Raw genomic sequence first — 57,671 nt, forward strand, 5'->3', positions numbered from 1 at the left:
CCTGCTTCACCTCAGCGAGCGTCTCCTGCGAAAAATCAGACAACGACACCATAACACACCAAACCTTTCTTTGAGATAGTGAAATATTATTTGGATTCAAGACTAATAGTTTCTACTGCCACCTTCTCCATCGGCAGACCTGCTTTAAACCGAGCGAAGAAGTCTTCAAAGCCTTCGACGTCGTCAGCACGTGGATTCTCAGTAGTGTACTGAGCACCGGCAAATACTGTCTTATCAAGGTAGTCGTCAAGTGCGGTACTCGCATGAGCTGTGTAGTCAGCAAGCACTGCCATACCCCATGCACCGCCTTCTGCAGCTGTGCTCATCACGCGAATAGGAGTATTAAACGCTGCAGCCAAAATTCGCTGAGCGACAACCGGCGTGGTAAAGATGCCGCCATGCCCGACGAGGGAATCCACACGTACTCCCTCATCCTTAGTCATAACGTCCATACCCACCTTCACTGGCGAGAATGCAGAGAAGAGCTGCGCACGCATAAAGTTGCCCAAAGTCATACGAGACTGAGGACCGCGTGCAAAGAGTGGGCGTCCCTGCTCAAGCCCTACAAGGAACTCACCAGAATAGAAACAATAATTCAGTAATCCACCTGCATTAGAGTCAACGGATCCATCATCAGCAATTGCCACGTTAAAGAGGGTAGAGAAAATCTGCCCATCAGTAAGCTCAACCCCCGAAGCTGCCGCAAATTGACGGAATAACCCCACCCACGCATTGAGGTCAGAAGTGAAATTATTCGCGTGCGACATACCAGCTAAGTCGCCAGCCGGCGTGGTTACAACATCTACCTCAGGATGCAAACCTTTGAGCTTATCTTCAAGGACCACCATAGCGAATATTGATGTGCCCGCAGAGACATTACCTGTACGCACTCGTACGGAATTTGTCGCAACCATACCGGTTCCAGCATCACCTTCTGGTGGAGCAAGCACTGCACCTGGTCGCAAGGTACCAGTTGGGTCGAGAAGCTTTGCGCCACGTTCAGTGAGCTCTCCCGCATTCTGCCCTGCCACAAGGACGTGAGGCAAAATCTGGCGAATCTTCCATGGCTGAGCCGCCACATTATCCAGCTGTTCAAACTGCGTAAGGTATGCCTCATCATAATTTCGAGTATGCGGATCTATAGGGAACATACCCGAAGCGTCACCAACTCCCAGAACCTTCTCACCCGTAAGCTGCCAATGGACGTATCCTGACAGAGTTGTCATAAAGTCAATGTCTGACACATGCGCTTCACGGTTCAAAATTGCTTGATAGAGATGCGCGATAGACCAACGCTCAGGGATATTGAACTGGAAAAGCTTACTTAACTCTTCATGTGCCTGATGAGTATTCGTATTCCGCCATGTCCTAAATGGGACAAGAAGATTGCCGTCTTTATCAAAAGCTAGATAACCATGCATCATAGCAGAGAAACCCATGCGAGCGATATGCGTCAGCGTAACACCGTACATATCACGCACTTGTGCAGCTAAACGCGCATAGGCATCTTGCACGCCGCTCCACACTTCTTCAAGAGAGTACGTCCACAAACCATTATCGAGGTGATTTTCCCATTCATGATCTCCCGAAGCGAGTGTCTGGTACTTTTCATCGATGAGAATTGCTTTGATACGGGTAGAGCCAAACTCCACCCCTAAAGAAATTTGACCCTTTTCTATAGCATTCTTTGCTTCGATACTGCTAATCATCTTGCCTCGCTTCATTGAGTGGTCAGTAACACACATTTATAAGCTACTTTGCTTACGAATGTGAACGTTCACATTTTCTTACATATACGATAATACACCGCAAAACACCGCTACGCAAAATTAATAAGTAATCTGTACTCGTTACAATGACTCGCGCACAATAAGTCGTGGCTTAATAATCTGCGCACGAGGAGTATCTTCGGCAATTTGTACTGCGTCAGCCACCTCACTGGTATCTGAACCATTCGTATATCCCAGCATATCGAGAACCATTCGCATCGCGCTCGATCCTACTTCGGTGTAATTCGGATCCACCGTCGTCAGTGAAGGCACAAGGCTTTCCGTTGCTTGCATGTTGTCATAGCCCACTATTGTCATATCACGCGGTGCGTAAAGGCCATTCTCATAGAACGCCCGCAATGCACCGACTGCGAGCGCATCGTTAACCGCCCAAATGGCGCTTTTCGCAAAACGTGCCTTACCATGATGTCGTATGTATGTCGTCACACGGTCATATGCGGCGTTACTTGCCCAGTCATTGACATCAATAACGCTAAATTCCATATCATATGCAGCACATGCGCGCCTTGCAGCATTCTCTCGCAACACGGCATCGCGCCACTGATGCGGCCCGGAGAGAAAGTAGACGGTCTTTGTACCACGCTTTACCATTCGTTGTGCGATATCTCGAGAGACACCATCAACATCAGTAAATACGAATTTTACCTTCTGTTCGTCGAAAGTACGTGTATCGATTGACTGGAGTCCTTCCTGCGCCGTAACGATAACGAGCGGAATATGTGGAGAATTTTCTAGTGCAAGAGTCAAAATCGCTTCTGTAGGTGCGACGATGATAATTGCTTCCACACCCAAACGTGTAAAACTTTCTGTGACTTCATTAAAGTCAAGCGGCGTAAGTTTATTTTCATCAAGAGTAGCGAGAGACACAAAAAGACCGTGCTCACGCGCCATACTTTCAAGAGATCCTAGCGTCAGCAACGGCCCTGAAAAATTTATTTGAGAGGCGATGACACCGATGGTACGAGTACGCTGAGTTTTCAACGCTTTTGCTGACCATGACGGATGGTAATGAAGCCTGTCAATTGCCTCAAGTACCTTCTGTCGTGTCTTGTCGCGGACCGGGCCAGACTTGTTAATCACACGAGAAACAGTCTGATAAGAAACTCCTGCTGCCTGTGCCACATCGACAATCGAAACTTGTCGCTCACTCATATAATTACACTAACTTCCAACTTATCCGATGATACGGTGTGACCCCATATCTTTTTATAGCTTCTCTATGCGCAGCAGAGCCGTATCCCTTATTTTTTGCCCACTCATAGGCTTCCCATTCGCGATGTTGCTCGGCAAGTTCTTTCATGTAATGATCTCTGCACACCTTTGCATACACAGAGGCGGCCGCCACACTTGCACACTTCTGATCGCCTTTGATGAGAGTATATATACGCGGGACTACAGGCATATCCACAGCGTCGAGCGAACCGATGACTGGAGTTATATAGTCGTGCGGTCCATCCAAAATAACTGCAACTTTTGATCGCTGTGTAAAACTTTCTGGAAATAATGTATGAAGTTGATTCTCTACCTCAGCGATAGCTTTGAGTGCAGCAAGTCCAAGGCAGCGACCTATCCCCCACGTATCAATATTGTGATTTGTGCATGACCCCGTACCGACAGCACTCGCCCACACTTGTATAGGTTCGATAAGAGCTTCACGTTTACGTTCCGTAAGGAGTTTGGAATCTTTCAAGCCTTCCGGGATAGTATCTGTCCCCACAAGAGCCGCCGAAAATGCAGCAGCACCTAAAGTCACCGGCCCGGCGAGACATCCACGCCCCACCTCGTCAAGTCCGATAATCCATTCGCCGCCTTCATCCACAATAGATGATTCTACTTCCCACGTAGGAAGGGTTGCCGTCGAACTGGTATGTGCATGCGTCATTACATGCCAACCTTTTCAAAAGCTGCGCGGCCATTACCCAGTCCATGCCATTGACTGATAGGCCAAAATACCGCCAAACCAACGCCCGTTACGGAACTTATTCTGACACAACCAGAATTACCATCATCGAAATGATAGCGGGAATCAGCGGAATTAGAACGGTTATCCCCCATGACGAAAATACTATTCTCAGGGACAGTAACCGAGAAAGCTTGGGTAGATGGCTCTACACCTCGCTTAATATAGCTTGTCTCATCTATCGCTTTACCGTTAACGGTGACTGGCGCACCATTGCCCTTCGAAGCCACAACATCGCCCGGCATGCCAATAAGACGTTTCACAAGGTACTGTTTATTCCCGCCAAAACCAAGTGTGTGAGATGCCGAACCCGACTCTAAGGTCGCGCTAGCACTTGACGAGCCAAGCCAGCCGGCATCATCAGAAAATACAACGACATCCCCACGTTTTAAAGTATCACGATTGATTCCCACATTACGTGTGACAATGCGCGATCCGATGGCAAGGGTGTCTTCCATCGAGCCAGAGGGGATAACGAACAGACCAAATACGAAGAAACGCAAGATGAGCATAATACTCAATGGCAGTACAAAATAAAGAGCAACATCTGTAAATCCTGCCACACGCTCATCATGCTTACTGAGTAACTTTGTACCCGTACTATGCTCTGGCTTATTCGTACTGCTCACCTCACGCTATCTTGACGTCGTATGCCGTGTAAAAGACTCGACTCTTACCATTGCCACAATTAACGACGCAATTAAAGAAGAATTTTCAATAAAAACCCGAGACGTCCTCTCAAGTTTCTTGTAAATTCTCAACGAGAACTTCTATAAAACTCTAAGAAACGCCTCGGGTACAAAGCAAAGCTTTAGTTGTTTGCAGAGTTGTCGCGACGCTCGGCAATACGTGCTGCCTTACCGCGCAGGTTACGCAAGTAGTAAAGCTTTGCACGGCGTACCTTACCCATACGTACTAATTCGATGGAATCAATGGATGGGGAATGTACTGGGAAGCGACGCTCTACACCGACACCGAAGGAAACCTTACGAACCATGAAGGTCTCGCGCAAACCAGTACCCTGGCGTGCGATAACTACACCCTGGAATGCCTGGATACGAGAGTTATTTCCTTCCTGAATCTTGACGTTTACCTTTACGGTATCGCCAGGACGGAACTGTGGAATAGAGTCCTCTGCCTTAAGCTGAGCAGCTTCAAATGCTTCAATAGCGTTCATGCTACACCTCAACGCCGCCACATATCAGCGTCAAAATAGGGGAAACATAACGTTTCCGATACGTATCTTTGTAGGTTTGCCTACAAAGGAGCCAGTCTGCTCAAACTCACGCGACCTGTTTAAATATAGCAACTCAAGCATGTCGCGCCTGAGACTAGACCTTAAGAGTGATTCATCTATGTGGCAATGCTTCACCCGACACATACAAATCTCTAGTATACAAGAAACACTGAAGAATCTCCATCATGGCATCAACTATGCCTGTAACAGTTTCTTCAGTGCTTCTCTACGCCGTGTCTGCCCCCGTTCTCACATTAACGACAAGCGCTTCGGCGATGACCTACTTCGATTCGTGATACGACTTTTCTGTGTTGACTTCCCAGACATTCTTCTTGTCTGCTCTGCCAGTCTTAATATTTTCTACAGCTTCAATCGCAGTAGCCATGGAATGGTCTTGGTTATTGTAATGGTGCTGACCATTACGACCGACACAGTACAAGTTGCCGAAGGAATCAAGCCACTCGGTCAGCTCACCAATGCGATCATACGTATCGAAGTATGCAGGGTAAGCCTTCTGAACCTTCTCGCGATGAGTGTCGAGAACGTCATCAGCGGATTCGATGATGCGCATGCGAATCATCTCAGCAATAGCAAGCTTACGCGCTTCATCGTCGGACATGTTCCAGAAATCATCGCCCTCTTCGCAGAAGTACTCCAGACCAATCCACACAGTATCATCCGGCTGAGCGACGAGGTATGGACTCCAGTTATTGAAGATTTGAATACGTCCCACCTTGTAACCAGGATCTTGTACATAAATCCAATTATCCGGAACAATAGGTGGATTACCCAACGTAGGTACGTCCGTCATGTTCTTCACACGAAGCTTCTTGACGAGAAGACCTACAGTGACAAAATCACGGAATGGAAGCCCCCGTGCTACTTCATTGACTTGGTCAGGAACGTCTACATCGCCAGCAACTGTCGCTGCTACCAAATCGTTTAATGGCATGGAGGAAATAAACTCATCTGCTTTTACATTGACGACACGACCGTCTTCAGCAGTATAGTCAAGGGACGAAATCTTACCGCCTTCAGAGTGAATCGCAGTAACGCGTGCACCAGTAATGACATGCACACCATGTGCTACGGAATTCTCTTCAACCGTCTCCCATAACTGACCAGGACCCAGCTTTGGATACCAGAATTCCTCAATCAGAGAGGTCTCTACCTTAGAGTTGTCCGACTTGTGACCTGGCATCATCTTCTTGATAGCATTTCCAAGGATGTTCCAGATGTTAAGTCCCTTGACACGCTGCGCTCCCCAATCAGCAGAAATCTGAGATGGGTGACGCCCCCACAACTTCTCGGTGTACCCTTCGAAGAACATCGAGTATAGCTTGCGACCGAAACGGTTGATGTAGAAGTTCTCTAAGTTATCTTCTGGCAACTTATGAATATTTGACCACAAGAAGCTAAAGCCTGCCTGCAGAGTCAAGATAGGACCCATAGCCTTCATAGTGTTTGGAGTAAGACTAATAGGATAGTCAAAGAAACGCTGATTCCAAAAGATGCGAGACATACGATGACGCTTGAGCATGACCTTGTCTGTCTGCTCTGGATCAGGACCACCAGGCTCTAAATCATGGTGGCGGCCAAGCTTTTTGTCGTCGTAGGAAGGCGCTCCTTGCAGCGGAAGCACGTCTTTCCACCACTGCATAATGCGATCATCTTTAGAGAAGAAACGATGTCCACCGATATCCATGCGGTTGCCGTTATACTTCACAGTGCGGGAGATACCGCCGAATTCATGACTTGCTTCCAAAACAGTGACATCGTAAGCGTTAGAACCGTCCTTTACGAGTTCCCACGCCGCGGTAAGACCTGCAGGGCCACCGCCAATAATCACTACAGATTTCTTATCTGTCACTTTTGCTCCTCGAAAGTATATAAATCTATCCAAGACTATCGTATGGCTTATAAATTTGAAGAAAGAATGAACTTATAACACAATTTTTCCTCAATTATTACGTCGGGTCTAGAGACCACAAGAACTTCGGCTCTATAAATCTCTATAAATCACGCGGAATCTCTATATCCGTCTTCTGTACCTCTTCTACATTTACGTCTTTGAACGTAACGATACGCACGTTTTTTACAAAACGGCTGGGACGATATATGTCCCACACCCACGCATCTGTGAGCTGTACGTCGAAATAGACATCTTGCCCAGCTTGGCGGACATTAAAATCTACACGGTTAGCAAGGTAAAATCGTCTCTCAGTCTCGACAACGTATGTGAAAAGTTTGATGACATCACGGTACTCTTTATACAGCGAAAGTTCCGCACTTGTTTCATAATTATCAAGGTCTTCAGCGCTCATAAAATCATGTGCTCCTACTCAACGACGTAAACTTAAAGCCTAGTGGCTATCTGGACCGCTTGACTTATTGCTTGCCTGTTGACGACGACGCCCAGCGCCAAGCGTACGCCACCATGGTTGATGCGCCGATTTTTTCTCCGCGCCAGCATCTGCTCCTTTGCGCCCTATATGCTCTTCTGGCAAGTCGGCTTCTTGTGCCATAGTCTCCGCTATCGTCTCAACATCAGGCATATCGACACCGGCGAGCTGGTCTTCTTCGTCAATCAATGTCTCGTTGCGAGATTCATCGTCGGCATATGGATCGTAGTTACCCGAAGTTTGCGACGCCTGCGAGCCGCGTACATCGGCAGATAAATCTGTTAGAGGCACTTCAATCTCTTCGCGAACGCGTTGTCTCACCTCCATAGTGTGCTCATACTGAGCGAGAGCTTCTTTTACACCAGGATTTTCCATAATGGCATGCAGCCCAAACGTTTCAAGAGACTGAATAGGATCAAACTCATCAACGAGGATATCAAAGACATGCTGGTCCTTATAGCGTTCCTCAAAAGGATTCCATAGAGCGTCACGTGATACACCAGTTTCAGTGAAACCTAAAGACTGATATACAGCAAGAGTACGGGAATTTGACGATGGCACACTCATCCAGATGCGATGTAAACCCAAACCTGCCGGCTTCGGAGCAAAAGCATATGTCATCACGCGTGGCATAACGTCACGTGTATATCCTCGGCCACGATAATTTTCGCCTAGCACGACTTGAATGCGCGCAGAAGAATTCCACGCATCGATGTCAACAAGGAAAACCATACCGATAAGCTGATCGTGTACTTTATCATCTTTATCGTTTTTATCACCATCGACCGCGCTGTCCTTGCTAGGGTCCATATTTTTCGCAAACATAGACCACGCGAGGACGCCACGCGCCTCAGCATCAAATTTCCCCTCGTCTCGAGTACGCTCGCCATTCTGCCACCGACGTGAGCGTTGCACTAAAGACGCCACTATAGAACGTTGTGCATCAGCAGTTTTCCCATACGTGTCAACAGAACGTGAGAAGGCACCCAAGCTGTCAAGCTTCTCACCTTCATCCGCAGTAGCGGCTCGAAGTATGACCATCTCGCCTTGAATCTGCGGAATTTCAATATTCTCAGTGAGTGTACGCTCGTCAGCCATGGATGCCTCCTTGTGCGTGCGTGATGCGTTACTTACTTAGCAATACTACTTAATCTTACTCATCACGATCCCTGTCACGGTCTTTGCGTCTGCTTGGCCGCGAGTTGCCTTCATAACAGCACCAATGATAGCGCCAATTGGCTTCATATTGCCACTCTTAAGTTTCTCCACGATATCTGGGTTCGCAGCAAGTGCCTTGTCTACCTCTGCTTCCAACGCACCAGTATCTTGCACTACTTCGAAACCATGCTTTTCCACGACTTCGTCTGGAGTACCCTCGCCAGCAAGTACGCCTGCTACAGTCTGCTTTGCAAGCTTGTCGTTGAGCTTGCCTTGCGTGATAAGCTCCTCCACACGAGCCACATCGGCTGGTGTGATGCCTAGCTCTTCAAGGCTCTTTTCAGACTCGTTCGCGACGCGGGAAATCTCGCCCATCCACCACTTACGCGCACCAGCGGCCGTTGCGCCGGCTTTCACTGTTTCTTCCACGAGGTCGAGTGCAGAGGCATTGACAATATCTCGCATATCGTTATCTGATAAGCCCCACTGCGCCTGCAAACGATTGCGACGTTCACGTGGCATCTCTGGCATCTGAGCTTTAAGCTCTTCAACATGCTCTTTGGTGGTATGTACCATGACCAAGTCAGGGTCCGGGAAGTAACGATAGTCATCTGCATCAGTCTTGACTCGACCGCCAGCGGTAGTCTGAGAAGCCTCATCCCAGTGGCGAGTTTCCTGAAGAACTTCACCACCTGCATCAAGCAATGCTGCCTGACGACGAATTTCATAAATAATAGTTCGCTCAATGCCGCGGAAGGAGTTCACGTTCTTCGTTTCTGAACGAGTGCCAAGTGGCGCATCAGCTGACGGGCGCAAGGATACATTCACATCTGCGCGCATATTTCCTTGCTCCATGCGAGCGTTGGAGATATCAAGAGCGCGAACAATGTCACGAATTGTGCGAACGTATGCACCGGCAACTTCTGCAGCTTTTGCACCCGCTCCTGTAATTGGTTTGGTAACGATTTCTACCAATGGCACGCCAGCGCGATTGTAGTCAACGAGAGAATGATCTGCTCCCTCGATACGACCGTCAGCACCACCCACATGAGTATTCTTGCCTGCATCGTCCTCTACATGCGCGCGTTCGATTGGCACGCGGAACGTAGAACCATCCTCAAGCTCCACATCCAGATAACCCTCGCCGTTAAGTGGCTTATCGTATTGGGAAATCTGATAGTCACGAGGCATATCTGGGTAGAAGTAGTTCTTACGAGCGAACTGGCTCCACTCAGCAATGTCGCAATGCAAGGCAAGGCCTAGCTTGATTGCATAGTCGATAGCTTCCTTGTTTACTACCGGCAAAGAGCCAGGAAGCCCCAAGGACACTGGGGTGAGTTGCGTGTTTGGCTCACCGCCAAAGGAGACTTCTGCTGGGCAGAAGAGCTTGGTCTTCGTGTTGAGCTCTACGTGGACTTCAAGGCCGATAACTGGGTCGTACTTCTCTACAGCTTCGGCGAACTTCATTAACTTTTCAGCCATTATGCTTTTCCTTTTATCTGTTCTCGTATGTCGCCTATGCCTACTCGCCAAGCCATGGAGTGCTCAGGGACTGCCATACGGGACCGTTCCACTTATCTTCCAAAGCAGCTTCGAGTGCCGCAGCTGGCTTGTAGAGTACGTCATCATGCTGCTGGGGAGCGATGAACTGGAAACCTACAGGTAGGTTGGACTCATCAACACCTGCAGGAATCGAAATAGCAGGAACACCAGCGAGATTTGCAGGAATAGTTGCAATATCGCCGAGATACATAGCAAGTGGATCGCCGGACTTCTCGCCAAAATTGAATGCTGTCGTTGGAGAAGTTGGGGATACGAGAACATCAACCTGTTCGAAGGCTTTGTTAAAGTCCTCAATGATGAGGGTACGCACCTTTTGCGCAGAACCATACCACGCATCATAGTAGCCAGCAGACAGCGCATACGTACCAAGGATGATACGACGCTTTACTTCGTCGCCGAATCCTGCTTCACGGGTATATGCCATCATATTTGCGGCAGTTGCTGGAACACCCTCAGGTGGCATCACGCGCAAACCATAACGCATGCCATCGTAGCGAGCAAGGTTAGAAGATACTTCAGAAGGCATAATGATGTAGTAAGCACCGAGAGCATACTTCAAGTTTGGAAGGGATACTTCCACTACTTCAGCACCCATAGCCTTAAGCTCTTCTACAGACTCATTGAAACGTGCGGTAACACCTTCTTGGAAACCGTCGCCAGACAGTTCCTTAATGAGTCCGACCTTCATGCCTTTCAAATCGCGCTTGTGCCCTTCACGAGCCGCAGCAACCATCGCAGGAGCAGGAGAAGGAATAGAAGTAGAATCTTTTGGATCATGACCGCCGATTGTCTCCTGAAGCAATGCAGAATCGAGAACTGTACGCGATACGGGACCAATCTGATCAAGAGAAGAAGCCATTGCGATAGCACCAAAACGAGAAACACCACCGTACGTTGGCTTTGTGCCGACCGTACCGGTCAAAGCACCCGGCTGACGGATGGAACCACCAGTATCAGTACCGAGTGCAAGAGGAGCTTCAAAAGCACCAACTGCTGCCGCAGAGCCACCGCCAGAACCACCTGGTACACGCTGCGTATCCCAAGGATTCTTGGTAGTGCCGTATGCAGAGTGTTCGGTAGAGGAACCTTGCGCAAACTCATCAAGGTTAGTCTTGCCGAGAATCGGCATACCTGCTTCCTTGAGCTTAGTCACGACCGTTGCATCGTATGGAGGAATCCAGCCTTCAAGAATCTTAGATGCTGCCGTGGTCTCGATGCCCTTTGTCACAATCATGTCCTTGACTGCGATAGGCACACCGGCTAATGGCGCAAGCTCTTCACCTGCTGCACGCCTTGCATCAGCAGCATCTGCTTGACTGCGTGCTTCATCTGCACTTACTTTCAAGAAAGCATTGATATGCGGCTCTGCGCTTTCGATGACATCAAGATGAGCATCGACAAGTTCACGGGAGCTAATTTCACCAGACTTGAACTCCTCAGCCATCTGGGAAGCGGAGAGCTTAACAATTTCGTTTCGAGTATTTTTATCCATTGCTTAGTCCCCCAAAATCTGTGGAGCTACGAACATGCCAGACTCGGATACAGGAGCTCCAGAGAGAGCTTCTTCCTGAGTGAGTGGCGTAGCAGGAACATCTGGACGCAAATATGCCTCAAGAGGGACCGGGTTAGCAGTTGGCTTGATATCCTCGCCAGCTACTTCCTGCACCTGCGCAATAGCATCTGCGATTACATTCAATTCGCCTTGAAGACGAGTGATTTCTTGCGGACTCAGAGCAATCTGGGCAAGCTCACCCAAGTGCTCAATTTCTTCTGGTGTAAATGTTGGCATAATGCCCAATGTTAGAGCCTTTACGAGACACTTTCACTCCACAACGAGGCAATGCAGCTCACGAACTATAGAGAGGAGTGGAGCAATAATTCCTACACCTGTAATGCTCCATGCAGTCCCGCGAGAAACTGAGATGCCGCGTGACATTATGATAGGTATATAGTCAAGCGATGCCAGATGTCCTAGCACTACCGCACATATAATCACGCACATAAATGGAACTACAAGTGGCATAATCATTAGGAATCGACTCCACGGTCCTACACCTTGTGCACGAGCAAATAGACGCACCTGTCTTTGCTCAGACCTCCACGCCGTAAGCGACACCACATATGCTATCAAAGTCACCATGATTGCAGCAAGGATACGCGCAGACGCATTGGTTTGCATATCTCTAAACTCAGCAGAATCAGATTCCTGTAGCAGCGTGTACGGCGCCTGAATAAGTATGAGCGAGCGTAACGCGTTAATCTCTTCAGACGGATAGTTGTAAATATGAGGAATATACACATCCGCTACGCTTGAAGTGTGAAGCCCTAGTTCTTTATACGCTGGACCATTTTCAGCGACTACCATACTTCTGAGAAAATCGTATTTAAGCGTTTTCGACGGTCTTATCCCATGAGCCAGCATATGGTTCCCTACTGTATATACTCCTGCATTATTCACAAGAACTATGACATGCGACGTACCATCTTTTACTGTCTCCGGCGGCGCACTATCTGCCAGCGTTTCTGCTGCGGTTCCGTTCTTTGCAATAACGACTGATGTCAGTATGTTAAAATCACACATATCAAAACGTGTATGCTCCCTCATTGCATTATTCACACATTCTACTTCTTTATCACTGTCCGAGATTACCCGTACCTGACCGAGCGATTCATCTGGCTTATAAAACACATCCGCAGAGTGCATTACGTCTGGGAACTTTTTATCAAGTTGCTTTATTGTATCCTCTGAAATATCTTTCGCAGAGATATAGCCATCACTGTCTGGGGCGAGGCCACGAATACCATTGATACTATAACTAGTGAAGCTCATGTACATGCTTGCGTAAAAACATACGATGAACGTAAGTACGAGACTAAAGTACCTTACCCAAATGGTTTTCCTAGACAAACCCTGAAGCGTCTTGTACTGATGCAGTGATAATGCTATAACGCCAAGCACACATGCCGAGACACTCACCGAGCCGACGAGCATCGCAGCATAATGCCCATTCCTGAGAATAAGTATCTGTCTGAGAGCAACTAAAACAAGTGTCACAAGCGTGCCTATGGTTCCCCATATTATCCACGCCGCAACGTGTGATATGCCGCTTGAACTCTTGCATTTCAACTTCCTTACGTATGCTACTGCACTCTCACTTATATAAACAACAATCGTCAGAGCGATACTTGTCCCCAGCCCAAAACTCACCATGTAGCTTACATCGATACTGTCCCACACATGGTCAAAAAGTTCTCCTATTTGTCTAAACCAAACCGCCATAACGCTGCAGCCAATTCCAGCTCCACAGGCGGAGGCGATAAGGGTAAGTACAGTATCTGAAAGTGCAACAGTATGGGCAGCAATGCCCACAGTGTCCCCCAGATGTATAAGTAAGTCTCTTCGCTCTTGCAATCTTCTACGATCTGCAAAAATAAACGCTACGATGAGCATAAATACTAACATGAACGCGCTATACTGTACGAATTTTAACGTTTTTAATGAGCTTCCAGAAGCTGCATCGACTACTTGACGTAGGTAGCCTGTCGAAGATGCCCAACTCATACTTCCGTCTGATCCATAAGGTTCTACAGATTTGAGATTATCATTTATAAGCCATACATTCGCCTGATGTCCATCAAAGTAGCGCGGAAGATTGACTACAGCTAAATTCTCGCTTGCATGAGCAGCATTAATACTGATTCCAGAAACTATAACTTTATACTTTTCACCGTCACTTGTACGGAGAGAAATTTTATCTCTAGGTCTTACATGTAAGATATTTGCGGCATGTGCGCTTACAGTAACTTCGCCAGATTGATGAGGGTACCTTCCTTGTATGATACGTTCCTTGCGCGCATTGGCTGACACATATACTACGTTGAGTTGTAATGCACGCTGATGCGAAGCACTTATTAATGTGGCTTGATCGTGAGTCACTGCGACAGCACGATGATTTTTTTGTTCCCGCGTAAGGACACTTATGACTTGCGAATTTTGTACAGCAACTTGACTGTCATAGCATCCAAAAGATGACTGCGCGCTTGATTCTATCGTATTGAAATATGTATGGAACAAGGTACTTACCATGACAACTATCAAGCTTGCCATTGCCATAAAGAACACCACGCTTATAGAACGTGCACGACTATAGGACACGTACTTTAAAGCATATGACCGGTGATGTCTGCCATACATGACAATGTCCTCCTTAGAAAAGCTATGCGACAGAATTTATGCGGAAGTTATCAATGACACACTGTTCATCTACTTCCTCCGCTAGAAGCGGATCATGAGTCGCCACAAGAACCGTTATTGACCTCTCATGAGCAACTTTGCGTAAGAGTTCACCAATTTTTAATGTGTTCTCTTTGTCTAGTGCACCAGTAGGCTCGTCTGCAAGAAGAATTGGAACCTGGCTCGCTAAAGCACGAGCAATACACACTCTCTGCTGCTCTCCACCTGAGAGTAATCTCACCGGAGTATCCTTCAAATTCCCAATACCCACAAGGTCAAGAAGATGATGCGCATTTTCTTTTTCCTCTAATGAAGTTTTAGTTCCAAGGATTTCGCGAGAGAGCAGGATGTTTTCTCCAGCTGTCATATAGGGAACGAGCAGATAGTCTTGATAAATCCTGCTGATAATGTGAGAACGTACATATTGTGGTTTTAATGTATGACTATCCCTATCGTCGAAGAGAATCGTTCCCTCGGATGGTTCCAAATCATTCGAAAGTAACTTGAAAAGTGTAGTCTTTCCTGTACCGCTTGGACCCATAATCGAATAAACTCTGTCGGACCCAAATGTGAAATTTACGTTCTCAAATATTTTTCTTTCGCGCGATGCAGATACATAGGAAAACGACAAATTACGCAACACAATTTTCATCTCTACCCCCTTTACTACCCCATTTAGGGCGGCTTGCACGACATGTATCATCCAAGCCGCCAAGTTTTACCTCACACCGTAATCAATTCTCGCTGCACGTGGAAAACCTGGATATCCACTAACCCATGGCGTGGAGTCATGGTCCTTATTGTAGTCGGTAAACCATGCAGAATGAGTATCAGGAGCAGCGGCTATGTCAAGAGTGCTACGGGCTTTAGTATCTCTATTCAGACTTACGCATCGCCCTCGAGCGACTGTATAGCCTACGCCACTGACCATTCGCGCAGAGCAATTACCGCCCAACGCGGATACACTCTGAGATGGAGTAAGAGCCATCAAACCCAACGAAACGATTGCACATATGAGAATCATAGGCAATAGCCTTCTCAATCTTTGACCATTCATCTTCACACCCTCGTGAAAGTTGTCTGTAGTTTACAGACACTTTTATTCTATCTGCAAAACCGTGAAGGTTCAAAGATTTATTGATAGTATCTCTTCTGGATATTCATTAATTTTCAGCCACAAGTCCTTTAATTCCTACCCAATACGCCCATGCTGCATGATCCACGTATGCATCGCCACAGCTGCCGCAGCACCCGCATTGAGAGAGCGCACTGAACCTGTCTGCGATATGTATACGACGTCGTCAACAAGCTCTAGCGCTTTTGTCGTCAGCCCTGGACCTTCAGCGCCAAAAATCATGATACAATTTTCCGGAAAATCGTATGTCTCAATCGGTACAGCCCCTGGCACAATGTCCAAAGCGATAATGCGAGGGCGAGGTGTACCGGCTTCGTCTGCTTGCTTGGTTATATTTTCCACGAATTCTTCAATACTCGCATGGTGATACACATGCTGGTAAAGCTCAGTCATGAGCGCACCTTTACGGTTCCACTTGCGTGGTCCGATGATGTGTACTGCATTCGCTGTAAAGGCATTTGCTGTACGCACGATAGAGCCAATATTGAAATCATGAGTCCAATTTTCAACGGCAACTTCAAAACCATAGCGACCTTTGTCGTCAAGGTCTTTTTTTATGGCTTCGACCGTCCAGTAGCGATAGCGGTCCATCACGTTGCGCTGGTCACCCTCATCAAGAAGTTGTTGATCATATCGGGAGTCCGTAGGCTTTGGCTCGCTAGGGTGCTCCTCATTCCACGGACCTACACCTATCTCGCGTAAGCCAGGATCGCCTGCTGCCATGACTCGTTTCGTAAAATCGCTCGGAGGAATCATTATGCCTGCAAGTCCTTATCGGAGAAAACGGGGATGAACGGAATCTGAGAGGAATTCTCCGTCACAGGATTGATGAGCTTGATAAACTGAGAAGACGGCGACGAGGTACTTTCTTGAGTATGATGATGGCCGCCACATTTACATACATGACCCTCTTCATCTGCATGGGTACACTGATGATGACCACTATGCTCCTCCCCATCATCACGGTGGTCACATTCTTTATCGTTATCGCCGTTATGCGGTAGCTCATCACCAAAGTGAGTATCCAAATCGGTCATATCCGCTGGACGCTTCTCTGCATAGTCTTCCACCAGTCCTGTACTTCCTATAAGAGAAGCAATCGCAAGGACTTGAGCACCCTCATTTTCTAGTACCGCAAAGTCGAGATTGAGCTCATTTCCGTGAGTAAGGGTCACGACAGACGAAGTTTGTACAAAGGACTTTTCAGATAGCCATGCATCGACGAGAATCACTCGCTTATCTTTTATAGATGGACCTTTCACGCTAGGAAAGACAAAATCCATGACAAATCCATCAAGTTCCTGCCCACGGGAAGCAGCCGCAGAAATCATAGATGTAACCAGCGGAATACCTGCTGTCGTCAGTGCACCTACCGCATCGAAGTCGTCAATGCTGAAACCAGCAGTTTCAAGGGCGTCAAGCATCGCATGACCTGCCAGAGCAGCACCATCGTGATGATATGTCACCCCTGTTAGCTCGTTAAACTGCTTATCAGCTACTTCGCTACGAAGTAGCTTTTCCAGTCGTTGCTTCGGCTCAAGCATGTCTTCAGGAAGATTCGCAATTTGCTCTCGAATATCAGCAGAACCCGTTGTCTTAAAGTCGTGTGCCATATCTGTTACCTTAGCGTGTACGTTCTACTCTGCACTTTCCTACTTTTGAATATCTATTCCTCATCCCAATTAGGAGATAGCTCAGGAGCTGTGATTTCGCGTATATCACTCTTCTTTTCATCCTCAAGAAGCTCAGGCTGAGTGAAATCTGCACCAGGCTCAAGCTTATTGAGTCTGCGAAGAGTTGGAGTGACTTGAGACTGCAAAGAGCCCACAAAAGCGTTATAACTCTGAACGGTTGACCCAATATGCTTACCTAGCTTTGCCGCATGCTCGCTCATCTTTGACAACCGCTTAAACATTTCACGCGACAAGTCGAAAAGCTGCTGCGCATCCTCACTGAGTGTCTGCTGCTGCCATGCAAATGTAACTGATTTGAGGACCGACCATAAAGTTACAGGAGAAGTCAAAGCGACTTGTTTGTTAAAGGCGTAATCTAAAATCGTCGGATCGACATCAAGTGCAGCTTGAAGTAAAGACTCATTGGGGATAAAAGCAATGACAAAATCAGGAGCCACACGGTCGCCGTTATTCTTCCAGTACTCGCGTTTACCTAACGTATCCACGTGTGCACGCAATGCCTTCGCATGAGCGCGTAAATGTTCGTCACGAATCTTGAGCTGATCTTCAGAAGCAGTATCAGGAATCTCACAGGCACGTTGATAGTCGGAGTACGGTACTTTTGCATCAATCGGGATATATTTTCCGTCAGGAAGCATGACAACCATATCAGGACGCTGCTGTCGCCCATCTTCATTCTCTACGTAATATTGAGTCTCGAAGTCGACATGCTCACGCAGGCCAGCTGATTCAACAATATTCTTGAGCTGTGCTTCGCCCCATGCACCGCGAACTTTATTATCACGGAGTACCATCGCAAGGTTTGTCGTCTCTCGATCGAGTTTTTGCTGCGCGCTGCCCAGTCCTTGAAGCTGCTCGTCGAGCTTACCCATCTCTTTCTTACGATTTTCTTCAATGTCCGCAACTTTTTGCTGAAGCATATCTAAGTTCTTTTGAACAGGGCTAAGCGCCTTCAAAATCTTGGACTCCTGAGCCATTGAATCTGCTTGCTCACGACGCTTAGCTTCCTCACGCTGAGCAGTCATTGCCTTCTCATGAGATATGCGTTCTTTCTCAGCTTGCTGGGCGAGTTGAAGCTGGTCTTGAGCAAAGAGTAGTTGCTCGTTAACTCCTTGAAGCTGCCCCTCCAGTTTTGCGTTCGCTTCTCGTTCCGATGCGAGCGCGCTGCGACCTTCCTCAAGCTGAGCAGTCAAATCAGTTCGAGCGGCGGTAAGTTCTTCAATCTGCTGCTGCATGTGCAGCATATCTATTGAGCTACCCGACATACTCTTATGCTTCTGCTGCGCATAGAGAAAGCCGAGAGCACCACCAACTACGATGCCAATGACGAGAGCAAGAATTGTTTCGAACATGTGTTCGATTCTAGCAGTCAGCATAGAAAGATATCGCTGTGTAACGCGACGCGCAAAAGAACGTATAGAAACCTTTCACTAACAGCTCACAATTTGAAATCCATGGAATACAACACACAACTAGACCGTTAGTACTAGCGTTAGCACATAAGAAACATGGAAGTAGTAAGGACAAAGTCGTGGCTGTTCTTTATATCATAGTTGCAGCTCTCATCACTGCCGCGCTCCTTTGGTTTTTCTTTGCCCCGCAAAAAGGCGGAAAAACAACTGTTACAGGACATACACAGCACATTGACGTCGAAGTCAATGGGGGTTACTCGCCAGCTCTTATCCAAGCTGAGGCCGGTAAGCCATTAACTATTCATTTTGATCGAAAAGAAACTGGAGAGTGCACATCGCATGTCGTCTTCTCTGATCTCGGCATTGATGCCACGCTTCCCGGGAACCGCACCACGGCAGTTACTCTTCCTCCTTTAAAGGCGGGAGACTATCCATTCGCATGTGGTATGAATATGATACACGGCATGCTGCGCGTGAGCGGTGAAACTCAATCTGACAATCTTGCAAGCGTAAGCGAGCACGAGCGCAATCTCGAACATAATCTGCTGGCAGAACGCGCCACCAATTCAGCCAATGCAGCGGATAGCAATAGCACGCGTGAACGAGATGCAGAAATTGCATTGCTTAAGAAGAAATTCCTCATCGGAATGATTTTCACAATTCCTGTCTTCGTTTTAAGTATGGCATCAATGTTTTGGGGACAAAACCTCCCAACATGGCTCACTTCCCCATGGCTTCAAGCAATCCTCGTCACTCCCGTAATGTTCTATACAGGGTGGGATATCCACCGCATTGGTTGGAATGCCATAATCCACCGAAACCCTGAGATGAATGCCCTCGTCACTATGGGCACAACGGCGGCGTATCTCTTTAGCTGGGTTGTGACTGTGATTCCGCAGGCGCTCCCCCTCAACGCACGTCATGCTTATTTCGACTCGGTGGGTGTAGTACTCACTCTCGTCGTCATGGGCTCTCTACTCGAGTCCCGCGCACGTGCGGGTACAGGAGATGCTATCCAAGCACTCATGAAACTTCGCCCAGACGCCGCTCTCGTCATCACTGAAGAAGAACTACGTAACGAATCCTGGAAACTTCCACAAGTAGGACGTAGCATATCTATTGCTGACATCAAAACTGATGATTTAGTCAAAGTCCCTGGCGGAGACACCATTCCTAACGACGGTAAAATTGTAGCTGGCATAGCACATGTCGACGAATCTATGATTACCGGAGAATCTAAACCTGTAGAACGAACTTTAGGGGACTTCGTAACGGGCGGCACCATGGCGCTGGACGCTCCGCTCGTGCTACGAGTAACCCATACAGGTTCCGACACCGTCCTCTCTCAAATCGTGCAGCTTGTCTCATCCGCTCAGGCGAGTAAAGCACCCGTGCAGGCTCTTGCTGATAGAATTGCAAAAATTTTCGTACCTGTCGTCTTCACTATCGCCCTGTGGACCTTCACACTATGGCTAAGCTTCGGCCCACAGCCACAGCTGACGTATGCGCTCACTACTGCAGTGACCGTACTTATCATCGCGTGCCCTTGTGCGCTTGGACTTGCCACACCGCTGTCAGTGACCGCAGGCATAGGAGTTGGAGCCAAGAACGGCATACTCATTTCCTCAGCTCAAGCTCTGGAAAACGCGCGACATATTAAGACCGTTGTCTTCGATAAGACAGGAACCATCACAGAAGGCAAAGCAGAAGTACGCGATGCTTCTGATGGCACAATCTCTTATGCAAGTGACCCTATCAAGTCATCTTCTCCAGCGGCAATTGCTGAGCTTAAAGCTCTGGGAATTCGTACCATTATGCTTTCTGGCGATAAGGCTGAGACCGCTGAACGCGTGGCACGCGAAGCGGGGATTGACACCGTCATCAGTGAAGTCAAGCCAGACGGCAAAGCTTTTTGGATTTCTCATATCCAGAGCCAAGTATCTTCAGCAGCTTCCAAACACCTTGTCGCTATGGTGGGTGATGGTATCAACGATGCCCCAGCTCTCGCGCAGGCGGATCTCGGTTTTGCTATGGGGACCGGTACCGACATTGCTATGAAGTCTGCCGACGTTACTCTCATGACCGGTGAGCTCAACGGCGTAGCACGCATGATTCGTCTAAGCCGTGTAACCATGCGCAATATCCATCAAAACTTGGGATTTGCATTCGGATATAACATCATCGGAATTATCATCGCATCCGGTTTGCTCTACCCGCTCACTGGGTGGCTTCTTAGCCCAATGATTGCAGGACTTGCGATGTCACTAAGTTCTGTGTCACTCATCACGAATGCAAGCCGACTGCGCGCGGTTGACATCACACAGTCGCGCGTCACCTTTGACTCATCATCTACATCCACAAACCCACAAGTTATCATTGATGACAGTACCCACTCACAACAAGGAGAACTCATGTTTGAATTTTTGAAGAAGAAGTCCGCACACACAGATATTGAAGATGGATTAGAACACGTTCTTACTGACCCTGTATGCGGTATGAGCGTTACTCAAGACCAGAATCCATTTGCATACGGCGACAAGGCATATCACTTCTGCTCCGAGCATTGCTTAGAAACTTTCAAGTCGAATCCTGCTCAGTACGCGAAGTAAGCTGACTTTTTAGAGATTAGCTAGGACTAGAACTTATTATCAATTCTAGTCCTAGCTATTTAATTGCTGAGAGATTTTACAGCTCTATCCAGTACCGCTCATGATGGTTGCGAACATCTTCAAGCACGCCACCTTGGGAAAGAATCGTGCGGCGACTTTCCTCATTCGATTCATCACATGTGATAAGTACATGGTTCAAACCAAGCTCACGGCACTCTCTAGACCGAGCGCAAGTTGTTCCTTTGCATATCCTTTTCGACGTTCAGATGGACGAATTCCGTACCCAATATGCCCACCATAGTTCAGCAAATGTTCATTCAGTTTTAAACGCACATTAAGTACGCCTATAGCTTTACCATCTTTGAAACTCACAAATTCAACTGCAGGCACAAATCCCTCAGGCGGGTTCATACGACTTTGCTCACACATTGCAAGCCACTGCTCAAAGTTAAACTTTCCCGATTCCCACATTCCGCCATCATGAGCGGAATTCTCTTGTTCGAAATCAGCAACCATCTGTTCAATAGCAGCTTTATCAGCAACTGTCGGTTCTCGAAGAATCATTATTCAGTCTCCCGCACATCTTTACCCATAGTTATAGAATCGTAACACTCACCTTCCCATTCAAAAACCCCAACCTCACGAGATATCTCCTGCATTCCTAATTTCTTTGCAAGAGCAAGCATTCGAAAACCACCGCTCCATGAAGTTGCCGTAATTCTCACAATTTTAGGATGCTTTATACGAAGTTGTGCCATCCATTGACTCATAGCGGCATAACCCACACCTTGATGCCAGTATGAATCATCGTAGATGATGATGCCCAATTCAACTGTGTGGAAAGAATCATCATGAGGTGTGGAGAAGATAATTCCTACGAGAACATCATCCACATAAATTCCAGGATTCAAAGAATTTTTAAAGAAAGAGAACTTTTTCAGAAACGTATCAAACGTATAGGCATAGTAATCGTTGTAGAATGGACCATTTCCATACGTCCAAGGCATATTTGCTTTCGAGCAAGCCTATCTTCCAGAGTCGTACATAGTCGGTTTCAGGAATGCGCTTGAGGGTAACTTCCACTACTTCTCCCTTACGAACTCTCTCAATGCCAATGCACAGCGCTGATCGAGCACGCCTTCTTCACCACGAATCAAAGCAGCTGCTTCTTTACGATTCACCCAACGAATTGTAATATCCTCGGTCTCCTCGAGCTGCTGCTGAGCATCTTCTTGCAAAGGATCTGCTGTGACGTATACGAATGCCACGGATTCATTGCTAAAACCTGCAGAGGTATAGGTCGGAGGGATAATTTCGTCTACGCTCACCGCATCATATCCAGTCTCTTCCTTAAGTTCACGCAACGCTGCGGCCTCAAAGGACGTATCATCAGGATCAATTAGGCCGGCGGGAAATTCCCAAATATAGCCATTTACTGCAGGACGATACTGGCGAATTACAAGCATCTGATCGTCACCCACTGACCGCACTATGACAGCTACAGCATCACCCGTCTCACGCGGAAGATCTTCAAGACACTTCACTACATTTCGCGTAGCGATGGTGTAAACATTCTTTTTCCCGTTATCAAGTGCCACATCAATGTTGTATGTATGCAAGAACCGACTAGGAACTTCCATAGGATTTGCAGAAATACTTATATTTTTCATAATCTTACTATAAAGCGAAGCGACGGAAAATTGTCATTAATACCTCTCACACCACCTATTGGGCACCTGTACACAAGCAACTTTTTGAATCGATATGTGATAAATTTTAGGTCTGCTTTGTAACCTATACTAAAGAGTGCAAGGGAAAGTATGAGGAGGCACTAAGATAGACAAACTAAAAATCTCAGAAGCTACTTTAAGTGCTATAGCCGATACTCTTAAATCGATTAAAGAACAAACAATAATTTTTAATCTCCCGCATATAAGTGAGGTTGGTTCTCCTGCTTTCACTAATACTATTGAGCAGGTGGGGGCTACTTTTATGAACGCTGAGACAGTCTTAGATGGGGCGCTTTCAGCCGGTGTTGGTTTTATAGAACAGGTTGGCAGTTTAAGTTCACAGTTAGACAACGATATGTCTCACAGCATCAGTAGTACTACAAGGTAGATTTATGCCATACTTGCCACATGCAGACTAGGCTTTACTCGGTGTTAAAGATAACCCAATTCCAGGAAGTTCTGAAGATATACGCTCAGTCGCCATGCAGTATTCGAACTATGCAGCCTCTATCAATAATTCAGCATCAACTATTACCTCGATAAATACTAGTAACCTTGCGGGTGCTTTTGTATCCACAATCTTGACCCTTAAAACGAATTTAAAAACTCACATTGCTACGTTGTATAACTCAGCCGAAAACATAAGTTCACTTCTTTATAAATGGGCTGAAACAGTAGAATGCGATCAAGAGAATATGAGCAATATCTACGACAAAGCCTTACAAATATCTCAAAGTATTAGTCGATACAAAGTTCTATCTATCGAGACATACAACAACCAGGATGAGATTACAAAGAGTTTTACGCTTAATTACGACAATATGATAGAGGAGGCTCAACATAGTCTCAATGACTATCGTCGACAGGCACAAACACTCGAATGCGATCACGCGTCAGAAGAGAATGCAATAAATAACGCAATAAGTTCAGCAATGGCTGGCTTGAGTCAATATTCTACCCAACTCTTTTCTGGAGAAGCTATTGCATCGGCAGTTGTTGGATTCTTTGACGATACAAGAAATGAACAATCTGCATTAAAGTATTTACATAATGAAGGTATTGATATTTTCAAGATAGAAAAATCCCTTGCCTACGCTACTGATACACGTAAGCGCCTTCGCGTGTATGCAGATGGTAAACCTCTTTACGATTTCAAGAGTAATAAGTATTTTAAGACTGGAAAAAAATTAAAAGAAAAAACAGGATACGACATCGCAAAAGCTTCCTTCGCATTCACTGGTAAAGGGAAGTTTAACATTAAAGCAATGCACAATGCCGGGAAAGAAGCCTTCACAGATAGCTTGAATATTATTTCTGATTTCAGATGTTGGGAGGGGGTTTCTAAACTTACCAAGGCGAGTAAAAGTTTAGGGATAGCTGGAACTGCCATAACAATCGGCAGTGATATCTATGACAATTTTGCTGGTGGAAATACTACATTTTCAGCAGCACATAAAATTGCAAATACTGCGGGAGACGTTGGCGTTGATATGGCGGTGGGTGCAAGTGCAGCATACGTTGGCGCTTCTGTGGGCTCCTTAATCGTTCCACCTGTAGGAACAGTAGTCGGCGCCGCAGCTGGCGGAGCTTTAGGCGTATTATCCACTCTGCAAGTTCCTGGAGTAGATAAATCTGTGACAGATATAGCAAAAGATGGTGTGCACCATATCACAAGTTTCCTTTTCCGAGAATAATAGTTAGTGAAAATTATGACACGAAGTATAAAACGTTTTACTCATCCTCTTCTTGCCCTTCCTACAGAAGATACTTGGCCTGTCATTCCTATCATTAATCTCATTCTTAGCATAATTCCTCTTGTAGGAGCGCTTTATCAGCCAGGTGATACTATAGGATTTTTTAAGTATGCCCTTCTCTTCTTTGACTTTACTAGCATCATGAGTATCATAGCTACCCCGCTGTGGAGAAAAAATCATCTTTCTAAGGTTATCTTTTTTACATTAGCTATACTTAATAGCATTTCAACTATCTTCAATTTTGAGGTAGCAATCGACGGTGTCATCTTTCAGCAGCAAACCCTTACTTATGTACAGACTCTCTACTCATGGAAAAGCATATTATTCCTTGCATTCCAGCTTACTATCTCTATTGTATTTGGAGTTTTCTTTTCCTTTCCATATCTCCATCACAATGTCAAGTATAAAAAGAAATATAGGAAACTCAATATGCAAACTCGCTGCTTCTGGCTACTACTTCCAATAGTATTTATCGCAATCATATTGTTCCACGGTGCCATAGGTAGAGTTTTACTCACTTGTATCTCTCCGTTATTCTCAGCGACTCTCACTATTATGGTGGTCGATAGCATCTTTGGTCTGCTCCATGCTCTAGCAAATAGAAAGACAATAAATGCCTAGTACATCTTCCACACAAAACCTCTCTATACCTCATTTCTTCGGCACGACAGTTTGTTTCGACGAGGCCCATAGCGGTCGTGAACTATGCCAAATTAGTTTTGATTATGGGCGCTTACTAATGCAAGAAAATCTAAACTTCATCTGTCCAGATGGTCCAATCGTCTATGAGTGCACTCTTGCTAATATATTTCAACATCACTATTTAGTAAGAATTGGGTATTCATGTATCGATGCACACGCAAGAAACTCTCTTAATCAGTCTTCAAACATAGAATTGGAAGATATTCTTCTCAGAAATGTACCTCTTAATCGAGTTGATCCATCGATTGTCGATACTATTTATGATAAGTTTGATGACACTTCTTCACGCTACCCGTTGAAAGATACCTCGTTATGGCATGTTATCAGACACATAGACAATAAGCTTTTTGTGGATATTTATACAGCAACAGCAGCGAGAGATTTCTCATGAAATTAATAACAGAACCTGGAGTCTATGTCAGTGAGCATTTCGAAGCAGAAAATGTTCTTCGATTTCATCTAAAATTTCATTATTCACAATTTTCTAAAAAACTGGAAGACTGTGTTATACGTGCCCGAAAATATTCGGCAACTATTATAGGGAGCTTCTATAGCTTCAATAATGTACCTCAAGATGAAATAGTTGACACAGAGTTTTTCTTTATCACTGAAGAAACCTATCTTGATATTCCCGGTACGATATTCTCTAGCTACTTCGAACTTAACAATCTTATCTCTATTGATGTGACGCATGATTATGAAATAGGCACTGAAATTGCCTACGCTAAGTTAATTAATACTTATCACGCTAACAATATGCAGATTAATTCACCCTTTTATCATTTTCCTCATATCCCTATAGATGATAGCAATAGCCAGCCTAGTATGACGATAGCTACTGCATACGCATTCTGATGCCCATACTGTAATCGCCACAGTCTTTCCTTGAGATATGTCTCATTCTAAAGAGATCCTAAAAGACAAGCCCTCCACAAATATCTATAAAGCTATCACGTATTAAACTGCTCCGTGATTAGATGGAAACTATTATTTATAGTCCGGCAACCACGGAGCAGTTCAATATGAAACTACCCTTAGCAATCAAGATCAGATATCATTCCTATGCCTCCTGAGCACTAGTGCCACCGTCAGCACTACCTTCAGCATTATCCTCAAACTTCAAATCATCACTAGCCCAGCTGGACAGCTCTAAATGCTCGCCACCGGTTTGGTCCACAAGTACGGTATCGCCATCATGAACCTTACCGGACAAGAGCATACGCGCAAGCTGATCACCCACTTCGCTTTGTACCAAGCGGCGCAATGGACGCGCACCATAAGCTGGATCATAGCCCATATCCGCTAGCCATTCACGAGCGGACTTCGTCACGTCAAGCACGATACGACGGTCAGTCAATCGAGATGCCACAGCATTGACTTGGATATCAACGATGTTTGCAAGCTCATCGCGGGTAAGTGGCTCAAAGACAATCAAATCATCTAAACGGTTGATAAATTCAGGCTTAAAGTGTGCATGGACAGCTTCCATGACAGCACTCTTGCGCGCTTCACCTTCAAGCTCACCAGACACAAGGAACTGGGAGCCAAGGTTGGACGTCATAATCAAGATAGTGTTCTTGAAGTCTACCGTGCGACCTTGCCCGTCGGTCAAGCGTCCATCATCGAGCACTTGGAGAAGGATGTCAAAGACCTCAGGGTGAGCCTTCTCCACCTCATCGAAGAGCACAACGGAGTATGGACGACGCCGTACAGCCTCAGTGAGCTGACCGCCCTCTTCATATCCGATATAGCCAGGCGCAGCACCGATGAGACGCGACACGGATGCCTTCTCCATATACTCACTCATATCGATGCGCACTACCGCACGCTCATCGTCGAAGAGGAAGTCTGCCAGTGACTTAGCAAGTTCAGTCTTACCCACACCAGTCGGCCCAAGGAACATAAAGCTAGCAGTTGGACGGTTTGGATCGGAGATACCTGCACGGGAGCGGCGAACAGCATCAGATACGGCTTTCACAGCTTCCTTCTGACCAATGACACGCTTACCAAGCTCCTCTTCCATATGAAGAAGCTTCTCATTTTCGCCCTGCATCAATCGCCCTACAGGAATGCCAGTCCAGTCAGATACGATGGATGCGATGGAATCTGCATCAACGTGATCTGGAACCATTGGCTCGTGGTCATTAGTCTCAGAACTATCAGCTGCACCATTTTCCTCATCATGCTTTTCAGCCTCAGCAAGCTCCTTTTGAATAGCAGGAATCTCACCGTAGAGGATGCGAGATGCTTTTTCCAAGTCTCCCTCACGCGTTGCCTTATCAGCCTCTACGCGCAAAGAGTCAAGCTTAACCCGCAAATCACCGACCTTGTTATGTCCGCTCTTTTCAGCTTCCCAACGAGCATTGAGTGCCGCGAGCTTTTCACGAGTATCCGCTAATTCAGCTTGAAGTTTCTCAAGACGCTCCTTCGAAGCCACATCTTCAGACTTCTTGAGCTGCATCTCTTCCATCTCCAAGCGAGTCACTCGACGTGTCAGCTCATCAATTTCCTCAGGAGATGAGTCGAGTTCCATACGCAGATGTGCTGCTGCCTCATCAACTAAATCAATAGCCTTATCAGGAAGCTGACGACCGGAAATGTAACGATGTGATAGTGTAGCCGCCGCTACAAGCGCGTCATCGCCAATAGTTACCTTATGATGCGCCTCATAACGCTCCTTTAGACCACGAAGGATTGCTACAGTATCCTCTACGCTCGGCTCACCGACGAATACCTGCTGGAAACGACGTTCTAGAGCAGGGTCCTTCTCAATGTTTTCGCGATACTCGTCCAACGTCGTTGCGCCAACCAAGCGAAGTTCGCCGCGGGCTAGCATAGGCTTGAGCATGTTACCTGCATCCATAGAGCCTTCCGTAGCACCCGCGCCGACAATGGTATGAATCTCATCGATAAAGGTAATGATATTACCATCAGAGCGCTTAATCTCATCGAGGACGGCCTTCAACCGTTCCTCAAATTCTCCGCGGTACTTAGAACCTGCCACCATAGACGCCATATCTAGGGTGACAACACGCTTATTTTGCAGTGTCGTTGGCACATCGCCTGCGACGACTCGCTGTGCCAAGCCTTCGACGACAGCGGTTTTACCGACACCAGGCTCGCCGATAAGGACTGGATTGTTCTTCGTACGACGGCTCAAAATTTGGATAACTCGGCGAATTTCCTTATCTCGACCGATGACTGGATCAAGTTTGCCTTCGCGAGCGCGAGCGGTCAAATCTGTAGAGTACTTTTCCAACGCCTTGTATGAGCCTTCAGCATCTGGAGATGTCACTTTTGCTCCACCTCGTACCTCAGGCACAGCCTTCTTCAAAGCCTGTGCACTTGCACCATACTTTTTGAGAATATTCGCTGCTTCAGAATTTCCTTGAGCAATCGCAATGAGAAGGTGCTCCGTGGAGATGTACTCATCTCCCATGTCCTTCATTACTTTTTGAGCATCAACAAGTGCTGCCTCTACAGATCGAGATGCACTTGCTTGAGTAGCTGAAGCACCAGATACTCGAGGAAGGGCGACAAGAGCTTGACGCACACTTGCGCCTATTGTTCCTGCATCCGCTCCAGCCGTCTCTAGCAATCCGCGCACCACACCTTGCTCTTGTGTCAGCATGGCAACTACGAGGTGCAACGTCTCGACCTGCGGATTTCCCGCAGCCGATGCACTCTGCACAGCGCTCGACAGAGCTTCTTGAGCCATAGTGGTGAATTTCTGTTCCATATCAGACCTCCACTTGTCTTTCTTGAGAGCTGTACATCGCACGTTCAGCACAGCTCGGTTTTCGTGTTTCTGATATATACAACAGTCCATTACAGCAAAAATTCCCAAAAGTTGAGTGAAGATGGCTCAACTTTTGAGAACTACTTAGAATCTGAGAAATCTGAGAAATACTGCAGTCTATACAGCACCAAGTATTGCATTCATACGGTTAAACGCCTTGAAAGTTCTCGCCTCCCACTCACCTACAAAACGCTGCGCATCCACATCTAACGCCATGCGCACATGTTCAGCTGGTTCATTAATGAGCTGAGGATCACCCACAGTACGCCCGCGCTGCGGACCTTCTAAATCCACCATAAGATTGATAGGGAAACATTGCACCAGCGTAGGGTCCAGCGCCACTGCGACAGCAAGCGGGTCATGAAGTGGTGAACCTTTAAGAAAGACAGAATCCGCTTGCTCGTTCGCATTGATGTAATAGCGCATAGCATCTGCCACAAAACGTCCTGCTTTACCACCTCTCACAGCAAATTCCTTCATATGAGCACGTTGCATCAGACTCTTATGCGTGACGTCGATGCCTACGACAGTGATATCCGCACCAGAGTGGAATACACGATTTGCAGCTTCAGGGTCGTTGACCATATTGGTCTCCGAGATAAGGTTATAACAGTTCCCCGGCTGCGTTAAAGCTCCACCCATGATGACAAGTTTGAGTTTCGGAGCAAGATGTGGATGACGGCTTAGCATCGCATCGATATTCGTCAGCGGACCAGTAGCGATAACAGTAAGCTCCGTGCCATATTCGTGAACCGCTTGCGCTTCAAAATCAACACCGTGAGGACGTATGTCTCCATGCGCCACACTCTTCGGAATGCTAAGATGCGCACCACCCCACCCATTCTTGCCATGGAAGCGCTCACATCCCTCATCTACTTCATAGTCTCCGTCAGTCAAATCAAAAGATGGCTTGGAAATACCGCGGAATGCAGGAATATGCGCACACCCTGCAGCATCAAGCAAAGCTCGATTATTGCGAGTTGCTTGCTTCTCTGTGACATTGCCAAAGGTGCCCACGACACCAAGCATATCTATGTCATCTGAGCCAAAAAGATACAAGAGTGCGAGAGTATCATCGATTCCTGTGTCACAATCCATAATGATGCGCTGAGTCATGTTCTATCCTCGTATTTACTGTATATCTTTCATGATGCGACTTCCCTGAGAAAGGAACTCATCATCAATTTGTTCGGTGGCGACAGGCGCCTTTGTGACCTTCTGATTATTTGCATCCGTATACGCTCCAGCGTCGGCAACGAAGTCAAAATATTTTTGCGCGCTTTCAGGGTCTGGAGTCCCTATCGTGAACTTCCCTGACTTTACATCCTCACGTGATCCCCAGTAGTTTCCCTCAGTAATGACTTTCATAGAGCGCTTGACAAATGCAAGGTTAAGGTTTGCATCTTTCGCCTGCTTAACCAGTATGGAAGCCGCTTCATCAGGATGCATATAAGCGTATGTATATCCTTTTTGAATAGCTCGAGTGAAACCTTTCACCGTTTTCTTGTCGTGAGAAATCTCATTTTCTGAAGTAATCACACCGATTTCGTCTGCATTTCCTGGGACGCCGTAGTCAGGTTCACTCCAGCAGTTGAGCTTCGGACCATACATTTGAGCTTGCACGCCTTCCCATGTGGAGTAAAATCCACCAAAGTCAGCCTTTTTTGAATTCAGCGTCTGGAACGTGCTCGTGCCTACAGTGACTTTATCAAACTTACCTTTACCACCGTCGGTCTGAACCATACGCTTAATGACAGCATCAGATTCATTCGCACCAAAAGTAGCAAAAGTCTTGCCGTCGAAATCTTTTGGCGACTTAATTGACGTATTTGAAGCAAGAGAGCACCAAATCGCTGATGTGCGCTGCTGAATTTGAGCGATAAGCTTGAGCTTTGCATCCTTGATATTTGCTACACCTACATTGAAGGTATTTGACAACGCAAAATTTGCAGCGCCTGTAGAAACTGCCTGCTCGGCTCCCGCCTGCGATGTAGCGAGAATGCTGACGTTAAGTCCTTCTTGTTTGAAATAACCCTTCGCAATTGCTACATACGCACCGATATGGTTTGTATCAGGTGCCCAGCTGAGCATAAAGGAAACGTTTTTTAATTTTCCGTCAGCCGAATTTTTTGAAGCAGATGAAGAGGAACCTCCACAAGCTGCGAGACTTACTGTAAGCGCGAATGCAGATATGCCTGCAAGAGTTGTCGATACAATACGACGAAGTGACGTTCGTGGCATCATGAACCTAAACTTTCTCTCAAAATTTCTTGCCATTTGTCTACCAAATCACTGCAATGCTGCGCAATTTAGCTCGCAACTGCACACCAGAAATGATGAAAGGTATGTGCGCTGCGGATTTAAGTTTTAATGTGCGTTGTATTTGAAACCATTTTCATGCAACTGTTAAAGGATAAGCGCCACACACGACGTTGTATCACACAGTTGCGTATTCACTATCACTCAACAATTATGAGAGCTGTATGTGCTTGCGCCTGAGCAGAATCTCTGAGTTTGTCATATTCTTTGCGAATTTCCTTTGCTTTATCCTGCGCTGCAGTACTGAAAGTGCCAAATATCGCATCTCGAGCATCGGATTCAAGTTTTGTCAAAGTTTCGCTTGCAAGTTGCGCTTGAGTTTGGACTGCAAGCTCATATTCCATCTTCTCATTCGCAAGAGTTACTTGAGCGCTTTGCACATTAAAGTTCCGCACCATGCTCTTCACAAACTCTTTCTTCACAGCCTGAGTCGCACCAGTAAGACCATCCCACGCTTTTCCTAACAGACCTACAACATCAACGCTTGTACCAGCTTGAGATGGAGAAGGCGAACGATCGATATAGGCATAAGTCTTATCATAATTTACGTCATCCATCTGCTACTCCTCCTCTGCTCTCTCTAGAGACCTTCTATACTCGGCGTTGATCCGCTCTTCATCGTCATCAAGTTTTGCCATAAACTTCTTATACGATCTGTCACTTGCTTGACTATATTGTGTAAATATTCGTTCGCCACCCCGTATAATTTCTGGGTCAGGGTTCTCATGTGTATGCGTATATTCATCTATAGCATCACGTGTGACAGTTTCGAAAAACATACGCAGTTCCCGATACTGCCACTCAGCTTCCTCTCGCTTACGTTTAATAACCGTTCGCGCTTGATCGTAAGCTTCCTCAAGCTCCTCTATTTTCCTATTATTCATCATGAAGCTTTTCCGCGGCTTGCGCCAGAGTCATATCTTCGCTATTGACCTGAACGATGAAGTTATCAATATCTGTACTCAACGTATTCAGTCGAGTATTGAGCTTTTCTAACGTAGTTTTGTATCCACTTAATACGGTCAGTGTGTCAGCAATATCAGAAGAGCCAACTTTGCCCTCACTGTATAACTCCGATACTTCGCTGCTCGACAGAGTACCTTGTGCGAACCACGGGACTTGCGTTGTCGCCACTTTCAACTTTTCGAGTTCAGTCTTAACTGTGCTGTCGGTCTGTGCTATGCCATCCACGGCAGTCTCACCCACCCGCGCGTAACTCTTACTTAAAATAGTGGCAAGTTCTTCATCTAGCTGCAACTTCTCAGCGTCAGTGAAACCACCGTGAGAGTATTCACACTTATGCTGTGCAAGAGCTTGGAGGGAACGCTCAGCAATGTTGGTTGTCTGAACAGCGGAAGGACCTGCTTGCACTTTGAGCTTTCCGTTCTTATCGAACTGATAGCCACCCCACATATGCTGGTTAGCAATCCAATCTTTAGGATTATCAGTCTTCGCCCATATGCTATCGATGATATGTACTTCCCCTACAGCTGCTGCTTTCCCGCTCTTATATCCGTACGGAACTACATCTTTCTCATCGACATAATTGTGAACGACACCACGCATTGTAAGCATATCAGCTTGCTTTTTCTGCGTTTGCGAAAGGTCATTATAAATATTTGGTCCCTCATACAGATATGCGCTAACAACACGATTAGGGTCACTAGCATTCGCCACAGCATACTGGCCATTCATCGAGCCTAATGAATGACCATATACAGTAACGTCTGCGTTAGGATCAGCAAGATATTTATTCAATAACTTGGAAGCTGCTTTTGCTTGATCGCTAATCGCCGGCGCATGTACGTCATAAGCCCCTTGCATGCCCTTCACATCGTATGATTGTGATGCTGTAGATCTATTAAGAGCATTCGCCACGTCATCCAAATGAAAATCATGCACGACCTGACCAGCATCCGCCTGTATCCAGTCAGTTTCCCGTTGGCTCGACCCCTGATAAAGAATCGTATAATGATGCTTGCCTTGACTATCTGAATTATCCAAGACATACGCGTCTAACCCCGTCGAATCTTTCGTATGGCTATGTACTTCGACTACAGTACCTAACTTGTGGCTATCTACCTTATAACCCTTGCCAAGTCTGAGCTCTTTATACTCCATCTCCGCAGCTCGTTTTCGCTGCTTATCAGTCCATTCATTCATTACTATCTACCTCCCCTAATTTCCCGACGCATTGGGGTACTTCTTAACAACTTCTGGAGAATACCCGCGATATCCTAGCTCATAATTACCGTCGTGTTGAGGATTAGCAATAAGATAATCAAATCTCAGGCTCTTATCATCATTGATGTACAAAGTGATGTCAATACCACCCATCGGATTAATCGCACTCTGCGAATCATCAATCACATAACTTTTAATATCACTCTTATTCGTCAAAGCATTCGGATCAAGCCTACGCAAATCAGACTCAATAAGCTTCGCCACCTTCCCACTATGCACCACCTCATACACAGCATCCTTCTCCGACTTCTGCATAAAAAACTTACCTCCAAAAACAAGAGCTATCACAACAACAATCCCAGCACAAACAACAAAAAACCAAAACCACCAAGACCCACGAAAACCCTTCACCACTCCACCTCCGCACACAGGGCACGAGAAAAAGTCACAACTCATCTCTTAAGTAATATTCCGCTTATCCAACTAATAATATGCTCAAACGATTTAAATTACCAAGCACCAAGTGAAATATCCAAGTTCTGTATAATAGCTCAACAGTCGGTGTCATAACTACATGACTCATGCATTAACTCCGCACTTGAGTCAAATTCTTAGTTCCCGTCTCCTAGTGCGTTAGGATACTTATTGTAAATCTGCGGTGGATACCCCTGATACCCTAGCTCATAATTACCGTCGTGTTGAGGATTATCAATGAGATAGTCAACGTCCAAATTTTTATCGCCATTGATATAAATCGTGATGTCAATACCACCCATCGGATTAATCGCACTCTGCGAATCATCAATCACATAACTTTTAATATCACTCTTATTCGTCAAAGCATTCGGATCAAGCCTACGCAAATCAGACTCAATAAGCTTCGCCACCTTCCCACTATGCACCACCTCATACACAGCATCCTTCTCCGACTTCTGCATAAAAAACTTACCTCCAAAAACAAGAGCTATCACAACAACAATCCCAGCACAAACAACAAAAAACCAAAACCACCAAGACCCACGAAAACCCTTCATTACTCCTCCTTCATACCTCATATTATTAAAAGAAGCACGCGGGTACAACCCCACAAAACCATAGAGAAAGCTAAAAATAGACCGTGCTTTCGTACACTTCAACTAAATTGAGTTTCGTAGCATCTCTTCACTCTAAAAGTAGTACCTTCAAAGCACAAAGTAAGAGTAACTTATACACGAAGTTCAGCGACCGATAGCACGAGCAAGAATGCAGACACGAAATAGAATAGGTATCGTGTCTGCATTCTGAAGGTGGTGATTCGCCCCTCCCCAACAAACTTATTCGCTCACGTCAAGTTGTAGTAAGTCATCAACCGTTTCACGTCGTATCATGACATGCGAACCATTATCATCTACCGCTGCAACTGCAGGACGAAGAAACTGATTGTAATTGCTCGCCATGGTACGCCCATATGCGCCTGTGACAGGGACAGCAAGCAAATCTCCGCGCCTGATATCAGCGGGAAGCTGCACGTCACGAGCCACAATATCGCCAGACTCGCAGTGAGAGCCGACTACTCGCGCGAGTACTGTTTCAGCACTACTAGACCGATTAGCAAGGGTGGCAGTATAGGCTGCCCCATAGAGAGCTGGACGGATATTATCACTCATACCACCGTCGATGCTGACATACACGCGTCTTTTGCCCCCGTCAAGGTGCACAGTCTTAACCGTCCCTACGTGATATAAGGTATACCCAGCAGGAGCTACAATCCATCGACCTGGCTCAAAACTGATGACGGGGAGAGGAAGTCCTGCCCTCGCAGAGTCGTCCTTCATAGTCTGCGCAATGCGCTGCATGGTATCAGCTATATCCATAGACGCGTCACCTTCGACGTACGCTACGGAATATCCACCACCTAAATCAATTTCAGGGGCAACAAATCCATCTGTCGCGTAAAATGCACGACGCAGTACCATCACACGCTCTGCCGCAGCGATAAAAGCATCAGCATCATGGATTTGAGAGCCTATATGCGAGTGAATCCCCACAAATTCAAGGTCTTCGCTATGCTCAAGTATTTCATGCATAGCAGCTACAGCAGGACCATGAGCTACCTGATCAAAGAATTGTGCAGACTGGACATCTTCAATCTCGCCATGATCAGGAGGAAGCAAAGCGATGCCAAACTTCTGGTCCTCATGCGCGGTCGAAATGTACTCATGACCCCCAGCATGAACCCCCACAGTGACACGCAGCATGACGCGAGCGCGCTTACCCAATTCATGAGCAATTGCAGCCACACGGTCAGCTTCATGAGGCTCATCAAGTACAATCTTGTCAAAATCATGCTCAATAGCTAAACGAATTTCCTCATCAGACTTATTATTTCCATGGAGTACCAAACGGCGTCCTAGAACTCCAGCGGCAAGAGCAATCTTCATTTCCCCCAATGAACATGTATCCACATACATACCTTGCTCAGTCACGATACGAGCGATCTCTTTCGATAGGAACGCTTTGCCAGCAAAGCTCACGTGTGTAGTCACGTTACTGAAAGCATCTCGGACAGTCTGCACGAAATAGCGAGCGCGATCTGCCACATCGCGCACGTCCATGACATACAGAGGCGTACCATATAATGCAGCGAGCTTTTCAAAGGTCTCACCGCGGTCATTCATAGCACCAGTATGCTTGTCAAGCGAAACGCCACTTGGCCAAATTCGAGTGATATCTGGAGTTGCCATACTATGCTCCATTTCCGAGGAAACTCCTCTGAGCTACGCCGTAGTACTGTACTACAGAATTCCTGTAATCTTCTTCAATGATAAAGGCGCCGACCGATGAGCCAACGCCTTTATCTCACATTCCTAAGAAAGTAAAATTACATCTTCTCCGGAGCTGAGACTCCCAAAAGAGCTAAAGCGTTTGCAAGAATTTGCTGCGCCGCGTCATTGAGCTTCAAACGTGCCGCTGCACGAGCAGGCTCAGGATTCTTTGCGAGACGTATCTCATCGGCATCATCGCGAGCTTCTTCTGCGCCTGTCAATTTCATCGGCACGACGCGCTCTGACGCATACCATTTATGGTACTTGCCGGCAAGATCTTCGACATAATGTGCTATACGGTGAGGTTCACGCAAATCACCCGCAGCAGTCACAACTGCTGGGTAGAGTGCAAGCTGAGCGAGAAGTTCAGAATCCACCGCGGTATCCAGCAACCCCAAGTCAGCACCTTCGAAAGAAATGCCAGCTACAGCTGCGTTACGGTCTACATTCTTAGAACGTGCATATGCGTACTGGACGTAGTAGACGGGGTTCTCATTCGTGTGAGAAGCGAGTAAACCAAGATCAATATCGAGGTTCTGATTGTACGAAGTTCTCACAAGGGAATACCGCGCCGCATCCACTCCTACAGCATCAACAAGATCGTCAATGGTGATAACGTTTCCAGCACGCTTACTCATCTTGACAGCCTCGCCGTTCTTCATAACGTTGACGAGCTGACCGATGAGAATTTGCATATTCTTGCCTGGCTCATCACCGAATGCTGCACACACAGCCATCATGCGACCGATGTAACCGTGATGATCTGCACCAAGCATGTAAATTGCCACATCAGCAGGGTTATGCTTACGACGACGCTTATTAAGATAGTATGCGATATCTCCCGCAATATATGCAGCATTGCCATCGGATTTAATGATGACCCGATCTTTATCATCGCCATATTTTGTAGACTTAAACCAGACAGCGCCATCCTTTTCAAAGATATCGCCCTGCTCGCGAAGCTCAGCAATCGCGCGATCTACTTCGCCAGATTCGTAAACAGAATTCTCATGGAAATACACGTCGAAATCTACACGGAAATCCTTCATAGATTGTTTGATTTCATCAAACATCATAGGGACTGCGCGCTTGCGGAATTCCTCACGCTGCTGAGAGTCTCCTTCAGCACCATCATCGCCCTTCACGCGTGGGAGAGACAGCACATCTACGCCTTCAGCCTTGCCCTGCTCCACCACTCGAGTGGCAATGTCATTAATATATGCACCTTTATATCCATCTTCAGGAGTTGCTTCGCCGTGTACTGCCGCGACGAGTGATTTTGCAAAACGGTCAATCTGAGTGCCATGATCGTTGAAATAATACTCACGAACGACTTTAGAGCCATTTGCTTCAAGCACGCGAGCCATCGAATCACCCACTGCTGCCCAGCGCGTACCACCGATATGGATAGGCCCAGTAGGATTTGCTGATACAAACTCAAGATTAAGAGTCTGCCCTGCAAGATGCTCATTTGTACCAAACGTCGTCCCCTGCTCGAGGACCGTATCAACAATGGCCGCAGCGGACGCTGAATCAAGCACAATGTTGATAAATCCCGGCCCTGCAATATCTACGCTAGCAATGCCGTCTGCCTTTTCAAGCTCAGCAGCAAAAAGCGAAGCAAAATCGCGAGGTGCCATACCTGCTTTCTTAGCGAGCTGCATCGCAATGTTTGTCGACCAGTCTCCGTGCGCACGGTCTTTTGGTCGCATAACAGCGAGCTTTTCTACTGCCGGAATCTGATCAATGGTTAAATCGCCTGCTTTTCCGGACTCTACTAAACCGGTGGCGATATCAAAAATTAACTGTGCAAGTGCTTCTGGACTCATGGAATCTTAGTTTAATGGCGACGGCATACACGAAAACACGTGACGACGAAACTCATAGAAATCTTAAACACCTTTATGTGAGCGCTTCTTGATTGCCAACTGAATCTTCTTTATGGCAAAAGGCAGGAATACAAAAATCAAAACTGCTCCGATGAAAATTATTATTCCCGTAACTCTACCGTTATCGTACGATGTCGCGGTAATAAGCCATATAAAGATAGCTGGAGCACCGAAGACGACATAACCTAACAAGATATATAATCCCGCAAGAAACCCAACATCAACCCAGGATTCTGGTATGAACTTCGCAATGAGTAGAAGCACTCTCGCAACGAGTAGAAATACACCCAGAATAAGTGCCGGTAGTAGCAAAAGCATGTGGTTTCTCCTCGTAGACTCATTAACTCTCCATGACCATGGAATAACTAACTAAACAACACCCTGCCAAAATGCCTTCTAGCACTTCGGCAGGGTGCTCTTCTCGTCAAAACTATTTACCTATTCATTCGCTACAGCGATAGCATCAATTTCCACCACAGCGCCTGGCTTAGGTATGACATTGGAGCCGAATGCTACACGAGCAGGTTGCACATCGCCATCAAAGAATTTTGCGTACTCAGCATTGACCTCAGCAAAGTCATTTGCATCCTTCATGTAAATCGTCGCACGAACCACGTTTTTCATGGATGTACCAGCAGCTTGCAAGATATTTTCAATGTTTTGCATAGCACGCTGAGTTTGAATACCCGCACCCGCGCCTGCAAGTTCACCAGTCTCAGGATCAATGCCGAGCTGACCAGATACAAATACGAAACCATTTGCCTTTACACCTTGGCTGTAGGCACCAAGAGCTTCAGGCGCGCCAGATGTTGCTACTTCTTCGATAGCCATATAATTCTCCTCTGATAAACTCGATTTTCTGATTTTATCCCTACCATACAGCAAAGGCGGTTCGTAGACCGCAATCAGTCCACAAACCGCCCTTCTGTTAGCTCATCAGTTCAGACACTCAAAGCTCACTTATGAGCGGAACATGATCTCTTCAAAAGCAGATACCACTTCTGAAGGAATACGCTCAGTTACCATATGCTCCGGGGTATGTCCGTGAAGACCATACTCGTAGTCAAACTTTTGAGCACCAATCGAGGCAATTTCACGCACATCGCCACTCTTGGCAACGGTGTAGATAGCTTCCTTCATGTTGTAAGCAATCTGCGTATCAAGAAGCATCTTACGAGTATCTTCAGCAACAGGGTTTGCCGCAGGCTTTACAATGCTTGCAAACTCAGTCTTCAAACCCTCTGTAGAAGACACGGCTTCAAACTCATATGAAGCGCTCATAGTCTCCTCATCGTAAGAGTATGACACTACGTGTGCACCCTTTACGGCACTTTCACCAAGGTTATCTACGCCACGCACAGTGAGTGTCCATGTACGCTGAGCAGGTACAGCAGTCACATCACCATCTACACCCGCAACAGTAAATCGCTGCCCATCCCATGTCAGCTTCGTACGAGCAGTCTTGCCCTTACGAGCATCGTTAAACAAGCCATCATCTTCAATGAGAGTGAACTCGCCTTTCTCGCTACTGCCTGGGAAAACGATAACTTCAAAAGCAGAAGGATTTGCAACGGAGTTGATTCTGTCTCCTTCCTCAAGCTGAGCAAGTGGAACGAGCGCGCCAGCGGGAGCGAACACCGGTTGCTTGTCAAGAGCACGCCACGCTTCAAACTTGCGACCATTCTTCTGAGCGAGATAACGACGCCCGCTAAAGAAGTCAAACCATTCGCCCTCTGGAAGCCATACATCTGCTTTTGCCTTTGCTACGTTCTTGTCTGATGGCGATGTAATAGGTGCCATAACAAGCTGCGTACCAAACCAGAATTCAGTCTTATTTGAATAAGCGTCCACATTGTCAGGCTCACTCCAGTACATCGGCTCGATAATAGGCTCGCCGTCATTGTGAGCACGATAATTCATCGTATATACGTATGGAATCAAGCGATGACGAAGCTGTAACGTATCGACCATTGCCCGACGAACTTCAGGACGGAAATTCCACGGTTCCTTTGAAGTAAAGGCAGAGTTCGAGGAGTGTAAACGATTAATTGGAGCGAATGTACCATACTGATACCAACGAGCTTCCAATTCATCATCGCGATAACCCATCATGTGACCGCCGATATCGTGGCTCCACCAACCAAAGCCAATATTTGATGCCGTAGCGGTAAATTCTGGCTGGAAACGCAAAGACTCCCACGAAACTATAGAATCACCAGAGAACCCTACTGGATAGCGGTGAGAACCAGGACCTGCATAGCGCGAGAAGGTCAACGGCCACTTACCATCACGCGCAGAGTCGATGTAGTGCACGTGGTTAAGCATCCACAGTGGGTCAAGCCCAGGCTGGCGAGTGACGCCACCCTGCTGCCAATCAATCCACCAGAAGTTCACGCCTTCATCTTCCAAGTCATGGTGCATATCAAAATAGCCGTCCATGAACTGTGGATTGGTCAAATCAAATTCAACAGTCTCATCAGTTGCAGGATCGATACCAACCTTTTCGGCAATCTTCTTGTATGGTTTCTCATAACCACGTACGCCATCGCGAGGATGGATGTTGAGAGTAGTCTTAAGGCCGCGATCCTTGAGGTCCGCAAGAAGCTTGACATGGTCTGGATACAAATCTTCATTCCACGTGTATCCAGTCCAACCATAACCATACTTAGGGTCGATATCCGTGATATGCCAATCCATATCAATCACAGCCGTCGTGAATGGGATACCTTCCTTCTTGAAGCGATCATGAAGCTTCAAGTACTCATCCTGAGTATATGCGTAGTAGCGGCTCCACCAGTTGCCCAGAGCCCAGCGAGGCAGCAGCGGCTGAGGACCAGTGAGCTTATAGAAGTCCTTCATCGCTTCCTTGTAGTTATGCGCATAACCGAAGAAGTAGAAATCTGTCTCTTTGTGATCACGAGAGGACACACGCCAACCGCCAGCATTGATATTTTCTTCGCCAAACGCAGCTTTTGGAGAAGCACCTTCGTACGCTACGACATTTGACTTTGAATCGTCCAAAATTGCCCAGCCATCGATGGAGAGTACGCCCTCTTCAAGCTCGCAGCGGCCGTCAATCGTATCCAATGTACGATATGTACCGCGCAAATTGCCCGGCGCATCGTCGCCATAGTGCCATGTATTAAACTGCGATGTGGTCAAGTGCTTGACGACAACGGAGAGACCTTCCTTGCTAAAAGGCTTCTTATCATACGTCACATAAAGTTCACCCGTATCAATGATGAGCAAACCGTCACGCTCAGATACGTTGACAGTCACATCATCGCTAAAGTCACGATTAACAACTACCTGAGTAGCGTTATCCTCGAAAACTCCGCTATCTGACCACTCAAATCGCAACAGAGAATTTGTAATCACTCCAATGCGCCATTTATCACCGGCAATAACATGTTCCGAATTCATATGAGGCTTTGACATGCTTACAAACTCTGCGTAAGCACCATTACCCTGTGCGCTCATATCAAGCTCCTTCGCTCAAAAGTTTTTTGATATACGGTATGCAAATATTCTAACGCATACTCTCTAAAAATGACAACGTTTGCAAAATAATTTTTGTGTTGGACTCTTTGCTATTTCTATTAGTTTTCCTGACTTAATACGTAATACAATAATTTATTCATTCATAATTTTGCAAAATGAAAGAAAGACTTGTGAGTATCGTTTTCACACCCGCCCCACATTGAGTATTCCTAATACTCAAAAGTTTTCGGACAGTTTGTACGATATCGTACGCACTGTCCGGGAAAAAGTGAGTGTTCTAAAATTACTTAGTCGATCCGGTAGCTATACCAGCGATGAATTGTTTCTGGAAAATCAAATAAACGATAATCACAGGAACAATTGCCAACGACGTAGCCGCAAATAGCCCACCGTAGTCCGTACCATACTGCCCATTAAACGCCTTCAGCCCCACAGCAAGCAGCTGCTTCTCATCGGTGGTAATCATCAAGAACGGCCACAGATAGTCTTCCCAATTCCACAGGAACGTGAAGATTGCCAGCGCGGCGATGGTGTTGTGACTCAGAGGCAGAATCAGGCTGTGGAACACACGGAAATCACTTGCACCATCAAGTTTCGCAGCTTCGATAAGTTCATCAGAAATCCCTGATATCGACTGGCGGAAAAGGAAGATACCAAATCCAGAAATCATGGATGGGATAATCAGCGCCTTGTAAGAGTCCATCCACCCAAACTGCTGCATCATTTCATACTGAGGGATGATAGTTACTGCCCATGGAATCATCATCGTTGACATAACGACACCAAAGAGGAAATCGCGCCCAAAGAAACGCATCTTTGAGAAGACAAATCCCAACAATGCCGATGTATAGATAATAATGACCGTCTTAGTAATCGCGATAAACAGCGAGTTTGCAAACAAACGGAAGAAGTTGAAGTTGTTCTGTATATTGACATAATTTTCGAGAGTCGACGGTTTAGGGAACAAACCACCGTTGATTGCCACAATGTCACTATTAGGCGCAAACGATGAGACAAACATCCACAAGAATGGGACGATGACGACGAACGCAATGAGGAACAAGATAATAGTGAGAAGAATGGAGCCAATACGCTGACCGAGAGTTACTTTCTTCATTATGACAACGCCTCCGTGCTATCTCCAGAAATCTTAAACATGATCAGAGTGAGGATGCCGGTAAAGATGAACAGAATCACTGCTTGTGCGGATGCCACACCAAAGTTGTACTTCTGGAATGCCTGATCAAAAATCAAGTAAGAAATAGTGTATGTCGAGGTGCCAGGCCCCCCTTCAGTCATCACGAGGAACTGCACATACGCCTGTAGATAGCTAATCATCGACGTAATGACGATGAACAGTGTCGTCGACTTCAGGAGCGGAAGCGTGATTTTGAAGAAAATCTGCACCGAATTTGCTCCATCAATTTCCGCCGCTTCATACACATCACGTGGTAAATTCATCAGACCCGCGAGGTAGAGCACCGTTGCGTAGCCGAAGTCCTTCCAAATGGTCATGATGATAACTGCCGGCATAGCCCAGTGCGAGTCATGAAGCCAATTGACATTGAGCCCCGTTACCTTATCAATCATCCCAAACTGCGGGTCAAACATCCACAACCATACAAAGGACACAGCTACTAACGGCGTAATTGTCGGCATATAGAACAGACCACGTAACGTGTCTTTCGCATGTATAAGGCGCGAACTCAAAAGGAGCGCAAGACCAAGCCCCAGAACCACTCTAAAAAGTGTCGACCAGAAAAGGAACACACCTGTATTTGCCATGGACTTCCAAAATAGACCATCGGTAAATACGCCTATGTAGTTATCAAATCCTACCCATTCATATGTTCCGTTGAGCGGATTCCAATTATGCAAGCTACCAGCAAATGCCTTAAAAATAGGATACGCCAAGAAGATTGCAAAATATACTACAAGAAACGTTACAGCAACATTTCTCAAGGAAAATATTCGTTCTACTGTCGATTTTAGTGTAGCCTGAGGCTTTATCTCGCGTGTCATAGTTATCTCTGCTATCTCTCTTACGTGACTAACCTGTACAAGTTACTTGTGTTCAGAGAAGAACTCATACTTACTCTCGGTAGATACGAAGGAACTGCCCTTCATATCCTTATCCATTGTCTTTTGCCCGTTCTTGACAGCTTCACTAATGGATTTACCGTTGTTCATCACATCCTCAAAAGCAGTCTGTCCAGAAGATTCAACGGTTGCAGGTGTCGCGCCCGGCCAAATGAGACGATTAACATGGTCTTTAATAGATGCCATAACTGGGTTTTTAAGGATTTCAGGATCATTTTGGATGTTCGCCTTCGCTGGGAACGAGTTTAATCCTGTCACAGCTTGACGTACATAATCGTCATTAGCAAGCAGATATTTGACAAAGTCTTGCGCCACTTTCTGCTGTTGTGCAGACTGATTCTTGTTAATTCCTGGGGTGGATTCGCCGTTATAACGATCATAAGCAAAAGGTGTCTTATTGGCATCAAAGGTTGGCGTTGGGAATACACCGTAATTAATCTTTGGGTACTTTTCCTTCATTGTCCCTTCAAGCCAACCCCATGCGTACACCATCGCCGTCTGGCCTTGCCCGAAGGACTGGGAATAGTCATTGCCGAAGTTTACAGAGCCAATTTTATCCTTCTCATACATATCCTTAAGGAACTGCATGTTCTCACGAGTAACAGCGTTATCATAATTTGCCTTCTTGCCGTCCTTTGTGAAAAGTAATTCACCTTTTTGGTAGTTCAACCCTTGGTAAATTGCAGAATATGCACCGTTATAGTTGAAGCCAGCCTGAGTCATCTTGCTTCCCTGAAACTTTGTCAGCTTCTTTGCAATCTCAATGAATTGATCCCATGTCTTGGGAATGTCATTGTCTGTAAGTCCGGCAGCTTTCCACAAGTCTTTGTTGTAGTAGATATTTCCGGTATTGATGACCGAATCAATATACTTAACTTTTCCCTGAGCATCCTCATGAGCGACAGCAGACGGGTAATCCGCCTCAAGCTGAGCCTTATCCACATCATAGGTAGCAGCATAAGGCTGAACCAAGGAATCATACGAATTATGAATATTAAAAACGGCTGGACCATTCTTACCCTTGAGCTGTAGCGGGAGTTTGGTCCAGTAGTCATCCCACGCAATCTTCTTGATGTTGATCTTTACATTTGGATAAATTTTGCTGTAATCCTTGGAAAGCTTGTAGACAGGGTCTACACCCTCAGGATTCCATGTCCAGTAGTCAAGTGTTATCGGCTTACCACCATTAACCAAATGATTAGGGTCGTACTTGATATTTGTACCAATGACATCAAGACCCTTGTCCTTCTTCGTATCCGTAACACCTTGAGCACCACTTCCGCAAGCTCCAAGCATAGCGAGAATGCCAACGGTTGCAATCGCAGATGTCGCTACTTTCTTCCACTGCATTTTCTCTCCTTACCTCACTGTAAGAACAATATTTTTGCACTTTTAACTATACAACTCTTTTCGTAATAGAGAAATATTTTCAGAAAACTTTCTCAATTCTGCACACAGAATTATGTAAGCGGTTACATTCCAAGCATTTCGTGATACTATGGAGATAAGTCACGGCGTGTCGCACAGATGCAACGCTTAGACAAACCCACAAAACCATTTTTACCCGCGCGAGGGCGCGCACAGGAGCGCATATGAAATCGAGTATAGAAGACGTAGCACAGGCTGCAGGAGTTTCCACAGCGACGGTTTCACGCGTTTTTTCACATCCTGAACGTGTCTCCCCTAGTACTCAGCAACGCGTGCGCAAAGCTGCAGAAAAATTAGACTTCTACATTTCACGTTCGGCAGGTCTACTCAAATCTGGGCGGTCCATGCGCGTGGCACTTCTCGTGGGCTCATCAAAAATCGATTGGTTTACTGGGAGAATTATTGAAGGAATTAATACCGTTTTTCGCGACACTCGCTACGATTTAGTAATTTTTCCTATCTGCAATGTCACACAACGCAAAGAGTTCTTTGAGAACTTACCTCTACGCGGAAACGTCGACGCCGTCATCGTATCGTCTTTTGCCATTAGCGCAGAGGAAATCGAACGGCTTAGCACAGCACACTTGCCTATCATCGGCATTAACATTTCAGACACTACTGGCTTTACCGCTTCTGTCAGCATTGACGACAGAGAGGGGACGTCCATCGGCGTACGCTATCTTGCTCAGCTTGGTCATAAAAATATCGCGTATTGCTATGAAACTTTCGATGAAGGACTCAATTTCAGCTCAGCACAGCGCATTGACGGCTTTAGCGAAGCGTGCGATAACGCAGGCATACGCTCTACCATTATCACCATTAAATCAGATGAAGATGGTTTTAATACTATCTACTCGCAGCTCCTCTCGTCGCGCAATAAGGATGTTACAGCGCTTTTCTTTCATCAAGATTCACTTGCTGTGCCTTTTATCTTCAAAGCTCAGCACATTGGTTTGGCAATACCTGAACACTTATCTGTACTCGGTTATGACAACTCAACTTTCTCTGGTGAAGTTGGGTTAAGCACCATAAAGCAAAAGCCCCTTGATACAGCAATAAAAGCTGCTCAAAAGGCTTTAGCGCTAGTTGATGGCGATATGTCAGCCGCGACTCATGACATTGAACCGGTGCAATTACTCATACGTAGTTCAACGTCACGCGCACGCGCACTCTAAAATTATGCGCCGTAAGCGCATACTCCATAAATCGCGTTTAACGTATTTCAGTATACGTGGCGAGTATCCCCCAAACTAAAGTAGTAGTCATCATTGCCAGTGTCAGCATTGAAGTCACTCTCTTGGTCGGAATCAGTATCATCATCTACCGGCGAGCTTGTAAGCTGCAACACATAAGCCGCAGAAGCCCCACGCGGCAGGAAACGTCCTCGTGCAGGGCGTATCTCTAATTCCTCATGATCATAATCGCGAGTACCTTCGTCCCTTGAATCTGCATGACGCCCCACACGAATGCCCACAGCTCGCGCTGCAGCCTGGGCACGTTCACGATGCGAGCGAAGATTCTCTACGATTTCACCATCCATTCCCGCAGTAAAAATGCTCGAACCTTCCGGACGTCTCAACCGACGAATCTGCCTGCGGAGTTGACGATTCTCCTCCATGAGCTGCAAAATGCGTGATACTCCCGCCAAGTTAATAGACTCATCTTGCACTAAATGCTGTGTCAACATGAGCCTGTCAATATCGCGTAATGCATAACGGCGCGAGCCACCCTCTGTGCGCTGCGGCACCACAAGCCCCAAGCGGTCATATTGCCGAAGAGTTTGTGGATGAATTATCACAAGTTGGGCAGTCTGAGAGACATTAAATACTGGCTCATCAATGCTGAACCCGGATGCATCGGCCCCATCAAGGTCAATGCGTCCTTCTGCGATTGCCTGAGCGCAGGTAATGTACGCCTGCTTGGTCTGTGCATCCATTCGTGTCATACTTCTACCCTACTCGCATCTATCTTTCCGCACGTTTGTTTTCTATTTCAGTACGGAAGTCACCAAAAGCTTCATCCATTGCTTTTATAGCCTTCTTTTGAGCAAGGCTAAGCTTTTCTGGTAATTGGACTTCTAGTCGCAAGACAAGGTCACCGTGCACCTTTGAAGTTTTTACTCCCGCCTTCTTAACTCGCACTTGAGTACCCGTCGTAGAGCCAGCAGGAATCTTCGCGCGGACATCATTACCGTTGAAGTCTTTGACAGTGATAGTAGTGCCCAACGCAGCCTCTGCCACAGTAACTGGCACTGAACGCACAAGGTCGATGCCTTGCATGGAGAAAGTATCATCAGCCTTGACACTAACCTTGACTAGTAAGTCGCCATTCTTGCCACCATACTGGCCAGACTTGCCTTTACCTGGAATGCGTATAGTCTGACCATCGCGTACACCTGCCGGAATTTTTGCCTTAAAGCTCGACCCCGCCACTTTAAGACTTATAGTCGCGCCTTCTACAGCTTTGCGCAAGGACAAGGTCACCTTCGCTGAGCGGTCTTCTCCTCGAACAGGTTCAGGCTGGGCAGCAAATGGATTTGCGTTGGCTCGACGGCGGGGTTGCCCACCAAAATCAGCAGCGCCAGCTGCGCCATGACCTCCGTATGCGCCAGCCTGAGCCATAAGATCGTCGAGGTTGATACCACCAAAATTCATACCAGCAAAACCTGCACCACCTCGAGCGCCCATGTTTCCAAACATGGCGCCGAGCATGTCCTCATAGCCGCCTGCTGTACCTGTCCCTCCCGTGAAACGCGCACCACCTGCACCGAAGGAACGAATGGCATCATACTTTTGACGCGTATCTTTATTACTCAAAACGTCATATGCCTCAGAGATTTCTTTGTATTTCTCCTCAGCTTTCTTATCTCCTGGATTTAAATCTGGGTGATACTTGCGTGAAAGCTTGCGAAAAGCTTTCGAAATTTCTTTATCATCAGCACCTTTGGAGACTCCCAGTACGCCGTAGAAGTCTTTTGTGAGCCAATCTTGTTCAGCCATGATGACTCCTCCTTATCTTCTGGCTGCCGATAATTTTTACGTATCTTTACGTGTATTTGTCTCGTATATATGTATATATGCACGAAGGCGGCTGCTACTACCATGAGGTACAAGCGCCGCCTTCGAGTAGGAGTAAGGTTAATCCTGTGGTACAGCTACGACGACTCGTGCTGCACGGATGATACGGTCTCCTATACGGTATCCGGCTTCTACGACTGTATCCACCTTTTCTTCAGTCACATCTGTATCCGGTTTGCGCAAAATCGCATCATGACGAGTAGGATCAAATGCTTCACCAGCTTCGCCAAACTTTTCTACGCCAAACTTCTCAAAGGTCTTATCAATCTTGGAAGCTACCGCCGCGAAGGAATCGTCCATCTCACTGTTCGCACGAATGCGATCGATGTCATCCAACGCTGGCAAAAGTGCCGTCAGTACATCGACGATGCCATGCTCTCGATGGCGATCTTGCTCTTTTGCCGCACGATTGCGGAAGTTGACGAATGCTGCGCGTTCGCGCTGCAAGGCTTCAAGGTACTCCGCAGCCTCTGCTTTCGCCTTTCCAAGTGGAGTGAGGGTTTCAGCGCCTGTGTCAGTATCTGCCTTAGACTCAGATTCAGCGTAAGCATCATCGGTTCCATCGGTACGCGTAGCACTTGCATCGACATTACCGTCAGACTGCTGAGCCTGAGCGCGAAGCGACGTGCTATGTGCATCTGTATCTGAAGTTGCAGTCTCGCTATCTCCAGTCAACGGCGCGTCTGCTGATTCAGAAACGTTCTCCGCCACCAGTTTCTCAGCATCATCCATACCGTTCATATAGCTCTCGGTATTGAAGTCAGCCATGATTATTCCTTATCGTCGTCTACGACTTCAGCATCTACTACATCGTCGTCGCCACCATTGGAGTTCTGTGCAGAACCAGCCTGCCCAGCAGCACCTTCAGCATTCTGCTGAGAGTAGATGGCTTCGCCGACCTTTTGAGCGGAAGTCATCAAGTCAGACTGAGCTGTCTTGATAGCCTCGATATCGTCTCCCTTCAGAGCCTCCTTCAAAGCATTGACCTTATTCGTTACTTCAGTCGCTACCTCATCGGAGAGCTTGTCCTTGTTGTCAGCGACGAGCTTCTCTGTCTGATATGCGAAGGACTCTGCCTGATTACGAGTCTCAGCTTCTTCACGGCGCTTCTTATCTTCAGCTTCGTGAGATGCAGCTTCCTGAACCATGCGATCGATTTCATCCTTATCAAGACCAGAACCGCCAGAAATAGTTACAGACTGTTCCTTGCCTGTGCCCTTGTCTCGTGCGGAGACATGTACGATACCGTTTGCATCAATATCGAAGGTGACCTCAATCTGTGGAACGCCACGAGGAGCTGGAGCGATGCCATCAAGCTCGAAAGTACCCAATGGCTTGTTGTCACGAGCAAACTCACGCTCACCTTGATACACCTGAATGAGTACGGAAGGCTGATTGTCCTCCGCAGTAGAGAAGACTTCAGAGTGCTTGGTTGGGATAGCAGTATTACGCTCAATCAGCTTGGTCATGATGCCACCCTTAGTCTCAATACCGAGGCTCAATGGCGTGACATCAATCAAGAGAACATCTTTACGATCACCCTTGATGACGCCAGACTGAACTGCCGCACCCACTGCTACTACTTCATCAGGGTTGACAGACTTGTTTGCTTCACGCCCACCAGTCAGTTCCTTTACAAGTTCCTGAACAGCCGGCATACGAGTAGAACCACCAACGAGGACTACATGATCAATCTGAGACACAGAGATACCAGAGTCAGCAAGAACTGCATTGAATGGCTTACGTGTACGATCAAGCAGGTCAGATGTCATCTCTTCGAACTTTGCACGAGTCAAAGTCTCATCGAGATGTACTGGCGTACCATCAGGAGTCATAGCCAAGTACTGCATAGAGATGGATGTAGAGCTTGAAGATGACAGCTCCTTCTTTGCCTGCTCAGCAGCTTCCTTCAAGCGCTGGAGTGCAATCTTGTCCTTGGACAAATCTACACCGTACTTATTCTTCACTTCCGTGACGAGCCAGTCAATGATTGCCTGATCCCAATCATCACCACCGAGGCGATTATCGCCATTAGTCGCCTGGACCTGAATGGTTGCAAAGCCATCCTCTTCGTCCTTGCCAATCTCCAAGAGGGATACATCGAAGGTACCGCCACCAAGGTCGAAGACCAAGATGCGCTCGTCTTCCTTGCCCTTCTCAAGACCATATGCCAATGCTGCTGCAGTTGGCTCATTGATGATACGAAGAACATTCAAACCTGCGATAGTACCAGCATCCTTGGTAGCCTGACGCTGTGCATCATTGAAGTATGCTGGGCAGGTAATAACTGCATCGGTAACAGGCTCACCAAGATAAGCCTCAGCATCACGCTTGAGCTTCATCAAAATCTGTGCGGAAATCTCCTGCGGAGTCCATTCCTTATCGTCAATCTTGACCGTCCAATCGGTACCCATATGACGCTTGACCGAAGAAATAGTGCGATCAACGTTCGTGACTGCCTGACGCTTTGCGACTTCGCCTACAAGAATTTCACCAGACTTGCTGAAAGCTACAACAGATGGTGTGGTACGTGCACCTTCTGCGTTAACAATAACGGTTGGCTGACCACCTTCCAAAGTAGCAATGCAAGAATTTGTGGTACCCAAATCAATACCCACTGCGCGACCCATAATCAGGGCTCCTTTCCTTATCGTCCTATTCAAGCCTTCTAAAGTTGAGCGTCGTATTATCAACTTTCTAAACTTGAGTCTACATCACTCAACTTTTATTTGTCTACTTTTATTCCGGCGATTTGCGAAAAATTTTAGGGAAAACTTATACGGCGCAAAATCAAATAATAAAAGGTGCAACAGCATCGTTACGCCTTGCTACAAAAGAGAAACATCTGTAAAGCTCTTACGCTATATTTCTAAAATTATTGATTCCACCCCGCGATAACTTTATCATCACGATACATGCTTAAAATACTAAAATGAGCAGTATCAAGCACGAACATTCGAGCACAATGAGGATCGAGACCAAGCCACTGAGTAGTTAGTATTCGCAGGATATGCGCGTGCGCTACACACACTACATCCTCACCAGCCATGATGTATGGAAGAGCTTTATCTATCACGCGACGTGTGCGAGCCGCCGCCTCTTCGACAGATTCACCTTTACCATTGATGATTTCGATATCACCATAATTTTCAAAGTACTCACTGCGCGTGCCCCACAAAGACTCAGGGAGCTCATGTGGGCCAGTTTCCCACACGTTCCACGTGGAGATGCCAAGCACTTCGGCCACTTGAGCGCGTGTACGCCCCTCTGCCCCACCGTAATCCCATTCGGCTAATTCGTCGAGAGTCGTTACTTGACTAAAACCGGCAATCTGCGCCGTGCGCTGAGCTCTACGCAAAGGAGATACGAAAACATGAGATTTATCGCAACTGCGCGGATCGATTCCGTATCCACGCAAACGCTGTCCAGCAGCTACAGCCTGTTCCTCCCCCTCAGCAGTGAGTGGGATATTCGTACGCCCTGTGTACTGTCCAGACACACTCCACACTGTCTGTCCGTGGCGCAGTAAGATGAGTCGTCCTTGATTATTCATAGTTTCATGGTAACAAAGAAATTTGAATAAAACTTGAAGTAGATTGAATATGCGATAATGAGAACATGAGTGAAAGTTTTGATGTGCAGCATACTCTTGAGCAACTCCACACGGTCGACGAGAAGGTCAATTCTATGCGTTCTCAGATAAAGAATGATCCTGATGATATCTTTGACAAACTTCTCAAACTCACTCTGCCTGCTCTCGCCGGTCTTGTCATAGGAAAACTTTCTGAAGTCGCATGGAAGCAAGGAAAACGGCGCGTACTTGGAGCAAAAGCTGTCGATGCTGATGGAAAAGATAAAGCAGACGGCGTCGTAGCTTCCATGATTTTTGCTGCCGCGTCCGCCGCTATCAGTTCTCTCGTCAGCACACTTTCCACTCGCGGTTCACAAAAAATTGTGGACGTACGTCACACGCACCACAAGAAGGCCCACAATACTTACAGAGACTCGCATGCTGCAATTCACACTAAAATTCGCGCTAAAAACGGCAAGCACAGGCAATAATCCCTGTCGCCTCTACAAGGTTCTATACGGGAATTTCACACAATTCACCTTCGATGTCGCACTATGACATCTCCATATCACAACAATGCAAGGCAGACTATCATTGTGAAGTATGACTATCATTCACAATGACACCATCGATACTCTGCTCAATCGTAGAACTATTCGTGCCTGGAGCGAGTGCGAAGTCTCACACGATGTCATTGACACGCTTGAGGCCGCAGCTCAGCGTGCTGCCACGTCACAATATTTCAACGCATGGTCTGCCATTCGCGTCACAGACGAGAAGATTGCGCTCAAACTTGCAGAAATTGGCAATCAACCTTACATAGCTCAAGCACCATTACTTTACGTTTTTATCATCGACGACCATAGAAATCTGCGCATTGCTCGTGAAGCTGGCGTTCCTGAGGATGAGATTACGCTAGATTCTGATTACACCTTCACCCAGGGTCAGAACGATGCCGTTCTTGCACTTCACGCTATGGAAACGGCAGCAGAGTCCCTCGGTCTCGGTTGTGTCATCCTTGGATCTATTCTCAATAATTCTCAAGCAGTCATCGACACCCTCCACTTGCCTGAACTCACGTTCCCCGTGCTTGGTCTGGCACTCGGGTATCCTGCCGTGGAGCCACAACTCAAGCCTCGCATGGCAAGAGAATTACAAATATTTGACAATACCTACCCTGCAGATAACGAGCATCCAAGTATGACAGACGCTCTCGCAGATTTCGACGCTGAAGTAGTCACGTATTACGATACTCGCGATATGTCCCATCCTGTCCGACCATTCACTGAGCAGGTCTCCTCTATGGCGAACGACCGCAATCGTCTCCAACGCGCTTTCGGCAAACCTGCACGTAGACAGGGATTCACTGGACGGTCATTCTAATGAATTTCTCAAACGAGAAAACTAGTGATTGCGTGGCTTGAAACCTTTCTTTCGAGAAAGAATAGGCTTACCGCCCCATGAGTTTCTCCCCTGAGGACTCGACCGACGAAGCCCATGAAGAGATTCTTTCATAGGCGCTCGGCTCGTGAGATGCCACGTATGACAGCTATCGCACACATATACCCATAACTGCACTCCCCTATCAATGTAGCTTCGACGAGCAGCTTCTTGCGCCTGCTCTTTATGCGCATACATGATTTTATTTGTCATTGAGCAACGTTTTGGAGTGAAGTTATACATAGGTATTCATGGTAGACGCTTCATATAACATCTCCATCTCAGCTTTTGCTCTATACCATTTATATGCACACACTCGTGATGCAGCAACAGTTCCTTATCCTCACTGTCAGCGCATTATCAGAAAACTCTCGGCAAAGCTCAACGTGAACCGAAGTTTGTTCCAAGCACTCTGTCGTTTGATAGATATCACACGAAACATCGCACATGATGGGCGCGTGTATTACATGAAAGGAGCACATAATGGTTGAACATTTGAGCATTCATGATTACTTCTCACACATTACAGACACCATTGGCTCTGTCGACACTGTCGATGTTGAATTTGTCATTCCTATCTATAACGAAGAGCGCGATCTCGCCCATGCCGTCACGGCAGTGTACGGTTTTCTCTCCGGCGAGCGCGATAGTGCGGGAACTACAGTTCACGAGACACATAAAGCAGATTTCACATGGCGTATCGTCATCACCGATAACGCTAGTACAGACTCTACATGGGACATTGCATGCACTCTCGCACAAAAGTTTCCACACAGAGTGCGCGCAATTCGCGTAGATAGAAAAGGGCGTGGATTTGCGTTAAAAACTGCATGGCTCAGCTCCAATGCACAGCATACATGGATGTTGATTTATCGACAAGCCTTGACCACATTGACAATCTTGTACATCCTATCCTCACTGGCGTAAGCGATATCGCAATTGGTTCACGGCTTATGAAAAGCTCAGCGACTACGCGATCATTCAAACGCGAATTTATTTCACGAACGTACAATGCACTTCTTCACATGTATTCTGGCGCGCAGTTTTCAGATGCACAATGCGGATTTAAAGCGATACGAGCGAATACCTTTCACGCTCTTGTGCCGCAACTTTATGACAATGAATGGTTCTTCGACACTGAGATGCTCCTCCTTGCCCAATATCGAGGCTATCGCCTCACACAGGTTCCCGTGCATTGGGTGGAAGATCAGTCGTCAAGCGTTCATATCACTGATACTATCCTCAAGGATTTAAAAGGAATGCACCGCATGCGTCGCACCCGTAAAAAATATACATGCGACAGAACTTACCTTCCCCACCTTAAACAGCAAGTCGACGCACTTGAAACACAGCGGGATTCTAGTCTGAGAGGAAGTCTCGTCCCCATAGCACTTCTCGCTTAGCTTGGCATGTAAGACCGTGAACACATCACAACACATCACAACACATCACGAAGCACTACACGAACCGATTTGTGCTTCCCTCTCGTAAGGCACGCGACTGGATAGCACTAGCAGCTCTCATGGCTGCATCAGTTGCAGTATTTTTCATCAACCTCACAGCGTCAGGATATGCAAATGAGTTCTATTCTGCTGCAGCGCAAGCAGGCTCTCGCAACTGGTGGGCATTCCTTTGGGGATCTTCCGACTCCGGGAATGCTATTACAGTCGATAAACCGCCTGCGTCTATCTGGCTTATGGCATTATCCATACGCATATTTGGGTTAAGTTCTTTTGCGATTCTCCTACCGCAAGCTTTGCTTGGAGTAGCGACCACATATGCGATATATTCTCTCACACGCCGTTACTGGGGAAATTGGACAGGCATCCTGGCTGGCGCCCTCTTTATCACCACGCCCGTAGCCGCGCTCATGTTCCGATTTAATAACCCCGATGCGCTTCTCATCTTCCTTGAAGTTATGGCATGCTATGCCGCTATGCGAGCACTGGAGTATGACACCACACGGCAGGGGAATAGGAAACGAACAGGATGGATGGCACTCGCAGGAGTAGCAGTAGGGTTTGGTTTCCTTACGAAGCAGTTGCAGGTCATGCTCATCCTCCCCGGCATTGCGCTTGCTTTCCTCATCGCCTCCCCAACGAAGTTCTGGCGCAGAGTTATGGACGGGCTCACAGCACTCCTAGCTATGATACTATCTGCGGGATGGTGGGTACTTCTTACCGTTATCGTTCCCGCCGACAAGCGTCCTTATATCGGTGGCTCACAGAATAACTCTTTCCTCGAACTCACATTTGGATATAACGGGCTCGGTCGTATAACCGGCGACGAAACTGGATCGGTCGTGCCTGGAGGTTCAAAGTCCCAAGGCGGCATGTGGGAGAAACTGGCTGGACACGACTACTCGGCTCCGATTTCAATAGCCAAATCACATGGCTTGCGCTCGCCACCCTCGTGGGGCTTATCGTAGCACTCTGTGTCGCTGGATGGAAAAATCGTCAAGACATTCGTCGCGCAGTAGCTATCATTTTCGGCGGTTGGCTCATCGTAACGTGGCTCGTCTTTAGTTTCATGTCTGGTATCTTCCACGCATACTACACAGTAGCCCTCTCTCCTGCCATCGCTATCTTGGCAGCAATTGCAGAAACGCTGTTATGGTCTCGGCGCAAGACCTCATGGGCACCGTTCGTCGGTGGTTTTACTACCCTGACCACATCCCTATGGGCATATAGTCTCGTCTCTACCGCATCAGGCTATAGAGCTCTTGCCATAGTTATCACTATCATGGGCGCCATTGCCACCATTATCATGGTTGGGTTTGGTATACAACATATGGTCAGTGTTCCACGTGAAACATCTATGTCCAAGTTCCTTGCATATCTTGCGGTTTTACTTGCAGCTACTGCCATGATTTCAGGGCCAGTTGCATGGACAGCAGCAACCGTTGCTACCGGACATCAAGGCTCTATCGTCAGTGCCGGGCCAAACAGCAGCTCACAGCCAGGCGGAATGGGTGGAGCAGGCGTAAGCCCAGGTCTAGAAGGCAATGGAAAAGCTACATCGAACTCCGTATTTCCCAACGCTTAATTTCAAGCTAAAAATTTAATTTCTCATTACAACTCACATGAAGGATTTATCATGACAACTACCACTAATTCCAACTCTTACTCTGAATTCAACTCTAGCCAAGCACATGACGTGCAGACAGAAATGTCACACAATCATGGGGTCGAGCAACGTAACACAGTAGCAGATAACACTCAAACTCAGGCGTTTCAGGATTTTGGGTTCTCCTCCAACCCGCAAGAAACGTTCACTTCTCAAGTGCCGCCCATACAGTCAGCTGATATACCACAGTACACACCGGTGTCTCCACAAACTCAAGCGTCAGCTATGCCCGTCAGTACTTCTGGGACTTCCCAACCATCTGCGACGGCTGATTTAAGCAAGAGCCAACGCAAAAAGACAATTATGAGTGTGGCAGCTGGATTCATCGGCGCAGCAATTCTTATCACTCCTACGACGTGGATGATTGCCTCTCAGTCAGCTCACAATTCCAATTCACTGTCCTCACAAAATTTCCAAGGCGGACCGAGCATGGGGAGCATGAACGGTCAGAATAATTCGAACAGCATGAATGGCGCTCCAAATAGCTCGAACAATTCAAATAATTCAAACAACAACTCAAATGGCTCAAATGGCGGTCAGATGGGACAAATGGGACAGCCAGGACAGCGAGGTAACTCTGACTCGGACAGCTCTAACGATATTCCAACTCAAGCGACTCGAGTAACTCGAACTCGAACAGTTCAAACTCGAATTCTGACAACTCTTCGTCACAGAGCTAGGACTTTCTTATGAAGAAGCAAATTACATCTTCTAACGTAGCACCTGAATCACATAAAGCTACGAATAAATCTCAGTCGATGGTACGCAAAGTGGCTATTGGTTTCCTTGCAGCTACCATCATTCTCACCCCTACGGTATGGAGTATCTCATACGCTACAGCTACTTCAGCATCTCACGCGAGCGGCGGGATGAGCAATGGCTTTACAGGAGGCAGCGGAGCGTCAAGTAACTTAGAGCTCATTTCTCTACTGAAAAAGAACGCCTCCTCCTACCGATGGGTTGCTGCCACGACAGGATCACAAAATGCTGCTTCCTATCAGTTAGCCACTGAAGTCCCTGTGATGGCAATAGGTGGGTTCAACAGATCCGACA

55 protein-coding genes and 1 pseudogene (1 of these 56 running past the window's edge) are annotated in these 57,671 nt (G+C 46.8%); 13 read left to right on the plus strand and 43 right to left on the minus strand.

The genetic code is table 11. From position 1 onward, the window contains the following. Window positions 1–86: 86 nt before the first annotated feature. From ACFQY8_RS00160 to rmuC, 17 genes are all read right to left on the minus strand, one after another. On the minus strand, window positions 87–1,745 hold the full coding sequence (locus tag ACFQY8_RS00160) for a xylulokinase (protein WP_377937462.1): 1,659 nt from the start codon (window positions 1,743–1,745) through the stop codon (window positions 87–89). 105 nt (window positions 1,746–1,850) lie between these two features. Beyond that, on the minus strand, window positions 1,851–2,942 hold the full coding sequence (locus ACFQY8_RS00165; protein WP_377937464.1) for a LacI family DNA-binding transcriptional regulator: 1,092 nt from the start codon (window positions 2,940–2,942) through the stop codon (window positions 1,851–1,853). Window positions 2,943–2,946: 4 nt separating this feature from the next. Continuing rightward, window positions 2,947–3,672 (minus strand): ribonuclease HII, encoded by a 726-nt coding sequence (locus tag ACFQY8_RS00170; protein ID WP_377937466.1) that lies wholly within the window; start codon window positions 3,670–3,672, stop codon window positions 2,947–2,949. Next, window positions 3,672–4,379: a signal peptidase I gene (gene lepB, locus ACFQY8_RS00175; protein ID WP_377937468.1), complete on the minus strand. Its 708-nt coding sequence runs from the start codon at window positions 4,377–4,379 to the stop codon at window positions 3,672–3,674. The genes ACFQY8_RS00170 and lepB overlap by 1 nt, the downstream gene beginning before the upstream one ends. A 182-nt stretch (window positions 4,380–4,561) precedes the next feature. Further along, entirely contained in the window at window positions 4,562–4,927 is a 366-nt protein-coding gene (gene rplS, locus ACFQY8_RS00180) for a 50S ribosomal protein L19 (RefSeq protein ID WP_377937470.1), read from the minus strand. A 340-nt stretch (window positions 4,928–5,267) separates the two neighbouring features. Next, complete coding sequence (locus ACFQY8_RS00185; protein ID WP_377937471.1) at window positions 5,268–6,857, minus strand: NAD(P)/FAD-dependent oxidoreductase; 1,590 nt, start codon at window positions 6,855–6,857, stop codon at window positions 5,268–5,270. Window positions 6,858–6,999: 142 nt separating this feature from the next. Continuing rightward, window positions 7,000–7,311 (minus strand): DUF2469 domain-containing protein, encoded by a 312-nt coding sequence (locus ACFQY8_RS00190; protein ID WP_377937473.1) that lies wholly within the window; start codon window positions 7,309–7,311, stop codon window positions 7,000–7,002. A gap of 39 nt (window positions 7,312–7,350) precedes the next feature. Further along, window positions 7,351–8,487, minus strand: a complete 1,137-nt coding sequence (locus ACFQY8_RS00195) for a GNAT family N-acetyltransferase (protein ID WP_377937475.1) — start codon at window positions 8,485–8,487, stop codon at window positions 7,351–7,353. A 45-nt stretch (window positions 8,488–8,532) separates the two neighbouring features. Next, a complete protein-coding gene (gene gatB / locus ACFQY8_RS00200) occupies window positions 8,533–10,029 on the minus strand; it encodes an Asp-tRNA(Asn)/Glu-tRNA(Gln) amidotransferase subunit GatB (protein ID WP_377937477.1) in 1,497 nt (498 codons plus the stop codon). Between the two features lie 40 nt (window positions 10,030–10,069). Continuing rightward, window positions 10,070–11,602 carry an Asp-tRNA(Asn)/Glu-tRNA(Gln) amidotransferase subunit GatA gene (gatA, locus tag ACFQY8_RS00205; protein WP_377937479.1) on the minus strand — a complete coding sequence of 511 codons (1,533 nt, stop codon included), beginning with the start codon at window positions 11,600–11,602 and terminating at the stop codon, window positions 10,070–10,072. A gap of 3 nt (window positions 11,603–11,605) precedes the next feature. Next, complete coding sequence (gatC, locus tag ACFQY8_RS00210; protein ID WP_377937481.1) at window positions 11,606–11,899, minus strand: Asp-tRNA(Asn)/Glu-tRNA(Gln) amidotransferase subunit GatC; 294 nt, start codon at window positions 11,897–11,899, stop codon at window positions 11,606–11,608. Between the two features lie 33 nt (window positions 11,900–11,932). Then, entirely contained in the window at window positions 11,933–14,224 is a 2,292-nt protein-coding gene (locus ACFQY8_RS00215; RefSeq protein ID WP_377937482.1) for a hypothetical protein, read from the minus strand. Window positions 14,225–14,327: 103 nt separating this feature from the next. Beyond that, window positions 14,328–15,047 (minus strand): ATP-binding cassette domain-containing protein, encoded by a 720-nt coding sequence (locus tag ACFQY8_RS00220; RefSeq protein ID WP_377937563.1) that lies wholly within the window; start codon window positions 15,045–15,047, stop codon window positions 14,328–14,330. 15 nt (window positions 15,048–15,062) lie between these two features. Continuing rightward, window positions 15,063–15,368 carry a hypothetical protein gene (locus ACFQY8_RS00225; protein WP_377937484.1) on the minus strand — a complete coding sequence of 102 codons (306 nt, stop codon included), beginning with the start codon at window positions 15,366–15,368 and terminating at the stop codon, window positions 15,063–15,065. A 168-nt stretch (window positions 15,369–15,536) separates the two neighbouring features. Next, entirely contained in the window at window positions 15,537–16,235 is a 699-nt protein-coding gene (locus ACFQY8_RS00230) for a TrmH family RNA methyltransferase (protein WP_377937486.1), read from the minus strand. Beyond that, a complete protein-coding gene (locus ACFQY8_RS00235; RefSeq protein WP_377937488.1) occupies window positions 16,235–17,092 on the minus strand; it encodes a hypothetical protein in 858 nt (285 codons plus the stop codon). Before ACFQY8_RS00235 ends, ACFQY8_RS00230 begins: the two co-directional genes overlap by 1 nt. Before the next feature lie 53 nt (window positions 17,093–17,145). Continuing rightward, window positions 17,146–18,525, minus strand: coding sequence for a DNA recombination protein RmuC (gene rmuC / locus ACFQY8_RS00240; protein ID WP_377937490.1), 1,380 nt, complete (start codon window positions 18,523–18,525; stop codon window positions 17,146–17,148). Between the two features lie 179 nt (window positions 18,526–18,704). Between rmuC and ACFQY8_RS00245 the strand changes: the two genes are divergently transcribed. After that, window positions 18,705–21,194: an HAD-IC family P-type ATPase gene (locus ACFQY8_RS00245; protein WP_377937492.1), complete on the plus strand. Its 2,490-nt coding sequence runs from the start codon at window positions 18,705–18,707 to the stop codon at window positions 21,192–21,194. 76 nt (window positions 21,195–21,270) lie between these two features. On the opposite strand, the gene ACFQY8_RS00250 is transcribed toward ACFQY8_RS00245, so the two are convergent. The 4 genes from ACFQY8_RS00250 to ACFQY8_RS00265 form a co-directional block, all read right to left on the minus strand. Beyond that, window positions 21,271–21,393: a hypothetical protein gene (locus ACFQY8_RS00250; protein WP_377937493.1), complete on the minus strand. Its 123-nt coding sequence runs from the start codon at window positions 21,391–21,393 to the stop codon at window positions 21,271–21,273. Then, window positions 21,390–21,758, minus strand: a complete 369-nt coding sequence (locus ACFQY8_RS00255; protein ID WP_377937495.1) for a GNAT family N-acetyltransferase — start codon at window positions 21,756–21,758, stop codon at window positions 21,390–21,392. Before ACFQY8_RS00255 ends, ACFQY8_RS00250 begins: the two co-directional genes overlap by 4 nt. Continuing rightward, a complete protein-coding gene (locus tag ACFQY8_RS00260; protein ID WP_377937497.1) occupies window positions 21,758–22,201 on the minus strand; it encodes a GNAT family N-acetyltransferase in 444 nt (147 codons plus the stop codon). The genes ACFQY8_RS00255 and ACFQY8_RS00260 overlap by 1 nt, the downstream gene beginning before the upstream one ends. Window positions 22,202–22,276: 75 nt before the next feature. Beyond that, window positions 22,277–22,864, minus strand: coding sequence for an NUDIX domain-containing protein (locus tag ACFQY8_RS00265; protein ID WP_377937499.1), 588 nt, complete (start codon window positions 22,862–22,864; stop codon window positions 22,277–22,279). A 542-nt stretch (window positions 22,865–23,406) separates the two neighbouring features. Here ACFQY8_RS00265 and ACFQY8_RS00270 point away from each other — a divergent pair. The 3 genes from ACFQY8_RS00270 (at window position 23,407) to ACFQY8_RS00280 (ending at window position 26,235) form a co-directional block, all read left to right on the plus strand. Further along, window positions 23,407–24,618 (plus strand): hypothetical protein, encoded by a 1,212-nt coding sequence (locus ACFQY8_RS00270; RefSeq protein WP_377937501.1) that lies wholly within the window; start codon window positions 23,407–23,409, stop codon window positions 24,616–24,618. 6 nt (window positions 24,619–24,624) lie between these two features. Then, complete coding sequence (locus tag ACFQY8_RS00275) at window positions 24,625–25,299, plus strand: hypothetical protein (protein WP_377937503.1); 675 nt, start codon at window positions 24,625–24,627, stop codon at window positions 25,297–25,299. A gap of 468 nt (window positions 25,300–25,767) precedes the next feature. Next, window positions 25,768–26,235 (plus strand): DUF5085 family protein, encoded by a 468-nt coding sequence (locus ACFQY8_RS00280; protein WP_377937504.1) that lies wholly within the window; start codon window positions 25,768–25,770, stop codon window positions 26,233–26,235. Window positions 26,236–26,440: 205 nt separating this feature from the next. On the opposite strand, the gene clpB is transcribed toward ACFQY8_RS00280, so the two are convergent. The 16 genes from clpB to ACFQY8_RS00360 form a co-directional block, all read right to left on the minus strand. After that, the gene (gene clpB / locus ACFQY8_RS00285) at window positions 26,441–29,119 is read right to left on the minus strand and encodes an ATP-dependent chaperone ClpB (RefSeq protein ID WP_377937506.1); all 2,679 of its coding nucleotides are present in this window, start codon (window positions 29,117–29,119) and stop codon (window positions 26,441–26,443) included. 177 nt (window positions 29,120–29,296) lie between these two features. Continuing rightward, window positions 29,297–30,295, minus strand: a complete 999-nt coding sequence (locus ACFQY8_RS00290) for a nucleoside hydrolase (RefSeq protein WP_377937507.1) — start codon at window positions 30,293–30,295, stop codon at window positions 29,297–29,299. Window positions 30,296–30,310: 15 nt separating this feature from the next. Next, entirely contained in the window at window positions 30,311–31,420 is a 1,110-nt protein-coding gene (locus ACFQY8_RS00295) for an ABC transporter substrate-binding protein (protein ID WP_377937565.1), read from the minus strand. A gap of 218 nt (window positions 31,421–31,638) precedes the next feature. Then, complete coding sequence (locus tag ACFQY8_RS00300; protein WP_377937509.1) at window positions 31,639–32,055, minus strand: hypothetical protein; 417 nt, start codon at window positions 32,053–32,055, stop codon at window positions 31,639–31,641. A gap of 3 nt (window positions 32,056–32,058) precedes the next feature. Beyond that, entirely contained in the window at window positions 32,059–32,385 is a 327-nt protein-coding gene (locus tag ACFQY8_RS00305; protein ID WP_377937510.1) for a hypothetical protein, read from the minus strand. Continuing rightward, the gene (locus ACFQY8_RS00310) at window positions 32,375–33,661 is read right to left on the minus strand and encodes a hypothetical protein (RefSeq protein WP_377937512.1); all 1,287 of its coding nucleotides are present in this window, start codon (window positions 33,659–33,661) and stop codon (window positions 32,375–32,377) included. The genes ACFQY8_RS00305 and ACFQY8_RS00310 overlap by 11 nt, the downstream gene beginning before the upstream one ends. Window positions 33,662–33,676: 15 nt before the next feature. After that, a complete protein-coding gene (locus tag ACFQY8_RS00315; protein WP_377937514.1) occupies window positions 33,677–34,093 on the minus strand; it encodes a DUF1310 family protein in 417 nt (138 codons plus the stop codon). A gap of 200 nt (window positions 34,094–34,293) precedes the next feature. Then, on the minus strand, window positions 34,294–34,716 hold the full coding sequence (locus ACFQY8_RS00320) for a DUF1310 family protein (RefSeq protein WP_377937516.1): 423 nt from the start codon (window positions 34,714–34,716) through the stop codon (window positions 34,294–34,296). Between the two features lie 279 nt (window positions 34,717–34,995). After that, window positions 34,996–36,405, minus strand: a complete 1,410-nt coding sequence (gene lysA, locus ACFQY8_RS00325; RefSeq protein ID WP_377937518.1) for a diaminopimelate decarboxylase — start codon at window positions 36,403–36,405, stop codon at window positions 34,996–34,998. A 137-nt stretch (window positions 36,406–36,542) separates the two neighbouring features. Beyond that, window positions 36,543–38,315, minus strand: a complete 1,773-nt coding sequence (argS, locus tag ACFQY8_RS00330) for an arginine--tRNA ligase (protein ID WP_377937519.1) — start codon at window positions 38,313–38,315, stop codon at window positions 36,543–36,545. A 63-nt stretch (window positions 38,316–38,378) separates the two neighbouring features. Continuing rightward, the gene (locus tag ACFQY8_RS00335) at window positions 38,379–38,693 is read right to left on the minus strand and encodes a hypothetical protein (protein WP_377937521.1); all 315 of its coding nucleotides are present in this window, start codon (window positions 38,691–38,693) and stop codon (window positions 38,379–38,381) included. Window positions 38,694–38,813: 120 nt separating this feature from the next. Next, complete coding sequence (locus ACFQY8_RS00340; protein ID WP_377937522.1) at window positions 38,814–39,206, minus strand: Rid family detoxifying hydrolase; 393 nt, start codon at window positions 39,204–39,206, stop codon at window positions 38,814–38,816. 129 nt (window positions 39,207–39,335) lie between these two features. Next, window positions 39,336–41,855 carry a glycoside hydrolase family 31 protein gene (locus ACFQY8_RS00345; protein ID WP_377937524.1) on the minus strand — a complete coding sequence of 840 codons (2,520 nt, stop codon included), beginning with the start codon at window positions 41,853–41,855 and terminating at the stop codon, window positions 39,336–39,338. Window positions 41,856–42,159: 304 nt separating this feature from the next. Then, window positions 42,160–42,993: a carbohydrate ABC transporter permease gene (locus ACFQY8_RS00350; protein WP_377937526.1), complete on the minus strand. Its 834-nt coding sequence runs from the start codon at window positions 42,991–42,993 to the stop codon at window positions 42,160–42,162. Continuing rightward, window positions 42,993–43,898 carry a carbohydrate ABC transporter permease gene (locus ACFQY8_RS00355; RefSeq protein ID WP_377937528.1) on the minus strand — a complete coding sequence of 302 codons (906 nt, stop codon included), beginning with the start codon at window positions 43,896–43,898 and terminating at the stop codon, window positions 42,993–42,995. The genes ACFQY8_RS00350 and ACFQY8_RS00355 overlap by 1 nt, the downstream gene beginning before the upstream one ends. 42 nt (window positions 43,899–43,940) lie before the next feature. Then, window positions 43,941–45,326 carry an extracellular solute-binding protein gene (locus ACFQY8_RS00360; protein ID WP_377937530.1) on the minus strand — a complete coding sequence of 462 codons (1,386 nt, stop codon included), beginning with the start codon at window positions 45,324–45,326 and terminating at the stop codon, window positions 43,941–43,943. Between the two features lie 242 nt (window positions 45,327–45,568). Here ACFQY8_RS00360 and ACFQY8_RS00365 point away from each other — a divergent pair, with 242 nt between their 5' ends. Beyond that, complete coding sequence (locus ACFQY8_RS00365) at window positions 45,569–46,579, plus strand: LacI family DNA-binding transcriptional regulator (RefSeq protein WP_377937531.1); 1,011 nt, start codon at window positions 45,569–45,571, stop codon at window positions 46,577–46,579. Between the two features lie 320 nt (window positions 46,580–46,899). Here the strand turns inward: ACFQY8_RS00365 and ACFQY8_RS00370 are convergent. From ACFQY8_RS00370 to ACFQY8_RS00390, 5 genes and pseudogenes are all read right to left on the minus strand, one after another. After that, window positions 46,900–47,349: pseudogene (locus ACFQY8_RS00370) on the minus strand (heat shock protein transcriptional repressor HspR); the annotation flags it as partial. A gap of 19 nt (window positions 47,350–47,368) precedes the next feature. Continuing rightward, complete coding sequence (locus tag ACFQY8_RS00375) at window positions 47,369–48,403, minus strand: DnaJ C-terminal domain-containing protein (RefSeq protein ID WP_377937533.1); 1,035 nt, start codon at window positions 48,401–48,403, stop codon at window positions 47,369–47,371. A gap of 138 nt (window positions 48,404–48,541) precedes the next feature. Then, window positions 48,542–49,249, minus strand: coding sequence for a nucleotide exchange factor GrpE (gene grpE / locus ACFQY8_RS00380; RefSeq protein ID WP_377937535.1), 708 nt, complete (start codon window positions 49,247–49,249; stop codon window positions 48,542–48,544). Between the two features lie 2 nt (window positions 49,250–49,251). Further along, window positions 49,252–51,111: a molecular chaperone DnaK gene (gene dnaK, locus ACFQY8_RS00385; protein ID WP_377937537.1), complete on the minus strand. Its 1,860-nt coding sequence runs from the start codon at window positions 51,109–51,111 to the stop codon at window positions 49,252–49,254. Window positions 51,112–51,356: 245 nt separating this feature from the next. Further along, window positions 51,357–52,034: a histidine phosphatase family protein gene (locus ACFQY8_RS00390; protein WP_377937538.1), complete on the minus strand. Its 678-nt coding sequence runs from the start codon at window positions 52,032–52,034 to the stop codon at window positions 51,357–51,359. A 65-nt stretch (window positions 52,035–52,099) separates the two neighbouring features. On the opposite strand from ACFQY8_RS00390, the gene ACFQY8_RS00395 reads away from it, so the two are divergent. Both ACFQY8_RS00395 and ACFQY8_RS00400 read left to right on the plus strand, forming a co-directional pair. After that, window positions 52,100–52,543 (plus strand): DUF4235 domain-containing protein, encoded by a 444-nt coding sequence (locus ACFQY8_RS00395; protein WP_377937540.1) that lies wholly within the window; start codon window positions 52,100–52,102, stop codon window positions 52,541–52,543. A 112-nt stretch (window positions 52,544–52,655) separates the two neighbouring features. Continuing rightward, window positions 52,656–53,435, plus strand: coding sequence for a nitroreductase family protein (locus ACFQY8_RS00400; RefSeq protein ID WP_377937542.1), 780 nt, complete (start codon window positions 52,656–52,658; stop codon window positions 53,433–53,435). Between the two features lie 21 nt (window positions 53,436–53,456). Here the strand turns inward: ACFQY8_RS00400 and ACFQY8_RS00405 are convergent, their stop codons facing one another. Further along, entirely contained in the window at window positions 53,457–53,705 is a 249-nt protein-coding gene (locus tag ACFQY8_RS00405) for a hypothetical protein (protein ID WP_377937544.1), read from the minus strand. Between the two features lie 270 nt (window positions 53,706–53,975). On the opposite strand from ACFQY8_RS00405, the gene ACFQY8_RS00410 reads away from it, so the two are divergent. From ACFQY8_RS00410 to ACFQY8_RS00435, 6 genes are all read left to right on the plus strand, one after another. Beyond that, window positions 53,976–54,419, plus strand: coding sequence for a glycosyltransferase (locus ACFQY8_RS00410; RefSeq protein ID WP_377937546.1), 444 nt, complete (start codon window positions 53,976–53,978; stop codon window positions 54,417–54,419). Next, window positions 54,323–54,895: a hypothetical protein gene (locus ACFQY8_RS00415; RefSeq protein WP_377937547.1), complete on the plus strand. Its 573-nt coding sequence runs from the start codon at window positions 54,323–54,325 to the stop codon at window positions 54,893–54,895. Before ACFQY8_RS00410 ends, ACFQY8_RS00415 begins: the two co-directional genes overlap by 97 nt. A 119-nt stretch (window positions 54,896–55,014) precedes the next feature. Then, window positions 55,015–55,920, plus strand: a complete 906-nt coding sequence (locus ACFQY8_RS00420; RefSeq protein WP_377937549.1) for an ArnT family glycosyltransferase — start codon at window positions 55,015–55,017, stop codon at window positions 55,918–55,920. Next, window positions 55,827–56,537 carry a hypothetical protein gene (locus ACFQY8_RS00425; protein WP_377937551.1) on the plus strand — a complete coding sequence of 237 codons (711 nt, stop codon included), beginning with the start codon at window positions 55,827–55,829 and terminating at the stop codon, window positions 56,535–56,537. Before ACFQY8_RS00420 ends, ACFQY8_RS00425 begins: the two co-directional genes overlap by 94 nt. A 51-nt stretch (window positions 56,538–56,588) precedes the next feature. Beyond that, a complete protein-coding gene (locus tag ACFQY8_RS00430) occupies window positions 56,589–57,311 on the plus strand; it encodes a hypothetical protein (RefSeq protein WP_377937552.1) in 723 nt (240 codons plus the stop codon). Next, on the plus strand, window positions 57,308–57,671 hold the 5' portion of the coding sequence (locus tag ACFQY8_RS00435) for a hypothetical protein (RefSeq protein ID WP_377937554.1). It continues 188 nt past the right edge of the window; 364 of the gene's 552 nt are visible here — the first part of the coding sequence; its start codon is at window positions 57,308–57,310; its stop codon lies off the right edge, out of view. The genes ACFQY8_RS00430 and ACFQY8_RS00435 overlap by 4 nt, the downstream gene beginning before the upstream one ends.

The organism is Alloscardovia venturai (genome assembly GCF_042676605.1).
GTDB lineage: Bacteria > Actinomycetota > Actinomycetes > Actinomycetales > Bifidobacteriaceae > Alloscardovia > Alloscardovia venturai.

Excerpts from the sequence above, each read along its gene's own strand:
- ACFQY8_RS00230 (WP_377937486.1), bottom strand. The coding sequence starts at position 16,235 with ATGATTCCTCCGAGCGATTTTACGAAACGAGTCATGGCAGCAGGCGAT.
- ACFQY8_RS00300 (WP_377937509.1), bottom strand. The coding sequence starts at position 32,055 with ATGGATGACGTAAATTATGATAAGACTTATGCCTATATCGATCGTTCG.
- ACFQY8_RS00335 (WP_377937521.1), bottom strand. The coding sequence starts at position 38,693 with ATGCTTTTGCTACTACCGGCACTTATTCTGGGTGTATTTCTACTCGTT.
- ACFQY8_RS00340 (WP_377937522.1), bottom strand. The coding sequence starts at position 39,206 with ATGGCTATCGAAGAAGTAGCAACATCTGGCGCGCCTGAAGCTCTTGGT.
- ACFQY8_RS00195 (WP_377937475.1), bottom strand. The coding sequence starts at position 8,487 with ATGGCTGACGAGCGTACACTCACTGAGAATATTGAAATTCCGCAGATT.
- ACFQY8_RS00295 (WP_377937565.1), bottom strand. The coding sequence starts at position 31,420 with ATGCCACGAACGTCACTTCGTCGTATTGTATCGACAACTCTTGCAGGC.
- ACFQY8_RS00360 (WP_377937530.1), bottom strand. The coding sequence starts at position 45,326 with ATGCAGTGGAAGAAAGTAGCGACATCTGCGATTGCAACCGTTGGCATT.
- grpE (WP_377937535.1), bottom strand. The coding sequence starts at position 49,249 with ATGGCTGACTTCAATACCGAGAGCTATATGAACGGTATGGATGATGCT.
- ACFQY8_RS00290 (WP_377937507.1), bottom strand. The coding sequence starts at position 30,295 with ATGACTCAGCGCATCATTATGGATTGTGACACAGGAATCGATGATACT.
- ACFQY8_RS00400 (WP_377937542.1), top strand. The coding sequence starts at position 52,656 with ATGACTATCATTCACAATGACACCATCGATACTCTGCTCAATCGTAGA.
- ACFQY8_RS00420 (WP_377937549.1), top strand. The coding sequence starts at position 55,015 with ATGGCTGCATCAGTTGCAGTATTTTTCATCAACCTCACAGCGTCAGGA.
- ACFQY8_RS00270 (WP_377937501.1), top strand. The coding sequence starts at position 23,407 with ATGCAGTATTCGAACTATGCAGCCTCTATCAATAATTCAGCATCAACT.
- ACFQY8_RS00265 (WP_377937499.1), bottom strand. The coding sequence starts at position 22,864 with ATGAAAAATATAAGTATTTCTGCAAATCCTATGGAAGTTCCTAGTCGG.
- ACFQY8_RS00310 (WP_377937512.1), bottom strand. The coding sequence starts at position 33,661 with ATGAATGAATGGACTGATAAGCAGCGAAAACGAGCTGCGGAGATGGAG.
- ACFQY8_RS00395 (WP_377937540.1), top strand. The coding sequence starts at position 52,100 with ATGAGTGAAAGTTTTGATGTGCAGCATACTCTTGAGCAACTCCACACG.
- gatC (WP_377937481.1), bottom strand. The coding sequence starts at position 11,899 with ATGCCAACATTTACACCAGAAGAAATTGAGCACTTGGGTGAGCTTGCC.
- ACFQY8_RS00405 (WP_377937544.1), bottom strand. The coding sequence starts at position 53,705 with ATGACAAATAAAATCATGTATGCGCATAAAGAGCAGGCGCAAGAAGCT.
- ACFQY8_RS00160 (WP_377937462.1), bottom strand. The coding sequence starts at position 1,745 with ATGTGTGTTACTGACCACTCAATGAAGCGAGGCAAGATGATTAGCAGT.
- lysA (WP_377937518.1), bottom strand. The coding sequence starts at position 36,405 with ATGGCAACTCCAGATATCACTCGAATTTGGCCAAGTGGCGTTTCGCTT.
- ACFQY8_RS00415 (WP_377937547.1), top strand. The coding sequence starts at position 54,323 with ATGGCTCAGCTCCAATGCACAGCATACATGGATGTTGATTTATCGACA.
- ACFQY8_RS00165 (WP_377937464.1), bottom strand. The coding sequence starts at position 2,942 with ATGAGTGAGCGACAAGTTTCGATTGTCGATGTGGCACAGGCAGCAGGA.
- ACFQY8_RS00345 (WP_377937524.1), bottom strand. The coding sequence starts at position 41,855 with ATGAGCGCACAGGGTAATGGTGCTTACGCAGAGTTTGTAAGCATGTCA.
- ACFQY8_RS00225 (WP_377937484.1), bottom strand. The coding sequence starts at position 15,368 with ATGATTCTCATATGTGCAATCGTTTCGTTGGGTTTGATGGCTCTTACT.
- gatB (WP_377937477.1), bottom strand. The coding sequence starts at position 10,029 with ATGGCTGAAAAGTTAATGAAGTTCGCCGAAGCTGTAGAGAAGTACGAC.
- ACFQY8_RS00350 (WP_377937526.1), bottom strand. The coding sequence starts at position 42,993 with ATGAAGAAAGTAACTCTCGGTCAGCGTATTGGCTCCATTCTTCTCACT.
- ACFQY8_RS00355 (WP_377937528.1), bottom strand. The coding sequence starts at position 43,898 with ATGACACGCGAGATAAAGCCTCAGGCTACACTAAAATCGACAGTAGAA.
- ACFQY8_RS00260 (WP_377937497.1), bottom strand. The coding sequence starts at position 22,201 with ATGCCTTGGACGTATGGAAATGGTCCATTCTACAACGATTACTATGCC.
- ACFQY8_RS00280 (WP_377937504.1), top strand. The coding sequence starts at position 25,768 with ATGAAATTAATAACAGAACCTGGAGTCTATGTCAGTGAGCATTTCGAA.
- rmuC (WP_377937490.1), bottom strand. The coding sequence starts at position 18,525 with ATGTTCGAAACAATTCTTGCTCTCGTCATTGGCATCGTAGTTGGTGGT.
- ACFQY8_RS00215 (WP_377937482.1), bottom strand. The coding sequence starts at position 14,224 with ATGGCAATGGCAAGCTTGATAGTTGTCATGGTAAGTACCTTGTTCCAT.
- ACFQY8_RS00390 (WP_377937538.1), bottom strand. The coding sequence starts at position 52,034 with ATGAATAATCAAGGACGACTCATCTTACTGCGCCACGGACAGACAGTG.
- dnaK (WP_377937537.1), bottom strand. The coding sequence starts at position 51,111 with ATGGGTCGCGCAGTGGGTATTGATTTGGGTACCACAAATTCTTGCATT.
- ACFQY8_RS00170 (WP_377937466.1), bottom strand. The coding sequence starts at position 3,672 with ATGACGCATGCACATACCAGTTCGACGGCAACCCTTCCTACGTGGGAA.
- ACFQY8_RS00305 (WP_377937510.1), bottom strand. The coding sequence starts at position 32,385 with ATGATGAATAATAGGAAAATAGAGGAGCTTGAGGAAGCTTACGATCAA.
- clpB (WP_377937506.1), bottom strand. The coding sequence starts at position 29,119 with ATGGAACAGAAATTCACCACTATGGCTCAAGAAGCTCTGTCGAGCGCT.
- ACFQY8_RS00255 (WP_377937495.1), bottom strand. The coding sequence starts at position 21,758 with ATGATTCTTCGAGAACCGACAGTTGCTGATAAAGCTGCTATTGAACAG.
- ACFQY8_RS00220 (WP_377937563.1), bottom strand. The coding sequence starts at position 15,047 with ATGATACATGTCGTGCAAGCCGCCCTAAATGGGGTAGTAAAGGGGGTA.
- ACFQY8_RS00365 (WP_377937531.1), top strand. The coding sequence starts at position 45,569 with ATGAAATCGAGTATAGAAGACGTAGCACAGGCTGCAGGAGTTTCCACA.
- gatA (WP_377937479.1), bottom strand. The coding sequence starts at position 11,602 with ATGGATAAAAATACTCGAAACGAAATTGTTAAGCTCTCCGCTTCCCAG.
- ACFQY8_RS00190 (WP_377937473.1), bottom strand. The coding sequence starts at position 7,311 with ATGAGCGCTGAAGACCTTGATAATTATGAAACAAGTGCGGAACTTTCG.
- rplS (WP_377937470.1), bottom strand. The coding sequence starts at position 4,927 with ATGAACGCTATTGAAGCATTTGAAGCTGCTCAGCTTAAGGCAGAGGAC.
- ACFQY8_RS00320 (WP_377937516.1), bottom strand. The coding sequence starts at position 34,716 with ATGAAGGGTTTTCGTGGGTCTTGGTGGTTTTGGTTTTTTGTTGTTTGT.
- ACFQY8_RS00430 (WP_377937552.1), top strand. The coding sequence starts at position 56,589 with ATGACAACTACCACTAATTCCAACTCTTACTCTGAATTCAACTCTAGC.
- ACFQY8_RS00410 (WP_377937546.1), top strand. The coding sequence starts at position 53,976 with ATGGTTGAACATTTGAGCATTCATGATTACTTCTCACACATTACAGAC.
- ACFQY8_RS00235 (WP_377937488.1), bottom strand. The coding sequence starts at position 17,092 with ATGGCACACGACTTTAAGACAACGGGTTCTGCTGATATTCGAGAGCAA.
- ACFQY8_RS00375 (WP_377937533.1), bottom strand. The coding sequence starts at position 48,403 with ATGGCTGAACAAGATTGGCTCACAAAAGACTTCTACGGCGTACTGGGA.
- argS (WP_377937519.1), bottom strand. The coding sequence starts at position 38,315 with ATGAGTCCAGAAGCACTTGCACAGTTAATTTTTGATATCGCCACCGGT.